General features: G+C 51.9%; 35 protein-coding genes and 2 tRNA genes. 7 read left to right on the forward strand and 30 right to left on the reverse strand.

Annotated features, from left to right (window positions below; translation table 11 throughout):
* Positions 1-361: 361 nt before the first annotated feature.
* From NP589_RS14145 to hemF, 12 genes are all read right to left on the reverse strand, one after another.
* Positions 362-438: transfer RNA gene (locus NP589_RS14145), tRNA-Pro, on the reverse strand.
* A 72-nt stretch (positions 439-510) separates the two neighbouring features.
* Positions 511-864, reverse strand: a complete 354-nt coding sequence (locus tag NP589_RS14150; RefSeq protein WP_020481982.1) for a MerR family transcriptional regulator — start codon at positions 862-864, stop codon at positions 511-513.
* On the reverse strand, positions 848-1,144 hold the full coding sequence (gene ihfA / locus NP589_RS14155; RefSeq protein WP_026146839.1) for an integration host factor subunit alpha: 297 nt from the start codon (positions 1,142-1,144) through the stop codon (positions 848-850). The genes NP589_RS14150 and ihfA overlap by 17 nt, the downstream gene beginning before the upstream one ends.
* A 2-nt stretch (positions 1,145-1,146) precedes the next feature.
* Positions 1,147-3,522, reverse strand: a complete 2,376-nt coding sequence (pheT, locus tag NP589_RS14160) for a phenylalanine--tRNA ligase subunit beta (RefSeq protein WP_256607568.1) — start codon at positions 3,520-3,522, stop codon at positions 1,147-1,149.
* A gap of 15 nt (positions 3,523-3,537) precedes the next feature.
* Positions 3,538-4,557 (reverse strand): phenylalanine--tRNA ligase subunit alpha, encoded by a 1,020-nt coding sequence (gene pheS / locus NP589_RS14165; protein ID WP_256607569.1) that lies wholly within the window; start codon positions 4,555-4,557, stop codon positions 3,538-3,540.
* Positions 4,558-4,696: 139 nt separating this feature from the next.
* Entirely contained in the window at positions 4,697-5,059 is a 363-nt protein-coding gene (gene rplT, locus NP589_RS14170) for a 50S ribosomal protein L20 (RefSeq protein WP_256607570.1), read from the reverse strand.
* Positions 5,060-5,088: 29 nt separating this feature from the next.
* Positions 5,089-5,286 carry a 50S ribosomal protein L35 gene (gene rpmI, locus NP589_RS14175; protein ID WP_020481987.1) on the reverse strand — a complete coding sequence of 66 codons (198 nt, stop codon included), beginning with the start codon at positions 5,284-5,286 and terminating at the stop codon, positions 5,089-5,091.
* Between the two features lie 159 nt (positions 5,287-5,445).
* Positions 5,446-5,970: a translation initiation factor IF-3 gene (gene infC, locus NP589_RS14180; protein WP_082879515.1), complete on the reverse strand. Its 525-nt coding sequence runs from the start codon at positions 5,968-5,970 to the stop codon at positions 5,446-5,448.
* A 22-nt stretch (positions 5,971-5,992) separates the two neighbouring features.
* The gene (gene thrS / locus NP589_RS14185; RefSeq protein ID WP_256607571.1) at positions 5,993-7,900 is read right to left on the reverse strand and encodes a threonine--tRNA ligase; all 1,908 of its coding nucleotides are present in this window, start codon (positions 7,898-7,900) and stop codon (positions 5,993-5,995) included.
* 48 nt (positions 7,901-7,948) lie between these two features.
* Positions 7,949-8,025 (reverse strand) — tRNA-Val (locus NP589_RS14190).
* A 74-nt stretch (positions 8,026-8,099) separates the two neighbouring features.
* Positions 8,100-9,056: a hypothetical protein gene (locus tag NP589_RS14195; RefSeq protein ID WP_256607572.1), complete on the reverse strand. Its 957-nt coding sequence runs from the start codon at positions 9,054-9,056 to the stop codon at positions 8,100-8,102.
* Positions 9,057-9,303: 247 nt separating this feature from the next.
* Positions 9,304-10,218: an oxygen-dependent coproporphyrinogen oxidase gene (gene hemF / locus NP589_RS14200; protein WP_256607573.1), complete on the reverse strand. Its 915-nt coding sequence runs from the start codon at positions 10,216-10,218 to the stop codon at positions 9,304-9,306.
* A gap of 287 nt (positions 10,219-10,505) precedes the next feature.
* Here hemF and NP589_RS14205 point away from each other — a divergent pair, with 287 nt between their 5' ends.
* The 6 genes from NP589_RS14205 (at position 10,506) to NP589_RS14230 (ending at position 15,788) form a co-directional block, all read left to right on the forward strand.
* Positions 10,506-10,973: a ProQ/FinO family protein gene (locus NP589_RS14205; protein WP_256607574.1), complete on the forward strand. Its 468-nt coding sequence runs from the start codon at positions 10,506-10,508 to the stop codon at positions 10,971-10,973.
* A gap of 546 nt (positions 10,974-11,519) precedes the next feature.
* Complete coding sequence (locus NP589_RS14210) at positions 11,520-12,266, forward strand: DUF5765 domain-containing protein (protein ID WP_256607575.1); 747 nt, start codon at positions 11,520-11,522, stop codon at positions 12,264-12,266.
* Between the two features lie 133 nt (positions 12,267-12,399).
* The gene (locus NP589_RS14215) at positions 12,400-13,143 is read left to right on the forward strand and encodes a TorF family putative porin (RefSeq protein WP_256607576.1); all 744 of its coding nucleotides are present in this window, start codon (positions 12,400-12,402) and stop codon (positions 13,141-13,143) included.
* Between the two features lie 124 nt (positions 13,144-13,267).
* Entirely contained in the window at positions 13,268-13,828 is a 561-nt protein-coding gene (locus NP589_RS14220) for an RNA polymerase sigma factor (RefSeq protein ID WP_256607577.1), read from the forward strand.
* 4 nt (positions 13,829-13,832) lie between these two features.
* Positions 13,833-14,540 (forward strand): anti-sigma factor family protein, encoded by a 708-nt coding sequence (locus tag NP589_RS14225; RefSeq protein WP_256607578.1) that lies wholly within the window; start codon positions 13,833-13,835, stop codon positions 14,538-14,540.
* A gap of 6 nt (positions 14,541-14,546) precedes the next feature.
* On the forward strand, positions 14,547-15,788 hold the full coding sequence (locus tag NP589_RS14230) for a S8 family peptidase (RefSeq protein ID WP_256607579.1): 1,242 nt from the start codon (positions 14,547-14,549) through the stop codon (positions 15,786-15,788).
* On the opposite strand, the gene NP589_RS14235 is transcribed toward NP589_RS14230, so the two are convergent.
* The 12 genes from NP589_RS14235 to NP589_RS14290 form a co-directional block, all read right to left on the reverse strand.
* A complete protein-coding gene (locus tag NP589_RS14235) occupies positions 15,785-16,927 on the reverse strand; it encodes a glycosyltransferase family protein (protein ID WP_256607580.1) in 1,143 nt (380 codons plus the stop codon). The genes NP589_RS14230 and NP589_RS14235 overlap by 4 nt on opposite strands.
* A 13-nt stretch (positions 16,928-16,940) precedes the next feature.
* Positions 16,941-18,461 (reverse strand): alginate export family protein, encoded by a 1,521-nt coding sequence (locus tag NP589_RS14240; RefSeq protein WP_256607581.1) that lies wholly within the window; start codon positions 18,459-18,461, stop codon positions 16,941-16,943.
* A gap of 14 nt (positions 18,462-18,475) precedes the next feature.
* The gene (locus NP589_RS14245; RefSeq protein WP_256607582.1) at positions 18,476-19,315 is read right to left on the reverse strand and encodes a polysaccharide deacetylase family protein; all 840 of its coding nucleotides are present in this window, start codon (positions 19,313-19,315) and stop codon (positions 18,476-18,478) included.
* A complete protein-coding gene (locus NP589_RS14250) occupies positions 19,305-20,516 on the reverse strand; it encodes a glycosyltransferase family protein (RefSeq protein WP_256607583.1) in 1,212 nt (403 codons plus the stop codon). Before NP589_RS14250 ends, NP589_RS14245 begins: the two co-directional genes overlap by 11 nt.
* Positions 20,513-22,315: an ABC transporter ATP-binding protein gene (locus NP589_RS14255; protein WP_256607584.1), complete on the reverse strand. Its 1,803-nt coding sequence runs from the start codon at positions 22,313-22,315 to the stop codon at positions 20,513-20,515. The genes NP589_RS14250 and NP589_RS14255 overlap by 4 nt, the downstream gene beginning before the upstream one ends.
* Before the next feature lie 20 nt (positions 22,316-22,335).
* Complete coding sequence (locus NP589_RS14260) at positions 22,336-23,619, reverse strand: aminoglycoside phosphotransferase family protein (RefSeq protein ID WP_256607585.1); 1,284 nt, start codon at positions 23,617-23,619, stop codon at positions 22,336-22,338.
* Positions 23,616-24,260, reverse strand: coding sequence for a histidine phosphatase family protein (locus tag NP589_RS14265; RefSeq protein ID WP_256607586.1), 645 nt, complete (start codon positions 24,258-24,260; stop codon positions 23,616-23,618). Before NP589_RS14265 ends, NP589_RS14260 begins: the two co-directional genes overlap by 4 nt.
* The gene (locus NP589_RS14270) at positions 24,247-25,575 is read right to left on the reverse strand and encodes an aminoglycoside phosphotransferase family protein (protein ID WP_256607587.1); all 1,329 of its coding nucleotides are present in this window, start codon (positions 25,573-25,575) and stop codon (positions 24,247-24,249) included. The genes NP589_RS14265 and NP589_RS14270 overlap by 14 nt, the downstream gene beginning before the upstream one ends.
* Positions 25,572-27,683 (reverse strand): alginate lyase family protein, encoded by a 2,112-nt coding sequence (locus tag NP589_RS14275; RefSeq protein WP_256607588.1) that lies wholly within the window; start codon positions 27,681-27,683, stop codon positions 25,572-25,574. The genes NP589_RS14270 and NP589_RS14275 overlap by 4 nt, the downstream gene beginning before the upstream one ends.
* Positions 27,680-29,677, reverse strand: a complete 1,998-nt coding sequence (locus NP589_RS14280; RefSeq protein WP_256607589.1) for an alginate lyase family protein — start codon at positions 29,675-29,677, stop codon at positions 27,680-27,682. The genes NP589_RS14275 and NP589_RS14280 overlap by 4 nt, the downstream gene beginning before the upstream one ends.
* Positions 29,652-31,007 carry a glycosyltransferase family 4 protein gene (locus NP589_RS14285; protein WP_256607590.1) on the reverse strand — a complete coding sequence of 452 codons (1,356 nt, stop codon included), beginning with the start codon at positions 31,005-31,007 and terminating at the stop codon, positions 29,652-29,654. Before NP589_RS14285 ends, NP589_RS14280 begins: the two co-directional genes overlap by 26 nt.
* A gap of 66 nt (positions 31,008-31,073) precedes the next feature.
* Positions 31,074-32,330 (reverse strand): glycosyltransferase family protein, encoded by a 1,257-nt coding sequence (locus NP589_RS14290; RefSeq protein ID WP_256607591.1) that lies wholly within the window; start codon positions 32,328-32,330, stop codon positions 31,074-31,076.
* 521 nt (positions 32,331-32,851) lie between these two features.
* On the opposite strand from NP589_RS14290, the gene NP589_RS14295 reads away from it, so the two are divergent.
* The gene (locus NP589_RS14295; RefSeq protein ID WP_256607592.1) at positions 32,852-32,980 is read left to right on the forward strand and encodes a hypothetical protein; all 129 of its coding nucleotides are present in this window, start codon (positions 32,852-32,854) and stop codon (positions 32,978-32,980) included.
* A gap of 260 nt (positions 32,981-33,240) precedes the next feature.
* Here NP589_RS14295 and cysK read toward each other — a convergent pair whose 3' ends face one another.
* The 6 genes from cysK to NP589_RS14325 all read right to left on the reverse strand — a co-directional run bounded on the left by cysK (position 33,241) and on the right by NP589_RS14325 (position 41,189).
* Complete coding sequence (gene cysK, locus NP589_RS14300) at positions 33,241-34,218, reverse strand: cysteine synthase A (protein ID WP_020482012.1); 978 nt, start codon at positions 34,216-34,218, stop codon at positions 33,241-33,243.
* Positions 34,219-35,249: 1,031 nt separating this feature from the next.
* The gene (locus tag NP589_RS14305; protein ID WP_064006916.1) at positions 35,250-35,573 is read right to left on the reverse strand and encodes a hypothetical protein; all 324 of its coding nucleotides are present in this window, start codon (positions 35,571-35,573) and stop codon (positions 35,250-35,252) included.
* Positions 35,574-35,739: 166 nt separating this feature from the next.
* A complete protein-coding gene (locus NP589_RS14310; protein WP_256607593.1) occupies positions 35,740-36,435 on the reverse strand; it encodes a rhomboid family intramembrane serine protease in 696 nt (231 codons plus the stop codon).
* A gap of 42 nt (positions 36,436-36,477) precedes the next feature.
* Positions 36,478-40,371 (reverse strand): ATP-dependent RNA helicase HrpA, encoded by a 3,894-nt coding sequence (gene hrpA / locus NP589_RS14315; protein WP_256607594.1) that lies wholly within the window; start codon positions 40,369-40,371, stop codon positions 36,478-36,480.
* Positions 40,372-40,443: 72 nt separating this feature from the next.
* A complete protein-coding gene (locus NP589_RS14320) occupies positions 40,444-40,848 on the reverse strand; it encodes a HEPN domain-containing protein (protein ID WP_256607595.1) in 405 nt (134 codons plus the stop codon).
* Complete coding sequence (locus NP589_RS14325; RefSeq protein WP_256607596.1) at positions 40,845-41,189, reverse strand: nucleotidyltransferase family protein; 345 nt, start codon at positions 41,187-41,189, stop codon at positions 40,845-40,847. The genes NP589_RS14320 and NP589_RS14325 overlap by 4 nt, the downstream gene beginning before the upstream one ends.
* Between the last annotated feature and the right edge of the window lie 215 nt (positions 41,190-41,404).

The raw sequence follows: 41,404 nt of genomic DNA on the forward strand, positions 1-41,404 counted from the left end.
ATCCAGGCTACTTGAATTGCAAGAAGTTACTGCAATTTACTCTTAAATACTGCGATATACAGAGCCAAATTCAAATCCAAAAATACGAATTTTGCTCGCTTGATTCGCAAAATTTAGAAGATGTTTTCAGCAAACTTAAGAAGTTGAGGAAAGTTAAGGAAGTTAGACAGGACGCTAGCTAGAGAGATTTGCAGTAACTTACGACGCAGTAACACGAAATTTTTGCTGTTACTGTAATTGTTACTGCATATTTTCGTCGCTTCAGGTGGTTTTCTGTGGACTACAGTGGACAATAAAAAACCCGCCAAGCTAGACAGCTCGCGGGTTTGTGTACTTCTATGGACTACTATAAACAAACTATTGGTCGGGACGGCGGGATTCGAACCCACGACCCCTTGTCCCCCAGACAAGTGCGCTACCAGGCTGCGCTACGCCCCGAAGTCTATCTCTAAATACCTACTCTAACTTAGTAGAGCAAGCCGCGCATAATATCATATTATTCGCGAAACGCTATTTCAGTAGCTCCAAAATATCTTCCAATTCACCTATCATTTGATGAATTAGCTGCTTGGTGCGCAAACTGTCTTCCTTGGCGCTACCACTCGCGAGATGAGCACGCGCGCCACCTATCGTGTATCCTTGCTCGTATAACAAAGCGCGAATTTGTCGAATCAACAGCACGTCATGGCGCTGATAATAACGGCGATTTCCTCGGCGTTTGACCGGACTAAGTTCTGTGAACTCTTGTTCCCAATAACGCAATACGTGGGGTTTTACTGCGCAGAGGTCGCTAACTTCACCAATCGTAAAATATCGCTTGGCCGGAATAACCGGTAGTTCGTTGTTATTACTGGGTTCCAGCATACGCTTCTACTCGAGCTTTCAGTTTTTGCCCTGTTCTGAAGGTCACTACACGCCGCGGAGTAATAGGAATCTCTTCACCGGTTTTTGGATTCCTACCTGGACGACCGCTTTTGTCACGCAACTCGAATTTACCGAAGCCGGAAATTTTTACTTGCTCGCCACTCTCCAGACTTTTCTTAATTTCGTCGAAAAACAACTCTACGATTTCTTTAGCTTCTCGCTTATTTAAACCGAGGTCTTCAAATAATTTTTCTGCAATATCTGCTTTGGTTAATGCCACAATCACTCCCTCAATTTTGCATTCAGTTTAGCCGCTAAAGTGTCCAGCACTTGGCGAAATATAGCATCAATTTCAGTGTCGGTAAGAGTTTGTGCAAAATCCTGCAAGACTAAAGCTAACGCGACACTTTTGTAACCTTCGGCCACACCTGGTCCGCGATAAATATCGAAGATCGATATTTCGCGTATCGCCGTCTCGCGACACTCTTCAATAACCCTGGTAATTGCAGCAGCCGATACGGCCTCCTCCACCAACAAAGCCATATCGCGGCGCACCGAAGGGAATTTAGATAACGCGCTAAATATAGGTACGTTGCGTTCCAATACTGCGTCCTGCTCCAACTCGAACAAGTATACCGGACTATCAAAACCCAATTGCTTCTCCAGCGTCGGGTGTAGCATCCCCAATAAGCCTATGATTTCGCCGCGTTGGTTTTTAATTTGAGCGGTTTGTCCGGGATGTAACGCCGAGTGTTGAAACGCAACGAAATCAGCACTAACGCCCGCCAAACCGAATAAAGCTTCGACATCAGCTTTCATGTCGAAGAAATCCAGTTTTCTGGATTTTTCGCCCCACTGTTCGACGTTAACCGTTCCCAAGGCCAGGCCGGATAACATTTTCCGCTGTTGAATTTGTCCGTCTTGATAGAAAAACCGCAAGCCGGCTTCAAACAAGCGCACTCTGTTCTGTTGACGGTTTATGTTATACAAAGCAGCATTCAACAAACCACACCAGAGCGTAGTACGCATCACGGCTAACTCGGAAGATATCGGGTTCTGAATTCGGATAAATTCTTCGCCCGGCGCGACGGCATTTTGCATCGCTTCATCAACAAAGCTGTAAGTAATCGCCTCCTGATAACCGCGATCAACAAGACAATCCTGTAACCGGGCTAACGACAACTGCGCCTCGGGCGCCTTACCAAGTTCGGCACGCATTAACAAGTTGCTGCTGGGCAAATTGTTATAGCCGTAGATTCTGCCGATTTCTTCCAGCAAATCTTCCTCTATGGCAATATCGAAACGAAAGCCTGGCGGGATAATTTCCCAACCGTTCTCGACTACTTGAACCTGCATACCCAAACCTTCGAACAACTTATGTACTTCATCGTCGCCGAATTGAATACCCAATACTTTGGTAATGCGCTGGCTGCGCAATTTGACCGGCGCTCTAGCCGGTAGCGCCGCGGCCACAATCGATTCTTGAACAGGACCGGGACTGCCACCGGCAATCTCCATGATCAATTGCGTCGCACGTTCCATGGCGCGGCGCTGCAAATTAAAGTCCACGCCACGTTCAAAGCGATGCGATGAATCGGTATGCAAGCCAAATTGACGCGCCTTACCGGCGACATCGATTGGCGTAAAAAACGCGCACTCCAGGAAGATGTCGCGTGTTTCACCAAATACCGCGCTATCCTTACCACCCATCACGCCGGCCAAAGCCAAGGCCTGCTGCTGATCGGCAATGACCAAGGCGTCACCATCCAGTTCTATGGTTTGATCGTTCAACAAAGCCATGGACTCGCCTACCCGACTACGTCTGACCACGATAGGCGCGCTCAGTTTATCGGCATCGAAGGCATGCAGCGGCTGCCCCAGTTCGATCAACACATAATTGGTGACATCGACAACCGGACTCAAACTTCTAATACCGCAACGACGCAGACGTTCCTGCATCCACAATGGCGTGACCGCCGCAGGATTGATATTTTTGATCAAACGTCCCAGATAAACCGGGCACGCTTCCGTCGCTTCAACCTTAACTTCCAAGGTTTGTTGATGCTGCGGCTCGATAGCGGCGAACTCTGGGGCTTGGAAAGACAGATTGTTTAGCACCGCCACTTCCCTGGCAACACCTTCAACACTGAGACAATCTGCGCGATTAGGCGTTAACCCCAACTCGATTACGTTGTCGTTCAGCATTAAATAGTCGCGGATATCAATACCCACCGGCGCATCCGCCGGCAACTCCATCAAGCCTTCCGAACTAACCGCCAAACCCAGCTCTTTTTCCGAGCACAGCATACCGAACGACAATTCGCCACGCAGTTTAGATTCTTTTATTTTGAAATTGCCGGGCAATACCGCACCAATCAATGCTGCCGGGATTTTCAATCCGGGCCTGACATTGCTGGCGCCGCAAACGATTTGCAGTGGGTCGGCCTGGCCGATGTTGACCTGGCAAACCCTAAGTTTATCGGCGTTTGGATGTTGAATGGTGGAGAGCACTTCGCCAACTACCACACCGGAAAATTCGGCTGCAACAGGCGTCAAGGCATCGACTTCCAGACCGGCCATGGTCAATTGCGCGACTAATTCAGCGGTGGCAACAGGCGGATTGACCAGTTCTCTTAACCAGGCTTCACTGACTTGCATAACTACTATCCACCGTTACCTAAACTGTTGTAAAAATTTCAGATCGTTATCGAAAAACATCCTTAGATCGTTAATGCCGTATTTCATCATCGCCAGACGTTCGACTCCGGTTCCGAAGGCGAAACCCGAATAAACTTGATTATCTATGCCGACTGATTTAAATACTTCCGGATGTATCATGCCGCAACCGCCGACTTCCAGCCAGCCCGTTTGTTTGCAGACACGACAACCTTTGCCGTCGCACATTACACAGGACACATCGAATTCGGCGGAAGGCTCTGTGAATGGAAAATAGGAAGGACGAAAGCGCACGTTCACCTCTTTTTCGAAGAAGGCGCGCAAAAACTCAAAAATGACGCCTTTCAGGTCGCCAAAGCTCACATCAGTATCGACCAAAAAGCCTTCGACCTGATGGAACATAGGTGAATGTGTCATGTCCGAGTCGCAACGGTACACCCGGCCCGGCGCGATAATTTTCAAGGGCGGCTTCTCGGACTCCATCACCCGAATCTGTACCGGCGACGTATGGGTTCTCAGTACCGTGTGAGCATCGAAATAAAAGGTGTCGTGCATCGCCCGCGCCGGATGATGCTCAGGAATATTCAAAGCGCCGAAGTTATGGTAATCGTCTTCTATTTCAGGACCTTCGACGATATTAAAGCCAGCATCGGCAAAAATTTTGGCAATCCGCCGTAAGGTAATCGTGACAGGATGCAAACCGGATACGGTTTGGCCACGACCCGGCAAGGTAACATCGATACATTCTTTCGCCAAACGAGCAGCCAATTCATCGCTTTCCAAAGTCGCTTTCCGCGTTTCTAAGGCTTCTTGAAAGGTATTTTTGGCATCGTTGATAACTTGACCGGCACTGCGGCGCTGTTCGGGATCCAGACTACCCAGCTCTTTCATCTGCTGAGTAAACAAGCCTTTTTTGCCTAGATAATTGACTCTGACCTGATCCAGTTGACTAAGGTCTGTTGCACTTGCAAGCTCTTGTAATGCCTGCTTAACAATATCTTCGATACTAGCCGACACAACTCAGCTCACTTTTGTCTGCAATTGAGGGAAATTCCAAAACGATAGGTCCCCGCCAAAGAGATGCGGCGGAGAACTCCCCGCCAAAAACGGGGAGTCGAGCGATTAAGCCGTTCTGGTGAACAGCTTAATGTATTCCTTACGGTTTGCTTTGGTTTGCTATGGCCACTTTCGCAATCGCGCCGAAAGCGTCGATGTCACGAACAGCTAAGTCAGCCAATACTTTGCGATCAATCGCCACATTGGCTTTGGTCAAACCGTTAATCAAACGGCTATAGGAAATACCGTACAAACGCGCGGCAGCGTTGATACGCACAATCCACAGAGCGCGGAATTGGCGTTTTTTCTGTTTACGGTCACGGTAAGCATACTGACCGGCCTTGATGACCGCCTGCTTGGCGACGCGGTAAACCCGGCTACGGGCACCGTAGTAACCTTTTGCCAGTTTTAAAATCTTTTTGTGTCTTGCTCTAGCGGTGACGCCGCGTTTAACTCTAGCCATGTTCTACTCTCTTCAATATCAATGATAAATCAACTGTACGGCAGCATACGCGCAACCAATGGCGTATCCGACGGATGAAGAATGGCTGTTTTACGCAGTTGTCTTTTACGTTTGGTGGTTTTTTTGGTCAGAATATGACGCTTATGCGATTGTTTGCATTTAAAACCGCCGCTTCCGATTTTCTTGAAGCGCTTGCCGGCACCACTATGGCTTTTCATTTTTGGCATTTGTTTTCTCCAATGATTAAAAGTAAAGTCCCTGAGATAAAACCCAGTGAGGCAAAATGCTTGGCCCCATTGAATTTCCGGACACGAAAGTATCCGCTAGCCGATTCGTTCCTGAATCGCGTTGCCGTTTTAAAAAACGGCTAAAACCTTGTGTTTGAGCTATTTCTTTTTCTTAGGGCCCATCACCATGACCATTTGTCGGCCTTCCAACTTGGGAAACTGCTCGACGATAGCCATCTCTTCCAGATCGGTTTCGATGCGTTTCAATAAGTCCATGCCCAACTCGCGATGAGTCAGCTCCCGGCCTTTAAAACGTACAGTGATCTTGGTTTTGTCGCCTTCGCTTAGAAATTTTATCAAGCTGCGTAGTTTGACCTGGTAATCGCCTTCTTCGGTACCGGGCCTAAACTTGATTTCCTTGATCTGGATTTGTTTTTGCTTTTTCTTGGCGGCTTGCAGTTTTTTGTTTAACTCAAACTGATATTTGCCAAAGTCCATGACTTTGCAAACCGGAGGATCCGCATTGGGCGATATTTCGACCAGATCCATGTTTGCATCGTAGGCGAGCTGTAACGCTTCATTTATTGAAACAACCCCGACTTGTTCACCTTCAGCGCCTACTACCCGAACCCGCCTGGCGGTAATCTCGGTATTTAAGCGCGTTGCATCTTTTTTAGAGCTGATACCCTAATCCTCCAAGTTGTTATTATTTTCGATCCGCAATCTGGTTTCTCAAGCGTTCGCCAAGTTCGCCAATTGACAGACTTCCTAGATCCTCGCCCTGCTGTGTGCGTACACTGACAGTCCGAGTGTCTAATTCCTTGTCGCCGATAATCAAAAGATACGGCACTCGCTGCATGGAATGCTCGCGGATTTTAAAGCCTATCTTCTCGTTTCTCAAGTCAATTTTGACTCTAAGACCTTGTTTTTCAAGTTCTCGCCGCACCTGCTCGGCATAATCGGCATGACGGTCTGTGATATTTAACACCACTAACTGCACCGGCGCCAACCATAACGGAAAGGTCCCGGCAAATTGCTCGATCAAAATCCCTATGAAACGCTCCAAGGAACCCAGAATCGCCCGATGCAACATCACCGGCACGTGTCTGGCGCTATCTTCGCCTATGTAAGAGGCATCCAATCTTTCCGGCATCGAGAAATCAACCTGTATAGTACCGCATTGCCAGACTCGACCTATACAATCTTTTAAGGAGAATTCAATTTTAGGGCCATAAAAGGCGCCTTCGCCCGGCTGTAACTGCCAATCCAGGCCTTTAGTGTTCAACGCCAATTCCAAGGCATTTTCAGCTTTATCCCAGACAGAGTCATCGCCTACTCTATTTTCCGGACGGGTCGACAGCTTGATAATCACTTCTTCAAAACCGAAATCCTTATAAACCTCAAATAACAGATCGATAAAAGTGGCGACTTCGGATTGAATCTGATCTTCGGTGCAGAAGATATGCGCATCGTCCTGCACAAAGTTTCTGACCCGCATCAAACCGTGCAAAGTACCGGATGGCTCGTTGCGGTGGCAGGAGCCGAATTCGGCCAAGCGCACCGGCAAATCCCGATAACTTTTGATACCTTGGTTATAAATCTGAATATGACAAGGACAGTTCATCGGTTTGACCGCGTAATCACGGCTTTCCGAATGCGTGGTAAACATCATGGCACTGAATTTATCCCAGTGCCCTGACTTTTCCCACAAGGTGCGATCAACAATTTGCGGGGTTTTAACTTCGCCGTAACCATTCACGCGCAATTTCTCGCGCACGTATTGTTCGATCTGCTGATAAATAGTCCAGCCTTTGTCGTGCCAAAACACCATACCCGGCGCTTCTTCCTGGGTATGAAACAAGTCTAGCGCTTTACCTATCTTACGGTGATCGCGCTTTTCTGCTTCTTCCAGACGATGCAGATAAGCGGCTAATTCCTTAGCATCGCCCCAGGCGGTTCCGTAAATGCGTTGCAGCATTTCGTTTTTAGAATCGCCACGCCAATAAGCCCCGGCAATTTTCATCAATTTAAAGGCTTTTAATTTGCCGGTGCTAGGCACATGTGGGCCACGGCATAAATCGGTGAACTCGCCTTGTTGGTATAAAGACAAATCTTCATTTGCCGGGATCGAGGCAATAATTTCGGCTTTGTATTTCTCGCCCAAACCCTCAAAAAATTTTACAGCCTCGTCGCGCGACAACAGCGAACGGCTAATGGCAATGTCTTGAGCAGCCAACTCCGCCATTTTCTTTTCGATGGCAGCCAAATCCTCAGGCGTAAAAGAACGCTCAAAGGCAAAGTCGTAATAGAAACCGTTTTCGATGACCGGCCCTATCGTTACCTGTGCAGTGGGGAATAGTTGTTTAACGGCCTGCGCCAGCAAATGCGCTGTGGAGTGGCGGATTACATCAACGCCCTCCTCATCCTTGGCTGTGACTATTTGCAAACTTGCATCGGAATCGATCAGCGTACTGGCATCAACTAATTTGCCATTGACCTTGCCGGCCAACGTCGCCTTAGCTAAACCCGTACCGATAGACAGGGCCACATCTATTACAGACACCGCTTGGTCGAATTGACGCTGAGAGCCGTCAGGCAAAGTTATTACAGGCATTTTCGATTCCACAATAAAAAAAGCACCGTCATGCGGTGCTTTATGTTTTGGTAGGCGCGAGTGGACTCGAACCACCGACCCCCACCATGTCAAGGTGGTGCTCTAACCAGCTGAGCTACGCGCCTAAAGTCTATCGTTCGAGCCGCGCATTATAACGATCTAAACAACTTATGCAAGCTTTTTCTACGGCGACCCTGGTTCAAGCCGTTGCAGTTAAGATGGAACCCGCGGCGCCGGGGGCTGGCGAATTGCTCTCACGGTTACCGGACAACTTGTTTAAGAACTCCAACAAAGTCGGCTTTTTACCATTCGCCGGAGCGCCCAGCAGATTTACTAGATCATTAAAACTATCTTGCAATTCTTTGTATTTACCGCCAGTTGCACCATTAGCGTCACTCAAAGCCGTGATCAAGTTTTGCAAATTATCGGTGAATTTACCGTAGCCATTTCGACCTACCGCTTTGTCGCCATGCTGACCGTCATCGTCGGAGCCGTGACGACGATCAGCGCTGTATTTCAAAGCCTGACGCAAATCGTGTAAGAAGCTATGCAACGCCTGGCGCACATCGGCGACAGTTGCGCGTGGCACGGACGTAGCGGTTGTAGCCGTAGATGTCGTCGTTGTCGTTGCCGGTGCAGTTGTCGTAGTTGCTGGCGTACCAGCGTTATTCTGGACGCTGGCTTCAGGTGTTGCGGCCGGAGCTTGTGCAGTGCTTGTTGTTACAGGCGTCGCATTAGTTGTAGTCGGCGAAACCTGCTTTGGCGGTGTTTGCCCAGCAATTGAATCACCTTGCGCCGCGGAAGCGGGTTGCTGCACCCCGTTTTGCTTCAATACCTGCCGTAAATCCTGCAAAAAGCTTTGCAACAACTGCCCGAGATTGGATGAGCTATTTTGACCACTGTCCTCATCATTATCAGCACTATCATCTGATGAGCCGTTGTTACTACCAGGAATATTCAATCCAAAACTTTGCAAAGTTTTCACGACGTTTTGCATAAACGCGCCACCACCGTGATGATGTCCGCGTTTCTCCCCTCTTCCGCTTACCGCCGGACGCTCTTTGTCCTCATCGTTATAAGTACTTTTGGTACTGGATATGCTGATGGTGGTTTGCGATACATACAATGATGTTGTCAATGAATTGATCGTAGTCATTAGATTCACCTTGACGCTGCATAAAAAACAAATGGTTAATAACCAAAATTAAGCACGGGACCGACATACTCCAATCGATTCCTGTATCGGCGGTTATCACCATGCCGTTTCTTTTAGCGGCAGAAATTTTGTGAACTTTAGCAAACTATCCAAAAAAAAGACCAAACACGCTTGACTGAAAACAAAACCTTGCGAGCCAGTTTTGCAACAGATACCCGCACAGAGTGACTAGCCGATTTCCACAACTCTAAATTCCCAGCCAGTTTTGCGGGCGTAAAAATGTGTCGTACAACTCGGCCTCCGGACTACCCGGTTCAGGCTGCCAATTGTATTGCCAATGCGCGACCGGAGGCATGGACATCAAAATGGATTCAGTCCTGCCGCCCGATTGCAGCCCGAATAACGTCCCCCGGTCGTAAACCAAATTAAACTCGACATAACGCCCACGCCGATACAACTGGAAATTACGCTCCCGGTCACCATAGACGGTGTCTTTACGCTTTTGCACGATGGGCAAATACGCATCTAAGTAGTGATCGCCGACGCTCTGCATAAACGTAAAAGCTTGGAGAAAATCGGGCTCATTCAAATCGTCGAAAAACAAACCGCCTACGCCACGGGTTTCGTTGCGGTGTTTCAAAAAGAAATACTCGTCGCACCATTTTTTATAACGTGGATACACATCCTCGCCAAACGGCAGACAAGCTTCACGCGCAACTTTATGCCAATGCAATACGTCGTCACGGAATGGATAAAACGGCGTCAAATCGAAACCGCCGCCAAACCACCAGATAGACGGCTCACCGTCTTTTTTGGCGATAAAAAACCGCACATTGGCGTGCGAGGTCGGTACATAAGGGTTGCGAGGATGCATCACTAAGGACACGCCCATCGCTTCGAATTGCCGGTTGGCCAGCTCTCGCCGTTTAGCGGTTGCCGATGGCGGTAGATTACTGCCAAACACGTGCGAAAAATTAACGCCGCCTTGCTCAAACACCTCACCATTCGCCAACACCCGCGAACGCCCTCCGCCGCCTTCGACGCGTTCCCAAGCATCTTCAATGAAGTGCGCGCTGGGTTCTTCCGCCTCCAAAGCATTACAAATTCGATCTTGCAACGTCAGCAAATACGTCTTTACTGCGGATATATCGTTCTCAATCATGATAAAGCGCTGTCCTGTCGATAAAAATTTTACTCAGCAACCGCCATGCGGCAGCCCATTGAGCGCAAATTACCACAAAATATAAAACAACAACTCGGATAAGCAGTACGCCAACGCTTACCTTGGCACTCTGGAAGATCCAGACAGCACCAAATAAAGTGCGTACCGTTATATTATTTATCTGAGAAATTATTAGATTGGAACACCGAAATTCGATTGCACTATTGGCTTGATGTTTCCCGATGTACAATCTGTTTTTTATTCCTTGATAAAAGTGTGGATACATTATGGGATTTGAAGAACTAGCATCGCTCAGAGATGAACTTGTCAAGCAAGCGGCTGCCAATAAGTCGGTACAAGGCCAAAAAAAGATAGTGGAGAAATCACCTATCAAGAAGACCGGCAAAGCTGATGCGTTAGTCGCCATTATCGGCTTGCTTCAAAAGAAATTCCCCTTGGCATTTCCAAAAAAACCCGCTGCCAAACTGCCCTTAAAAATTGGTATCCACAAAGACATCCTGGCGCATGCCGATCAACTCGGTACAGATAAAAACCAACTCCGTACCGCGCTCAAGGCATGGTGTTGGGGACATCGTTACTGGGATTGCCTAACGGAAGATGCAGTCAGAGTGGACTTGCAAGGAATGCCGGCCGGCCAAGTAACAAAAGCAGATGCTGAACAAGCAAGTAAATTAAAAGCAGAACGCCGAAAGCAGCCCGAAGCAATCGACGCAGTAACTACCGAGGAAGCATAATTATTGCTCGCTCAGGAGTTGCCAGCGTCGGGAAAGCACGGGTCCAAACTTTTGACTTTCCTAGGCGCCCGAGTGCGCGGAAACGCCGAAACAAGGTATTTCCGAAGCCCGTTTGTCTGATTGCTGATGCGGCAACCCATCTCCGCCGACTGACCAGCACGTCCAATTCGGAAAGCCTGAACCAACCGACACGCGCTCAATCACCCAAAGCAACTCCGGTGTGTGCCGGCATCATCAGTTCCCGGAAAATTTTTGTCATAAAAATTCAACAAGCCATTAAAATAGCTAACGATTCTGCAAAGCTATCCCGGAATCACCACGTATCGACTGCAAAATTTGCGTCATTTTCTTCTCGCGATCACGCCTTAGGTTTAACCGCACCAAGGCAGCCTCTTCACGACCAAGCCTAAAACTAGGCAAAAGTCGGCATTACAGAGCCTTAAAGCCCCTCGGCATCCGCCAGGCGTTACTCTTTATAGACTTTTCAAACTCCGACACTGGATCGCAGTTTGCCCGATCCTAGATTTTTAGTTCCCAGGAGGAATTATGTGTTGGAGTGGCGAGGCATCAGCCGCGCTTGCCGTAACCGGCTTTGCGAGTACTGCTTTTTTTTATCGACGCGGCGAATCCAAGGTCTTATGCCTGGCATTGGCCTATTTCTCGCTAATGGAATTACTACAGGCGTATACCTATTCGGTGATAGACCAATGCCTTAATCCGAACAATCAGGTTGCTACCTTTTTGGGGTATATGCACATCGCATTTCAACCGTTTTTCGTCAACGCGGTCACCATGCATTTTATCCCGGAAGCCTTACGAAAACGTATTGCACCATTTGTCTACGCACTCTGCTTTGCCGCGGCCACTGTATTCATGATGCGGATTTATCCATTTCAATGGAGCAGTTTTTGCTTTGACCACTACTATCAGTTTTTACCCGGCACTAAGCTCAAATTCCTAATGCCATTTTGCGGCACGGAGATTTGTTCAACATCCGGACAATGGCATATCGCCTGGGCCATACCGGCCAGCGGCAGCATTCAAATGGCTAACAGTTACGTATACGCTGCCTTTCTGATGCCCTTGCTCTACGGCTCATGGAAACTGGTGCTGTATCATTTTACAACCGGTCCGCTGCTGGCATACTTGACGACCGACAACATGAACGAATGGGCTGCCGTATGGTGTCTTTATTCGATAGGCCTGCTGCTGCTATTAATTAAAACCCCCATACGCCAATACTTGCATGTTACTAACTGGTATGGTTGCCGCCATCCTCAGTTTTTTAAATAAATTGATAAATTAACGCCACATCCCTCAAGTTTGTTGAAGGTTCAATCCAACTAGGAAATAATGCACAAAAGGGTAGTTCTATACTGACAGTCAATCGCCGACAATACCCACATAAATCTCAAACTACCCATCCATGGACTCAGATAAAATCTTCCGCAAAGGCTTGTTTGCACTCTTCTTAGGGGTTTTAGGCGTACCCTCGGTTTTACCTTACGCCCAAGCTGAATGGCATGGCGAGCTCACTTTTCTCAGCGATTACTTGCACCGGGGCTACTCCAAGAATCGCGGCAATCCTTTAGCGCAAGCGCATATCGATTATCAAGACCCCATGGGTTGGTTCGGCGGTGTGGGCGTTTCGCAAGTCAGCTTTGACGACCGCAGCTATAAAAATTACGCCGATGTGGAAATCAAACCCTATCTGGGATGGAGCCTGCCGTTAAATCACGACTGGCGTACTGAATTATCGGTAACCGGCTACCTGTTCGACGGTAAGATTTTTGGAAAGTATGCCGATTACGCCGAATTTTACGCATCCCTGCACTATCAAGACTGGCTCAGCGGAACGGTGTCCGTTGCACCTAATGCCTATCGGCGTGAGGCAACGGTACTGAATTACGAGCTCAAATATCGCCGCGACATCCTCGACAATCTGCAATTTTCAACGGGATTGGGCTATTACCAAGCCAACAAACTATTGGATGAGGATTATTTTTACTGGAACGCCGGCGTGTCTTGGTTCATCACCGCCAATCTGGCGCTAGACTTACGCTACGCTGACGTCCATCTGGACGATCATCACGAAGACATCCATCACCACGAGTTTTATCCACGCTTACAGGACAACAAGTTTTTAATCTCCGTGACCGCCGGCTTTTAAATAAAATTTCCCGCCTTTGAACCTTCCGGCTTCGCCACGGAATACACTCGCACACCAAGCTAAAATCACAGGAACCCAGGTTTGAGCCATGCTGCGTTTAGTACCTAACCTACACCGACCACCCATGCCCGAACAGCCCCAAATCGGCCCGGACGAGTACGCCTTGCTGCAACGTATCGGCGCAGGCGATACCGCCGCGTTCGAAGCTTTCTACAAAAACTACTATCCAAGGTTGTTTCGTTTCATCTTGCGCATGACGCGCCAGCCCGAAGCTGTCGAGGAACTAATACAGGAAACCTTGCTGGTGGTTTGGGAAAAACCCCAGGGCTTCAATCATGAAAGCAAAATATCCACCTGGGTATTCGGCATTGCGTATCACAAAACCCTGAAAGCCATGGCCAAAAGTGCCCGACGTAACAACGATGTCGATATCGAAGACTTGACCGAAACCATAGGCGATCCGACTGCAAATCCTGCGAATAATTGGGAAAACGAAGATTGGTTAAACTATGCGTTGGCCACATTACCGCCGGACCAGCGCGCCGTCATCGAACTAACCTTTTACCACGGCTTGTCTTATCAGGATGTCGCCAGAATCCTGGATTGCCCGGAAAATACTGTAAAAACCCGTATGTTTCATGCCCGCAGGAAACTGCAGGTTTTTGCCGACGCACAGGAGAAATAAGGCCATGAATCCACAGATTTCCTCACCCACTAACTCCCACTCGGACATCGTGTTGTTATTGCCCTGGTACGTCAATCAAAGCCTGTCAACAAATGAACGGCAGCAGGTAGACCAACATTTAAAATACTGCCTGGTCTGTCGGCGCGAATTACAGACCTTACATAAACTCGCTGCGGCCGTGCAACAAGCGGCCGATCTGGACGTAGCCGCTGAAGCTTCTTTCGCCGGTCTGCGCGCCAAAATGCAAACAGCCAGTCAAATCCCGCGTACCAAACAGGCCAACAGCCCCCGCGTAAAGCTGAGTGGGGTAAATGTAAAGCTATTCGCCGCTCGTCACGGACTTTGGCGAATCGCCAGCAATACCGGAAAAGGCTTGGCTATTGCCGCATCACTGTTATTGGTCGCGCTACCGGCCGCAATGCAATACCTGCGCCCGGCCGATACCACAGACTATTTCACACTCTCCGCAGCCAAAACGGACGCCGGCCCGACCGGTCAGTTACGGGTAGTGTTTGCCAAGAACTTGGCGAATAAAGACATAGACGCCGCGCTTAGCCAAATTGGCGGAGTGCGGGTAGACGGACCGAACAGTGTCGGCGCTTACACGGTCAAAATCGCCACCGGCAAGCCGGATACTGACATAGCCGGCGCCTTGGCATTGCTCCGCAGTCGACAGGATGTAATACTGGCCGAACCGATTTTACAACCGTAATTGATCATGAAATTAGTGCGCTTAAATCTGTTTATTTGCTTGCTGGGGCTGCTTAGCGCCTGCGCAACTACCAGCGATTTATCGCGGTTGGGCGACAGCAAAACTGCCGAAGAACGCCGGCTGCTGGTCACCTTTACCGACCGCAGCATTGATCGCGCGTTGCCGGCCAATACCTTGGACGGCTATCGCTTGCGGGGCCAATACGGCAACTCCGGCTGGAGCGAACATATTGCGCAGGAGCTGGCCGAGCGCCATCATCTGCAGTTCGTTGCCCAATGGCCGGTTACGACCTTGGGTGTCAGCTGCGTGGTGTACGAGGTACCGGACACCCTGCCCGTGCAACAAGCAATCGCAGAATTGCAACAGGACAGCAACGTGTCGTCCGTACAGCAAATGCATAGCTTTCAGGTACTAGGTAAGCAGACACCGCCTACTCAGGCATACAGCGACCCGTATCTGCATTTGCAAACCGGTTTTAACGCCTTGCGGATAGCCGATCTGCACCTTACCACCACCGGCCAAGGCGTGCGTATTGCCGTCATCGATACCGGCGTGGACATCGAACACCCGGACTTGAAAGGTCGTATTAAATACTCGGAAAACACCGCGCCGGAACCCAGCGATCACAATCTGGCCGATATTCACGGTACGGCAGTCGCCGGCGTATTATCCGCCCATCCCAACAACGGCATAGGTATTGCCGGCATCGCCCCTGAAGCGGAAATTTTGGCATTTCGAGCCTGCTGGCCGGAGAAACCCAATTACTTGGCGGCACGTTGCAACAGTTTTACCTTGGCATTAGCCTTGAATCAGGCCATTCGCATGAATAGCCATATCATCAATTTGAGCCTGAGCGGCCCCGAAGACCCCTTAGTACAGCAACTTATTGAAAAAGCGCTGACCAAAGGCATCATTGTGGTCGCGGCTGTGCCGAGTCAAATACAAGCCGGCTGCTTTCCGGCCAACATCGCCGGTGTGATAGCCGTTGGCCAGGAAAAGAACGGCAACAACCAGCAAATCGCCGCGCCTGGCAAAGACATTCTGACGACCGTGCCGCACCAAGCCTATGACTTTATGAACGGCAGTTCCTTCGCGACGCCGCATGTAGCCGGGATGGCCGCTTTGCTGCTGCAATTGCATCCGGACTGGAAAGCGGCGGACATCAAACGCCGGCTTGGCAACGACGCATCGACCGCCAATTTGCTCGATTCGAGTACCGCCCTTGCCTCTCCGGAGCGCGCGCACTAGCCTTCATAAAATTCACCCTCAAGAATTGCGCTTATCCGCCGACTGATTTCGGCCGCACCGTTAATGGCTAGGGTCTGTTGCGGATAAGTTCGGTTTATCGTCTCCCTGATCTTGATGCTTAGCCGTTCCGACGCTAGGTCCGTTTCCGTCAACGGCAACACAAAGCCCTTGCCGGCCAGCTTTTCAATCCGCAGACCTTGCTCGCTATTACCGGCGTAAGGATACGCCAACGCCGGCGTGCGGGTGCTGATCACATCCATCAACGTGTTGTCGCCGCCCAGGCTGATCGACAAAGCGGCAGATTGCAGATTCTCCTGAAAGTCATTCAAGAAAGACACGACCAGGACATTCGGGCTGCTGACCAGCGCCTGCAACTCGGCAATTTCGCTTGTCAAGGCTCTGGAGCTGGTGACGACCAGAAAATGGTAATCCGGCAGCAGTGGCGCAGTTTTGATCGCCGCGCGCAACAGAGTCTTACCGATTTCACCGCCGCCCTGACTGACGATGATCATGTTTCGTCGTATCGGCCAACTTGCCGGAGGCGGCGGACTGACGTAGCCTACATAAACCAAGCGCTCGGCAATTTCGGCAGTCAGACTAAAAGTTTCTTCGAAGCGCACGATGTCCGGATCGCCTCGCACAAATACGGTGTGAATATGCTCCAGCACCAGTTTCACCATACGCTGTTCGGCGTCCAGCGGTGCCGGCACCAGAATCTCCCGGACGAAGCAAAAAATCGGTACCGCGCCGCAGCGCTGTCTGACGGTGGCAAACAGCCCAAGAATCTCGCGTTTCAGGCGGCGCCGGCCGAACGGGAAAAACTCGACAATCACCGCGTCGTAGGGCCAGTCTACAAATTGCTCGATTGCCGCAACACGTTCGGCCCAGACGACTTCGATGGGCTTGTCGCTATCGGGTGCATAAAGTTCATCGGTGGCACTGTCGATTAATATCGTCGGCAAACGCAGATGCCGAAAACCCGGCAGTTCCGGCATTTGCTGTAAGCCTTGGCCACCGTGGATCAAATCCACATCGGCATAAGTCGACAACTCGCGGATGACCAGCAAGCTGCTGGTCAGATGCCCCAAACCGACCAGACTCTGGCAATAAAACAGGATTTTGCGGCGCTTAGAATGCATGGCAAGCAAGCCCTTAAAAGCTGTATTTGAATGTCAGGTCGAGTTGAAAGGAATTATTACCTTCCAACGCGCCAAAAGCCGGACCGGCCATAAATACCGAACCAGCAAATTGCACCTGCAAATGCTTCCACTCGTCCAGGGACAATACCAAATCGAATTCATCACCCAGCGTGCCGCTGCTGCCGTTGGGCGTGGCGCGTATTCGCGAATCGCGAATCGCCGACGACGGCGTGGCCTGTTCGTAGTGGTGGTAGAGCAAGTCGATGGAGCTTTGCTCGGAAATCGGAAAGCCCAACCCGGCGGTCATGATGTTCAAATTCGCCAATTCCGGCCGAAACAGCTCGCCGTAATAACGAAAGCGCTGGCTGCCGGACAATTTGATTTTATTGTTGTGTATCCCTGATTGCCGATAACTGCTGTCGGTGCCGTCGTTGGGATTGGAATCGCCGGAGCCATAGGCATAACCCAAGGTCAGGTAAGGTTCCAGGAATAGATTGCTGTACCAGGTAATACCGGCGTCCATGCCCCAGGCTTCGACGTGCCTTGGGGTTTGCGCTCTGACGCGGGACACGTTGCTGTTGATGTCGGTAAAAGTCTGCGTGGTCTCTTCACCGAATACAAAGGCCGAATCCAGCCAATACCCTATCTTGCCGACATGCTCGATTTTGAATTTACCCATCGCCCGGCCGCCTAACCAATTTAAATCGCCGTCGCTGGCGTCTTTGCGATTGGCTCGAATCACGTCGCCGGGGCGTTGGTTGTCGGAGTTATCGAATTGGCTCAAAAAGAACAAGGACAAGTTTTGCTTCGGGTCCCATTGCCAAACCACGTCGCCCATCAAACGTACTACCCGGTCGCTGACTGGATCAATGAAATCCTGATCCGACTGTTTCGAACCCAATTCCTTGGCAATCGCCAATTCGGCGAACAGCGTGTCTTCGCCAAAATACACCCGCGCCGCGTCCAGTTCGTCGTTCCACCACCATTGGCGCTTGTCGGCGATACGCTGCCGGCCCAATTGCAGACTAAACCCCGAATCCAGTATCTGATGAATGAACAGCCAGGCCTGGGTCAGTTTAATGCCGGCTTCGTATTGATCCAGCCCACTTTCGGTATAGACCTCCGGATCGTAATACACATCGGACTGCACAAAAAATGATACCGATTTTGACCACTGGTAAAACAACTCCAGTTTCAGGTCTTGATAGACATTCGCCACATCGTCGTCACGGCGTGGGTCCAGACGCCGGTCTTCGACATAGCGCGGCTCCAGTTCGTAAGCGCCGCCGATGGTCAACGGGTGACCGAATACGTCAACCTTAAATTGGTCGGCGGGCCGTTTGTCCCCAGGATTGATACGTAGAGGTTCTTTTCTAACCGCATCGCCGTTGTCCTGACGAAAGGCATTGTCATAGGGCTTGTTCGCGGCCGCTTGCCCGTTAGTGGTCTCTGCAAGTACCGATAAACTCAGCAAGGTACCGCCGGCCAGTAATACCGTTTTTCCGGTTTTTAGTATGAAGGAATTAAAGCTCATGAACGAAGGGCAAATCAGTGGTGTGGTAAATTGAGGCATGACCGCATAGCTGTCAGAACAGCCTGGGACTCAAGCGGAAACGAACACACCGGTGCATCAAGCGCTTTTGTGTCGTCCAAAAATTCGCGCATCAAGCGGCAGTGCGCGTTTGGATGTTCGCGGAATAGTTGCAATAAGGCTTGCAGATGCTCAAGGTCGTCTGCGTCCATCACTGCGTGGTGCAGCATAATGCCCAGTGGTTCCTGATGCTCCGGATACATCACATCTGCTATGGCTTGGCCAAGCACAAGCCAGGGTTGAGCGGATTTGACTCTGATCCCGCACCAGTCGATAGCCACCGGAATTTCCCGCAATGTTCCGGTGTTGAGCGGGGCCGCACCGCGGTTGCGCGACAGCGCTTGAAAACCCAGTTTAAGCAAGCTGTCGGCCGTGGCTTGGCTGCAACGGTTCCAGGGCGGCGTGAAAATCCTGTCCAGTGCCGACCCGAACAAGCACTCAAGTTGCTGTTTGCCAGCCAACAAATCCTTAAATTGCCGCTCTTCGCTGCGGCTGACGCCAAATTCGCATTTGCGGCCTTGGTTTTCATGGTTGGTATGGCTGTATCCATGTTGATGTAAACCCAACATAAACGGATTTCGCCGCCAACGGCCCAGCAGCGAGCCAGCAAGCAACTGGCTAAGCATTTCAGGAATCACGGCCAGATCGATGGGTATATTGCAATCTCGAAAGCACTCCAGCAATGCATACAGCCGATCATCATCCCAACCGGCATCGTCGTCACGGAAGAAAATCTCAATTGCTTGTTCTCGGGCATCCAATGCCATACGGACAGGTCTGAGCCAATCAGCAGGCATGGGCATACTCCTCTGGCCGAGATTCTGCGTTCGTGTCCCGTTTGCTTGTCAGTAATTCCTGAATCAACCGCACGGTATGGTCCGCGCCGGCCAGATCCAAGCCAGTGGGATTGGGCGCAAAATCCCTTAATTCCAAAATCTGCTCAGCCAAACGCTGGCCCGTCAGTTCCGCTGGATTCAGGTCTTTCACCAGACCCAATTGCGCTAATTTTTGCGCCCGCTGGCTTTGCTCGTCTTCCTGGCCGCGCACAAACGGCACAACCAAAGCAGGTGTGCGGGATTCGAGAATATCCATCACCGTGTTGTAGCCACATTGGCTGACCGACAGACTGTGCGCCTCTAGCAACGGCTGCATCGCCGGCACCGAGCGCAGCAAGGTGAGACCGTCCATGCCTTTGACTTGCTCAGCTAAATCCTGCCAATCAGCTTCCGGTAAAAACGGGCCGGCGACGATGGTCATGGGTAATTTTTTAAGCGCCCAATTGATGGCATGGGCCTGAACTGCCGCCTGAAACAAGGCCGCACCGACCATGCCGCCACCAGCCGATACCAACACGCCACTGCGACAAGATTTTATTGTTGTCGTTGTGCGACGCGGCCCGACAAAACCGGTGTAAAGCAAAGGGGTTTTCAGCGGATGGCGCGGGCGGAAGCTGTCTTCCAGGCGAGCGAAACGCGGATCGGCGTGTACCAACAGTCCGTCGAAATAGCGATCCGTTATCCAACGGGCGCGTTCGTCATGCCGGCTTTGATCCTTACGGGCATTGACCATAATGTCGCGCAAACTGCACAGCACCAGTGGCATGTCCTGTTTATCGCGGCGCGCGGCTTTTAATAGCGGCAACAACTCGCCAGCCAGTTTCTTGCGGCCGAACGGGAACAGTTCGATCAACACCACTTCCGGCCTGAGCATCGCATAGGTATCCAGTACCAGTTGCCGGCGCCTCGCCAATGATTCTTTGACGCTGTAACGGTCGTCCTGGCTATACAGTTGATGATCTTCGCCCATACCCAGCGGCGGCAGGTTCAGCATATCCAGATCGGCAATGGCGGCCTGATGATCGGGGGCGCGGCCGCCGTTCAGAAAAGTCACCCGAAATTCGCGGCTCAAGGCATTCGCCAAAGTCATCGCCCTGACCCAATGGCCCATACCCAACGAATGTTGGCAATACAAAAGCAATCTCGGTTTGTGTTGGCTCATGCGGCACGCAACCCATGTTGGAGTTTATACAGTTCGTGATAATGCCCGCCCATCTGCATCAAGGCCTCGTGGCTGCCTTGCTCGACAATCACCCCTTGCTTCAACACTAAAATCCGGTCGAAATTGCGGATGGTGTGAAATTGATGGGCTATCACCAGCACCGTTTTGCCGCCATGTAGATTGTCGATGGCATCGCGAATCAGTGCTTGCGACTGGGCATCCACTGCAGAAGTAGGCTCGTCCAGAATCAGAATCGAGGATTTGCGCAACAAAGCCCGCGCCAGACACAGGCGTTGCTTTTGACCGCCGGACAGATTGCCGCCGCTTTCGCCCAAGACCGTGTCGTAGCCGTCCGGCAAGTTGCGGATAAATTCGTCGGCATGCACCAACAGCGCGGCAGCTTGAATATCCTCAATCGTGGCGTCCGGACTGCCGTAGCCGATGTTTTCGCGAATGCTGGTGCCGAACAGAATCGAATCCTGCAACACCACGCCGATTTCCCGGCGTAAGCCGGCGCGTTGGTAGCGTCCGACCTCAATCCCGTCGATCCTCACCCTGCCCTGCTGCGGATCGTAAAGGCGGATCAGCAGGCGGGCGATGGTCGATTTTCCGGCCCCGGAGGCGCCGACCAAGGCCACCCGTTCTCCTGGTTGAATATGAAAGGAAATATCCCGCAGGATAGATTTGCCAGTCGGATAGGCGAAAGATACGTTGCTGAACTCGATTTCGCCGCGCAAACCTTTGGGCAACAACGCATCAGGCGGATCTTGAATATCCGGCTCGGTATCGAGGATTTCGCTGATGCGTTCGATGCTGACGCTGGCCTTGGAAAAGCGCGTCGACAAACGGGTGATTTGCCGAATCGGTTGATACATCTGGGCGATATACGAGCTAAATACCAGCACATCGCCCGGCGTCAGCACCCCGACAAACACCTGCAGACAGCCGAACAGCACCACGATGCCGGTGCCGATGGCGCTGATGATTTCGATCATCCGCGTCGCTCCGGCTTCGATCCGGGCAGTACGGACGCTTTCGGTCATCGACTGGCTGCTTTCGGCATCGAAGCGCTCGCGTTCGTAATCTTCCATGCCGTAGGTTTGCACCAGCGGCACCGCGTTCAACAATTCGCTGACCCGTGATGCCAAGCGCCCTTCGTTATGGCGTTGTTTGCGTGCTGAGCGTTTCACCCGGCGATATATCATCACGATCGCCAAACACAACAGCGGAAAGCTGGCCAGCACGATCAGGCTCAGTTTCACGCTCAGGCTGAACATGATCGCGAACATGCCCAGCACGGTCAGTACGTGGGTGGTAAAAGTCAGTGCCGAGTCGGCGTAAACGTCCTTTAGGGTGTTGGTATCGCTGGTGAGTTTGTTCAATAACTCGCCGGACGGTGTGCTGCTGTGAAACGCCAGCGACAGGCGCTGCAGATGGTCGAACAATTCGCTGCGCAAGGTGTAGACCAGCAAGTAACCGATGCGCGAGGTCAGAAATAGTTGGTAATAGGAAAACACACCCTTGAACAAGGCAATCACCACCATGCTGCCGCAGAGTATCCACAACGCCTGTTCGCTGCCACCGTGTAGCAAGGGTTGCGCCGCGGCTAGATGAGCCGGCAACGGATGATTCAATAGCACATGATCGAAGATCAGCTTCAGCGGCCAAGGCACGATCAGGCTGGTCAGCGTGGAACCCAGAATACAGACAATAGCGGCAAAAATACTGCCTCGCACCCGGCGCAGATGTGCAAACACGATCTGCTTGAAGCGGCTTGTTGGTTGAATTTGGTTGGTCATAAGCGGTTGTCCAGATAAATTCAGCCGGCCAGCGGCCAGGGACGCAAAGCCAGGGCAATAAAATCGGCAATCCGCTGCTCGGCAGCGGATTTTTGCTGGATGAAGGTTCGGTAAGCGCGCGTCAGCAATTGTCCGCGCAGATGCCAGGCAAAACGTTGCGGGTCGGCTTGGCCTTGCTTGGCGGCTGAGTAGGCCGTAAACAGTTGCCGAACGAGTTGATCTATGGTGGCAACGGGATACGGATAGTTGTATAAGTCCGCCGCGAAATTGGCGAGATCTTGTAACGGATCGCCCAGCGCCAGTTCGTCGTAATCGAACAAGGCCAAACGACCATTCGGCAAAACCAGCAATTGATCGATGTGAAAATCGCCGTGGATCAAACCCAGCATGTCAACCTCGGGGCGATTTTGTTGCAATTCGCTAAGCAAAACCGACAGGACCGGCTGGATAGCGGGATAGGCATTACTCAACTTCTCGGCTTTCTTGCACCACTCCAGCAAATGTTGTGGCAAGGTAATGGCGGGTAGAGAAGGTGGCGTTAGCTGGTGAAAAACGGCAAGTGCATTGACCAGGGCCGGAATGTTCTCTGCAAGAGTGGTTGCGAAATCCAGCTCGGTCAGCATTTGGCCCTGTAGACCTTCCAGCCATACGGTGCGATGTTCTAAGTCGTACGCCAAGGCTTTGGGCATGACAAAACCAAGGTTCGACTGAAACTGCTTTTGCAAAATACTCAGTTGGTCGTGAACCGTTTTGCCGCGCTCATCGGCGTAAGTTTTGCCGTAAACCACCCGCTCCGGTTCAGTATTCTCTGCAGCGAATCGGTAACGCGCCGTGCAACGGATTTCCGGCCGGTAATTGACGATCTCGATACTCGACACTGTTTGCTGGCCCAACTCGGGAATCCGCCGACTATCCATCAGCTCCGCCAGCCAGGGCATGGCCGGATCGTCCGGAAAGCGCCAGCCGACCATGCCCAGCTCGGCCAAATGAATCGCTTTTTTACCGCTGGCTTGAGCTTCGGCAAAGGCTTGATGGCTGCGCTGGCCCAAATAGGCTCGGGCGTAGAGTATGCGCTGATCGGCAATGGATGATGGCAATTTCCGACCTTGCAAGTGGTAAACCAGCGATAAAAAAGAGCGCTCGCGGTTTTCGGCAAGACGATAGGTTTTGTAGCGCGGATGTTGAATCTCGCAGCCTGTTACCTGCCAGTCACCGGCCAGGCATTCGGGCAAATACCGTTGCAGGGTTGCAGCCATCCACTCGGCATCGAGTAAGGGGGTAAATTGATCCAGTGGGTTACTCATGTGCGCAGCCCTGGATAATGTCGGCCGTGGTGTTCCCCTCCCAGCCGAATCGTCATCACGTGCGGTTTGCCAAGCCAATCAATGGCGTACAGGTACTTGTTCTTGACGTTGATTTCGACTTCGCCGGCACGGTCGTTCGCCAACAGTCGAGCCAATATCACTTCATTGGTGTTGCGATGGCCGACAAGCAGAATCGCACCGCTGCTATTGGTCAAGATTTGCTCCAGACTACCCAACACCCGGTTCGTGAAAGCGGAATAAGCTTCGGCACCAGTCACCATAAAACCGTGTTTGTCATGCGCTCGCGCGGCCCATAAGCGGCAGGCTTCTGGGTCGCGCTCGTCGACATGTCTACCTTCCAGAATACCCAAACCAATTTCCCGCAAACCGTCCAAACTCAGAATGCTTAATCCATGCATGGCTGCGGTGGGGCCTGCGGTTTGCATGGCCCGGGTCAGGCTGCTGCAATAAATCGCACTCAAGGTTTCCTGTTTCAACACATCAGCCAAGGCCTGGGCTTGCTCCAGGCCTTTGGCTGACAGTTGGGCGTCGGCCTGACCGGAAATGCGTTGCTGAAGATTCAGCTCGCTTTGGCCGTGTCTGGCTAAATAAATGCGTAAGGGGTGATCAAATAAGTACATCGTTGAACCCTGTTGGATGTCTACTGAGCGCCAAGTAGTTTTCGCTGAGCGCCAGATAACTTTGAATATGTGCGATGCGCAAGTCATCCATTTGCCGCAGGCTGCGGCGAGTGACTTCGTGAATCAATGCCGCCGCCACCTGCCAACGCAAGGCGGGCAATGAAAGGGCATGGACGCTATGGGCCATGTAAGAGCGGACCAACTGCTTGACCAGCGGATGCACTTGCTCGACTGAATCGCCTTCCCGCAGGCCGTGCAGATAAAAGTTGCCGATCAGGCTGGCCAAATCGGCCATTGGGTCGCCCAGGCAGACGCAATCCATGTCGATCAAGCCCAGCTTGTCGCCGTCGACTAAAAAGTTATTCAGCTTTAGATCGTGGTGTAGCGTCGCCACGGCTGGCTTTGGAAGATTAAGCTCATCCACCAGCAAAGCCGCAACCGCACTTTCGATGCGTTCTGCTAGTTCCGGACGGGTTTGTTCGGCAAGCCTAACGGTGGCCAGCAGACCTTCGGTGACATCGCTTTGATTGAAACGCTGCGCAGTATCGATTTTGCAGGCATGAAACGCCGCCGCGCACTGGCCGATGCGTTCGGCCAAGGCCTCGGCTGTTTGCAAATCGGCCCAGCACAATGTCCTGCCGGGGACATGCGCTTGCCAGAGCGTGCGGGTTTGTAAATCGTAAGCCAAAGCCTTGGCGCCCCAGGCGAATTGGCTGCTTAGTTGCTGCATCACCGCGAATACGTCGCGGCCGCTATCGTCGGCGTAATTTTTGGCATACAACAAGCGCGTTTCATCTGCTCCGCCCAGCGACACCCGATAGCGGATCATGCAGGAGCGTTCAGCCAGATAATGCAAAACGTCGGATTCGACAGCCAGGACCCGATCATCCCCGGTTAAATCTTGCTCGCCAATCCGGTTTTTGATGGATTCCGCAGCCAACAGGGCCGGCAAATGAATTAGCTTGGGATCATACGGAAACGCCCAAATCAGCATCGCCGGCTCGTGCAAAAACGTTAGAGCACCTGCCGCCAGATCGGGCCGTTTGCTAAGTGCCCATTCAAATTCCCGGCCCTCTGTGCCAGGCGGGCACAGGCGGCCGGTCACATAGCGCGATTGGTGAATTGGGTCAGATTGGGCATTAAGCCGGTAAGCAATCACCAGACTCTTACCGGGTTTATGGCGTTTTTCGCCGATGCAACATTCAACATGACCGGGTGTAATGCCGGGCATGTTCAGTACCCAGCGCAGCAATGGCCCCATCACGGCCGGATTCAGCGCGTCGGCCATTTGCGGAAAATGCGGGTCTAGCGTCATGCCGGCACGCTCCCATCAATAGCGTCGATTTTTAGCTGGCCCTGGGCGTAATTCAGACAAACCGGCTTGCCGATGCTGTCCAGCAGTTTGCGCCCGCCAATTTCCAGCCATTCCGCCGCATAAGCCCGAACGCTGAGGATGCCGCCTTCGGCATCGCGGCGGATGAACACGAGTTGTGCCCGGCAGATTACGTCTGCAAAGTGGTGCTGCGATGGGCCGGGTTGATGGGCGACGAAAAAGCAATCGTGATAAGTTGTGGTTTCTGATTGAATGCGGATACTTAGCGCTAAAGCCTGTGTGGCGGGCACGGATTGCCCAAGACTCGTTACTGACAGAGCCGCCACTCGCAAAGCCGGAGCGTCGCCTTTAAAGGGATACAGAACAGTTTGAAACCAGCCGCTACCCGTGCATTCCTGGCTACAGCTCAATACTGGCGCGGGTTGCTTGACGCCATATTCCCGCGACACCCAGCCGGGTTTTAAACTTGTTTCAATCTCGGCGCGCCTGGCTTGCGCGATCAACAGATTGGGTGCTCGAATGCCTTGCTCTTGTAACTCAGTTTGGCCCTGCGCCTCAGGCCCCAAATGGAAAAATTGTTCGTAACGATGCGCGTCGGCGGCAAGCAACAGATCGCTGATAATCCAATATTCGGCTTCGGCAAAGAAAATGCTGCGCTGATGCTCCACCTCGTATTGCGGACTCAGGGCACGGCCATGCACGAAGTCAAAGCCTTGGTTCGATTCAAAGCTTACTACCGCTGCCCGTGGTTGTGGGCCGACCGGCTCATGGCATTGGTAGGCCATCTGATCCTTACCGTCGACCATGATGGTGTTGTGCGCGGCCGTGCCTTTGAAGGCATGCCGCCAATTGACGCCGTCGCAGTCATGTTCGTGATAGGTGTAACGGCCCGGATCGACGATCAGCGAACGACCATAGGCGGCCACTTCGAAACTCAAGAGGTCGTAATGACCGTGGCTGCCAAAGCCCAGGCCGCCGCAGTCGAAAAACAGGTATCGGTTATCGACATAAGGCCGCTCCGCCCAGTCGCTGCGCAGAATACAGTAACCGCTGTCGGCAAACAGGCGCGAGCGTTGCGTCGGCGGCATGCCCTGTTCGCCTTGGCTAAGCACATAGCTCAAAGCGTTGCTGGGATAGTAGCGTTGGGCTTTGCGCAGCAGCGACAGATAACTGTTGATGTCACCATCGTTGATGGCCGGCAGCCAGCCGTCGGGTTTGTGGGCATGAATCGAAAATTCCAGGGCTTTACGGATGATGGCATCGAACGCCTCGGGCAACGTCAGTTCGTTAAGATCGGCAAGCTCGCGCACCCGCAGGAAGTTTTTCAAGACGGTGTGGTGGTAGTCGGTGGACAGCTCTTTTTGTACGCCGTCGGCCAGAAAATCATCGCGGAGATTGGCCATTAATTCCTGTTGGGCAAAGGCCAATAACTCAGCGGATTGGCTTAACTCCGGAAACACCAAGGCAACCGCGAAAATCGCATACAGCTCGATAGTGCGGTGATTGCCTTGCGGCGTTAAATTGCGGCTGAGAAACACAGCTTGCGACTGAATCGAACCCAACAACGCCAGCAAGAACTCGGCGGTAATCGCCGAGCAGTGCCGACCCGGCACGAAGTAATGGTAAGCCAATAACCATTGCTGCAAGCGGCGGCCAGTCACCTGACTATTCACAAAACCGTCCGGCACTTGCTCAATCCAGGAACCGACCAAGGCCACCCATTTATCGGCATAACGCTCATCGCCGCTACAGTCGTAAGCTAGGGCCAGATCACGAGAGTAATAAAACTTGTGGAGCAAAATCAGCCATTCCAGATCAGGACTGGGGTTATGCAGCCAATCAAACTTGTCGTCCAAGCGATGGGTCTCGTTATTCAGGGTAAATTGGTTATCGAGAATCGGCGCCGCGCTGGCAATATGTTTGGCTTTTCCGGCTGACAGCGGGAAGTAATTGTCCACGTCGCGCTGGCGAAAATGTGATATTAACTCAGCAGGAGTTAGCGCAGCGAATGGTGCTACCAGCAAGGACTGCATGGGAATCACCGTTTCGCTTGGCGCGTCCAACTCCATGATGGGATACGTGGGTTTCATGATTTATCCGAGCTAAGCCAGGCTAAAATCCGCCCCCGACTATCCTGGCGACGGAATAAAAACGCGCTATCGGTTTGCAGATCGGCAAACTCGTAAGTCAAACCGGCCCGGTGCGCCAGGAATAGTTCGTCGTAGAATTCGCCTTGCGCTTGTTGGCTATGAATCCGCAAGGCGCTGGCGATAGTGCTGCCAATCGTTTGACCATTTTGGCTGACCGGCAGTTGTTCCACCGTAAGCTGCGGTGGTGTCGATTGATACGGAAAAAGCACGGTCAAAAAGCAATAGTTAGCGGCATGCGCGGAAAAATTGACGACCGGCGCCGGGTATTTGCAACCATAGCTGGGTGAGACAAAGCCCGGCTCCAGCGTCAATTGGGTGGCCGGCTGCGGCGCTTGCAGGATGATCAGATTCGGTGAATCGACCCGTAATCCGGCCGCATCGACTCGCATCGATGTGCGTTGTTCGGCCAACGCATCCAGATGGAAGCGCAGTTCGTAATCGTGGCTATGCTCGGCGCGCAGTAAATCGCAGATCAGCCAATATTCGCCGGCGACGAACAGAATCTTGCGCTCGTGAATCACCGGATATTCATGACTGGCGGCGATGCCGTGCAGATAGTCAAAACCCGGTCGATGCAGCGCGCATTTAAATTCGCGGACCGGTTCCGGGCCTTGAATCTTGTATTTGCGAATATGCGGCGCATAAAAGGTCTGGTTCTTGCCATCCACCTGCACGGTGTTGTGATAGCCGGTACCGCGAAACAGCACCCGCCAGTTGCTGTCGCCGGATTCGTCGTACGTATAACGGCCCGGATCGACGATCAAAGAGCGCCCATAAGCCGCCACTTCGATATTCAGTAAATCCAGATGACCATGATTGCCGGCACCCAGCGGCGCGCAATCGAAAAACAGATAGCGTTCGTCCTGATAATCATCGCCTTGATCACCCCAGCCGCTGCGCAGGATGCTGTAGCCGCTGGCGGCAAAGGTTTTCGAGCATTCCGTTGGGGCTTGACCTTGTTGACCGGCAGTGGCGACGTAAAGCATCGCCGGATCGTCATATAGCTCATGGCCTTGCTGTAACAAGTTCAGGAAATTGGCGCTGTCGCCATCACTAATCGCCGGGATAAACCCGTCGGGTTTATGCGCATGCAAGCAAAAGTTCAGCGCCTTTTTGATGGCCTCGTCCATGTCGGCCGGCAACTCGATATTGTTCAGCATCGCCAAACGGCGAATGCCCAAGAAATTGCGCAACACGATATGGTGATAATCGGTCGATAACTCGCAATGCACGCCGTCGGGTAGCAAATCGGTTTGCAGATTGCGTTGCAATTCGCCAATCGAAAAACCCAGCCATTCATCAGCTCCGCGCAACTCAGGAAACACGACTGCTGCCAGAAAAATCGCGTACAGCTCCAGGGTGCGGTGATTGCGGGCCGGGGTCAGGTTGTCGCACAGGTAAGCGACTTGCTGTTGCAGCGAGGCCAGAAAGTCCAGATGAAAATCCGCATCAATGGCCGGTTCGGCAGCGTCCGATACAAAATAGCGGTAGGCAAAAATCCAGTTTTGTACCCGGCGGCCGGTAACGTCGCTGGACAGAAAATCCACAGGTACGCTATCGATCCAGCTGCGGGTGAGCGCCTGCCATTTGTCGCAGTAACAGGTGTCGCTGGTTTGCTGGAATCGCTTGCCCAAGCCGACCGCATAGTAAAACTTGTGCAGCAGAATCTGCCATTCAACGTCGGAGCTGGGATTGTTCAGCCAGTCGAACGCATCATCAAGCTGGTGAGGCTCGTGATTGAATTCGAAACGATTCCGCAAAATAGCGTCCAGTTTTTCCGGCGTGTTTTGCTCTTCGTCGATCACCGAAAAATAGCGGATCTGCCTGCGACCATGAAAATACGCCAACAACGCCACCGGCGTCATGTCGCAATACGGCGCAGCCAGGGTCAGCAGGCGCGGATCGGACTTAAGAGTGTTCAGCACAGCAGACATGGGCTTCCACCGTTTGGCCTTCCAGGCAGGCGTCGAACAATTTTTTCAGGGCGACGGTCGTGTGGCGGGAATTGAAATCCCGGCAGACAGTTTGCCGCGCGGCTTGACCCAAACGCAAACGCAAGGCTTGATCGGCTAATAAGCTTTGGATACCGTCGGCCATGGCTTGAGCATTTTTTTCCGGCACCAACAAGCCGTTGATGTGGTCCTGAATCAACTCCGGAATCCCGGAAATGTCGGTCGAGATCACCGGCATTTCCATCGCCATCGCTTCGACCAAGACATTGGGAATGCCATCGCGGTCGCCGTTATCGACCACTAGACAGGGCAAGGCGAACACATCGCCTTGCTGATAAATACCGCGCAGTTCCTCCTGGGTCACCGCGCCGGGCAGGCTAACGATGTCTTGTAAATCAAGATCGGCGATGAGTTGTTTGATGACTTGCGCGTATTTATCCGCACCGCCGACGATGCGGCAATTAAATTTGACGCCGCGGTCGCGCAGAATCGCGCAGGCTTTGACCAGATAATCGAAGCCTTTTTTCTCGACCAAGCGGCCGACCGACAGAATGGTTGGAATATGCTCAATCCGGTGTTGCTCGCGCGGTTCCGGCACAAACAGATCGGTATCCAGGCCATGATAAATCCGGTGCACGGCAATATCGCTGCCTTTGCAGGCGTCCAGATGTTCCTGATTGGCGCCGGTGCAAGTCACGGCGAATTTTGCGCGGCGCATTTTGATTTGTAGCAAATCGCCGGGGTTCAGTTCGCGCAAGTAAATATCCTTGGCATGGGCGGTAAAGCTGAACGGCAGGCCGCTGATCCGGCTGGCGAACATCGCAATCGTCGTCGCGCCATGACAGAAATGCGCGTGTAGGTGCCGAATGGCCGGATTCTGTAACACCGATTCAGCGATATAACCGGCTTGCAGAAACTCCTTGATGAAGACTGTGCGCGGCCACTCCAGCCAGCTATTCCGATATTTAAGGCTCATGCCCAAACATTCCAGCAACGCATGTAGATAGTTGAAGGGCTTCTTCAGGAATAGCCGGCCGTGGCTTTGCGTGAATTTCGGCAGGTTTTCGATCAACCAGGCCAAAAAGCTGTGGCCGGTCAAGTCGCTAGCTTGCGGAAGATAATTCACCGGCGCGTGGATGGCGTCGACGACGGCGTGATGCTTTTGGCCCTCAAGCTGCTTTATCGAAAAAATCGTCAGTTCAAGGCCAAGGGTTTCCAGTAAATGGATTTCGTTAGTGATAAAGGTTTCCGACGTACGCGGAAATCCTTTGAGTATGTAGGCGACTTGCGCCTGGTTGCCGAAGTTCTGCATTTAAAAATCCAAAATTATCCAGTCTGCCTTGCACAGGCCGAAAGGTTTATCTCAATGAAGATGGGTTTATTGGGGTGCCACGCTGCGGTTCGAAGACCTGATGCGCGCTTGCGGTTTTTCCGCGCTGCCATACAGCAAATCGCTGATTGATTGGCTAATACGCGGCAAACCGCCCATGTCGATTTGATACAAGCGGCTGTGATGGACGTTGGTGCGGCCCAACTCTTCGCGAACTGTGTCCATCAGTAATTTGGGCGTCAGATGGTTGGGGTGAATGGCACGGACCAGGCCTTGTAAAGCCAGGCGTTCCGCACGTATCCATTGTTCCTGGGAAGGTTTGACGCGCGGCACCAAAATTGCGCGTTTGCGCAGCGTCAACAATTCGCAGGTAGAGTTGTAACCGCCCATGCTGACCACCAAATCGGCTGCTTCCATACAGGCCATCATGTCGGTGTTAAACTCTTGAATCACCACGTTTCGGCAGCTGCAAGCCAAAACTTCAAGCTGATGGCGGCGGCTTTCCGACATTTCCGGGCCGCAAATCATCAGGGTCATGGTGTTGTCGCCCAGATCCTGGCGACTCAAGCCTTCCAGATAACTGTGCAGCAATTGGTAACCGTCCTCGCCGCCGCCGGCGGTGACCAGCACCAGACGTTCCTTGGTGCAGCCGATTTGCAGACGAATTTCGCCAGCGCGTTTGTCGCTACGTTCGCGGGCTATGTAGCCGCAGAAGTCGACTTTTTCGTGGCTGGCGTCGGGAAATTCGTATTCTTTGCGCATGTCGTAAATCTCCGGCGAGCCGACCACCAATACCTTGTCGTAATGCAGTTGGATGGCGTCGTGATAGCCGTTTTTCTTCCAAACCGGTATCGTGCTTTCCGGGCTATCCAGAATGTCGCGCAGCAATAACACCAGTTTGGCGCGGTGGCCACGGCGTTGCATCAAGTGAAGCGCGGCACCCAATTCGTCGCTGACGCCGTAGGGTTTTTTGTCGACCAAGATCAAATCGGGATCGAAATCCAGCACCGCGCTAAGGATGATGTTGCTGCGCAGTTTGAGGAGTTGCTCGTATTCCATATCCAGGAATTTCACCGAATAGTCCCCTTTGACATCGCGAGACAAACAAGGCAATTTGATGTAATCGATACGGTCAGGGATGCGGAAAGCGTGCAGCATCGGCGAGCCGGAGAGTATCAGTACCGAGACGTTCGGGTCGGCATCCACCAGGGATTTAGAAATTGCCAACATCCGGCGAATGTTACCCAGACCGAAGGTATCGTGAGAATACACAATGATTCTTTTGGATTGGTTGATAAGCGTCATGGCCCGGATTCCTTTTGCTGCGTCGTTCACTATGCGGGCGCAAGCAGTTTCCAGTGTGGATGATCTGGCGCCCGGTTCATTTTTCGTAACCAGACAAAACCGTGGTTACGTGCAGCGTCTATTCCCGGGCAAACAAGCAAGGTTCATTCAAATCGGCATTTTCATCAAACTTTAATGTGGCGATGTTAGCTCGCTTACCCAAAGACTACACTGACGGGGTTCCCAAGCGGCATGTTTTGAACTCACTCGAAAAAGACCGAGATTTACGGAAACCGGGATTTTGAACCGCTTCGGGTGTTTTGCGCCAACTGTTTAGGCGATGGGCGATTCAGCATTCGATCTGTTCTGCTTTGCTGCCAAACAGCGCAGGCGAATTAAGAGGACTTTAAGCAATTTGGAGAACAATCCGCCGCGACTGAAACAATCCAACAAAGGAGGATATATGTTCAGGCTTATAACGGTATTGTTAATCGGCGTGTTATGTTCCGGGACTGCTTTTGCACACGGAGATGACTGGGGACATGGACACCATAGGCGGCATCATCACCATCATGGGCATGGTTACCGGCCATATTTTAGAACGCATAACCCTGCAAGAATGGGCTATTACCCTCCCCCACCGCCGCGCTATTTCGCACGGCCGCCGTTAGACTATTACGGTTACCCGCAGCGGCCGATGCCCAGATATGACTACAGGGATCGCTGGTGATTATTAACCCGGCACTTAAATACCGCCGCTCCTGCAAAGTCGGGAGCTCAGCGGCTATGCTGGATTCGTGTGCGGTCTAATAGCCCCAGCCTTCGCAGGAATGACGAATTTAGCGAATTTAAGGGACGGGTTAATAAGCGTTTGCCACGGTCAGAAACCCTAGCAGCTTTCCCCTAAACATTAGTATCGACGCGCGTTAAATCAGACCGCCACACCCTGCGCATCAAACAAGCCTTCGAATAAGGCCGAACTCAAATAGCGTTCGCCGGAGTCCGGAAGCACAACCACTATGGTCTTACCGACATTTTCCGGCCGTTTTGCCACCCGCACCGCGACCGCGACCGCCGCACCACAGGAAATTCCGGATAACAAGCCTTCTTCCCGCGCCAAACGCCGCGCGTACTCAATCGCTTCGTCATTACTAACTTGCTCGATGGCATCAATCATGGACAAATCCAATACGTCGGGCACAAAACCGGCACCTATGCCCTGAATTTTATGCGGTCCGGGTTGTATATCTTGGCCGCTACGATACTGACTTAACACCGGACTGGCTTCCGGCTCGACCGCGATGGAAACGATGGGTTTGCACTGCGTGAGTTTGATATAGCGAGACACGCCGGTAATGGTGCCGCCGGTACCGACGCCGGAAACGAAAATATCGACCGCACCGTCGCTATCGTGCCAAATTTCCGGACCGGTGGTCTGTTCGTGAATTTGCGGGTTGGCGGGGTTTTTAAACTGCTGCAACAGTACGTAGCGCTCCGGATCGGAAGCGACGATCTCTTCCGCCTTGGCAATAGCGCCTTTCATGCCTTTCGCCCCCTCGGTCAGTACCAGTTTGGCTCCATAGGCCACCAGCAATTTGCGGCGCTCGATACTCATGGTATCGGGCATGGTTAAAGTCAGCGGGATACCTCGCGCTGCTGCGACAAACGCCAGTGCGATGCCGGTATTGCCGCTGGTTGGCTCGATCAATTCCTTGCCGGGCCCAAGTAGACCGCGCTGCTGCGCGTCGTTAATCATCGCCGCACCGATCCGGCATTTCACCGAATATCCAGGGTTACGCCCTTCGACTTTGGCCAATAATGTAACTTGAGCGCCGTCAGTGATGCGGTTAAGCCTGACCAGCGGTGTTTTGCCGATAGACTGCGAATTGTCGGGATACCAATATGCCATAACGTTTTCCTTCAAAATGGATAGTCCAAAAAAAGCCAGTGCGCATTGACCTGCACTGGCTGCTTGTGGGGTTGAAATCAGTGCCCCCTGCTAAGTCAGAAAATATGCGTCAACACAGCATCTAACCGGCAGTAGTACTACGCTTCCAAGATTGCGCCAGTTTGAACATTTTTGCAACATGCAGCTTGACCAACCGCGCAACCCAGAGATAGCTAGGCATAACTCAAGACACTAAACGACAAGACGCTGGCAAGCACTGCTAGCCAAAGCGGAGCATTACCGGAAATTTATGATTGGAGATCTTAGGTTTTTGAACCTGAAAGCGCACACCGGTCGGCATGCGCGGAAACGGAGAACTTTACTTTTTGGATGTTCTGATAATTGACGTCAGATGACGACCGCATTGTGCGCAAATAAAGTTTCCAGTGGGTACGCCGGAGACATATTCTTTGGCCAAGGACGGGTGGTCACAATGCTCGTCATTTCTACTTTTAGTCGATGTGTCTACTTTCTTTGCGTCCATAATCTTCCCCTTGCTTTACACATACTTACATGATTATTTAACAAATTTGTTTACGTTAAAAGATAAGCAAAAAACATACACAGAGAACACAAGCTTATGTACTTAAAAGACTTTTAATTGCCACAAACTAGACCAAGCGAAAGCCGAACAGTAATGTGTAAATTTTCTCGACTTAGAGATTTATGCTAACCATCCGATTTATCGATACAACAGCTACTTACCATTCTAATTTGACGAATTTGAGCGGCTAATATATTGAAATCGAAAAAATCAACTGAACCAGTTTGTTTGCTTGCAGAACAGGCCGCTGTAAAAAATTTCGACAGCTGATAAAAGCCTGGTGTCTAGCCGGCTACAAGAGAATTTACCGGAGCGAATGCCATTTTTCAAGCCGCCTGACCGCGCCCCCATTTGGGAGAATATTCGGAAAAATAATTGACCTTGAACCAAACCAACAGGCACAAAAAAGGGGCTAACAAGCCCCTTTTTTACGATTGTGTTGAGCGGTCTATTTAACAGCTTCAGCAATTTTGTTAAACGCTTCAACCCGCTGTTTGCCGGTGTTGGCTAAATCGATGCCGTTCTCGACAATCATTTGAATCAAACCTGGCGTGCTGTAGACGATTTTACCCATGTAAGCAACCACAGGCACTGCGACAATTGCGCCAAACAGCGTGCCGATGCCGATCATGTGCAGCATTTTAGTAATCAGTACCACGATATCCAGCGGTAACAGAATCAAAGTACCGAAGTATAAAAGTACGATGAATGTAAACAGCGCGAACACTACAAACTGCAGCAGTCTTACCAATGCGACATTAAGGTTTTTCATGTTTATTTGTCTCGAATGAATGAAGAATCTTTTGCAAGCACAGACAACGGCCTTGATTTTCGTTGCCTTTTCAGCCGTTAGCCAACTGCCGGCATTATAAAATAAAAGCCCCACTGTTTCTTGCTTTTTTGCCTGTTAAATGCGGCTTGAGCAGGTCAGCATCAGGCTAGAATTGATATTCTTCTTGTTTCTTCTCGATAAAAAACGGATGCAACAGCGCCCCGGCGACGAAACCACCCAAATGCGCCCACCATGCCGAATCTACTGCAACATTGTCTAAAAAAGTCGCGGTAAATATGTCACCGACCTGGATGATCACCCAGAACCCGAGAAACGCTATCGCCGGCACATGGAAAAATAGCGGGTAAAACAGTATCGGCACCAAAATAACCACCGTCGCTTGCGGGAAGCGGAAGAAATACGCGCCCAAAACCCCGGCAATCGCGCCCGATGCACCCACCACCGGCACCGCCATCTTTGGGTAGAAATACCACTGTGCATAGGTTGCCAACAGTCCGCATAAAACATAAAACACCACAAAGCGTTTATGTCCCATCAAATCTTCGATGTTGTCAGCAAATATCCATAAAAACACCATATTCATCAGCAAATGACCGAAGCCGCCATGCAGGAACAAACTGGTGAAAAACGACAGATAATGATCCGGCGGCAAGCCAAAGCTATAAGCCCAGTCGGGATTGGAATACCGAATCGGCACCATGCCGTACATGTAGACAAAGTGCTGGCCCATTTCGTCCGGCATAAACAGCATCGCCACATACACCAAAATACAGATAGCCATTACGCCCCAGGTCACATAAGGCTTGGTATTACACGGTATCGAATCTCGAATGGGTATCATCTTAAGCTTCCTAAAGTGGTGGGCACATGAATCAGAGGCTAATTAAAACTTTTCGTTCCAAGTCTTCTCCAGCCGTTGCACCGAAACCGGAAATGCAGTTTTCAGTTGCTGGGCAAACAATGAAACTCGCAATTCTTCCAAACTCCAGCGGAAGGTATCGCGCTCGGGCGTTGGTACCACAGTCTTCATTTGCTTTTCGACATGCTGCCAAAAGCGTTGAGACAGTCTGTGTAAGCCTTGGATATCCGCAGAATCAGGCTTTTGTTTATCCAAACGACACTCTATTGCCTTTAAGTAGCGCGGAATCGCTTGTACCTGCGCCAACGGCGTGTACCGCAAAAAACCGCTAAATAACAGCAGGCTTAATTGTTTTTCCAGATCCTCTCGCAAGCTCGCGCTGACGGCAGGCTGTTTTAATCGCTGTCTGACCGACTGGTAGTTTGCCATGATTTCCGTTACATGCTTGCCCACCTGATTCCCGACCGTGACCAACATCGATTTTTTCGCCGCCAACGCCGCGTCGAACTGCTGCTGGCTGCGGATTGTGTCATCCACCACGAACACCCTACTAAACACCAAGAATAGTAGATCCTCCTTAAAGTCGCCGCCGGGCCGCTCTTTTAACAACGGATGCTTGGGCAATTGGTTGTAGGCCAATTGCAAAGTAGCCTGGACCCCGCTGTTTTTTAACAAATACTGTGCGTCCTTCCGGCACTGCAATTGAAACAACTTGGTCAAACCGTCGAAATGCGCCAGCTCTGCCTTGTGCTGAGTATCGAGTATTTTCACCCCCACCGTTTCACCTTCATCGACAATCGCCGGAAAACCGATAAAGGTCTGACCTTTTTGCATGAACTGCCAAGTCTCCGGCAAGTCATCAAACGCCCAGGCGATACAACCGGTGTGATTCATCTCCTCTTGCGCCAATTTGTCGAAACTATCGCCGGCGGTGGTGGCATGCTCGGCTTGCAGCTTGATCAGATTGCGGCCATAACCCAAGGCTCGGCCACGATCATCGACAATCCGGAAATTCATTTTTAAATGATCCTGCAACGTATCCGGTTGCCATTCGTTAAGCGGTATCGATTCGCCGGTCAGCTTGCGCAAACGGCCACTCAACCACTCGAACAGAGAGCCCTTAAAATCCGGCTCGATTTCCAGACAAGCCTTGGCGGTGTTCGGCACCGGCACGAAATGCTTGCGCAGATGTTTGGGCAGCGACTTGATCAAAGCCGTGACTTTTTCTTCCAACATGCCCGGCACCAGCCAATCGAACGGCGCTTGACGGATTTGATTGAGTTGATGCACCGGCACGATGGCTGTCACGCCGTCTTCGTCGTGGCCGGGCTCGAAGCGATAGTGCAATTCAATCGTCAAATCACCGATTTTTTTGCTGTCCGGAAAATCCCAATCGTTAATCTGATTGTCGTCGCTGCGGGTCAGATCGGCCTTGGTTAAAAACAGGATTTTCGGATTATCGCGCTCAACTTTCTTGCGCCATTGATCTAGGGTAATGCCGCTCACCACCTCAGCCGGCAGTTTTTTATCGTAAAACTGATATAGCCATTCCTCGTCTTCCACCAAGTCGACGCGGCGGCCTTTGTGCTGAATGTAGCCCACCTCTTCCAGCAAGGCCTCGTTGGCCTTAAAGAACGGCGCGTTGCTGTGATAATCGTGATTTACCAAGGCATGGCGGATAAACATTTCGCGCGCGGCTTTAGGATCGACGTTTTCGTAAGGCACTTTGCGCTTGGCTTGCAAGGTCAAACCATACAACAAGGTGCGCTCGTAAACGCCGCTGCGACCGGCATTTTTCTCCCAATGCGGGTCGTAGTAATTACGTTTGACCAAGTGCTGCGCGGCGGCTTCTATCCATTCCGGCTCGATTCTGGCCACAGTGCGCGCATAGACTTTACTGGTTTCCACTTGCTCGGCGGCCATGATCCATTTGGGCTTTAATTTGTGCTGACCGGAACCCGGAAATATGAAAAATTTCAAACCACGCGCGCCAAGATATTCGTATTGCTCGTGTCTAAAACCGATATTCGATAACAAACCCGGCAACAACGCCATATGAATCTGTTCGTAATTGGCTGGATTGCCGCTGGTCTTCAAGCCCAAATCGCCGCGCGCCACCTGCATAATCTGGGTGTGGATGTCATGCCACTCACGCATGCGGATATAGGACAAGAAATTGTCCTGGCAATACTTGCGCAGCTTGCTGTTGGTCAGATGCTTCTTCTGTTCTTCAAAGGCATTCCATAGATTCAGCAAACTCAAAAAGTCGGAATCCTCGGCCTTGAACTGCGCATGCTTCGATTCCGCCTGCGGCATTTTATCGGCTGGCTTATCTCGCGGGTCCTGAATGCTTAATGCCGACACAATAATCGCCACCTCATGCAGCGAGCCCAGCTCAGCCGCCGCCAACAACATCCGCGCCAGCTTGGGATCAGTGGGGATCTTCGCCAACTGCCGCCCGGTGTCGGTCAAGTTACCCTGCTTGTCCAGCGCATCCACCTCAAACAGCGCATTCTTGCCGTCGCGGATCATCTTGTCGTCGGGCGGCTCGACGAACGGAAAATCTTCGATGTCGCCCAGCTTCAAAGCCGCCATCTGCAAGATCACCGACGACAGGTTGGTTCGCAAGATTTCCGGTTCTGTAAATTCCGGGCGGGCTAGATAATCCTCTTTCGAATATAACCTGATGCAAATACCCTCGGCCACCCGGCCGCAGCGCCCTGCCCTTTGGTTGGCGCTGGCTTGGGAGATACGCTCGATAGGCAAGCGCTGAATCTTACTTTTATGACTATAACGGCTGATGCGGGCATGACCGGAATCGATCACGCAACGGATGCCCGGCACCGTCAAGGAGGTTTCAGCGACGTTGGTGGCCAGCACGATGCGCGGCTTGTTGCCAGATGGCTTGAACACCCGCTCCTGCTCGGCAACACTTAGCTTGGAATACAGCGGCAACACCTCGTAGCGGGCATTATTGTGCGATTTGCGCAAGGATTCGGTGGTCTCGCGAATCTCGTGCTCGCCACTCAAGAAAATCAAAATGTCGCCGCGCATATCCCGATACAACTCGTCCACCGCATCCAGAATCGCTTGCTGCAAATCAGCGGAGGTTTCGTCGTCCTCCTCGATAAGTTCGATGGGCCGGTAACGCACATCCACCGGATAAGTGCGACCCGAGACGTTAACTATCGGCGCGTCGTTAAAATGTTTGGCGAAGCGTTCCGGGTCGATGGTGGCGGAGGTAATCACCACTTTTAAATCGGGACGCTTGGGCAACAACCAGCGCAGGTAGCCCATCAGAAAATCGATATTCAGGCTGCGCTCGTGCGCCTCGTCGATGATGATGGTGTCGTATTGATTTAGATAAGGATCGTTCTGCGACTCGGCCAGCAGGATGCCGTCGGTCATTAGTTTGACCAGCGAATTGGGATGAGTTTGATCGTGAAAGCGCACCTTGTAGCCCACCGCTTGGCCGATGGGCTGGCCCAGCTCTTCGGCAATGCGGTCGGCAACGGTGCGGGCCGCGATCCTTCGCGGCTGGGTGTGACCGATCAAACCGGTTAAGCCTCGACCAATTTCCAGACAAATCTTCGGCAACTGCGTAGTCTTGCCGGAACCGGTCTCGCCACAAACGATGGTCACCTGGTTATTTTTTATAAGCTCGGCAATCTCGTCCTTCTTGCCGCTGACCGGCAAATCCGGGTAATTAATTACCGGCACCGATGCCCGGCGCTGATTACAACGCCCCACCGAACGTTCGATCTTATCCGCCACTTGCTGCAAAGTCCCGGCTACATCCTTGCCTTTACTCGCCTCACTGCGCAGTCTGTCCAGTTGCCGCTTCAAGCCGTGGCGGTCCGTACCCATGCAGTTTTGGAGATTTTTAGCGAGTTGTTTCAGAGTGTCTTGGACGGACATGGGGATGGCGAATCTGGTAAAAGCCCGGCATTATAAGGGCAGACGGGGCGGTTTACATTTGACTTGCGAGAATTAACCTGACTCGTGACGATCAAGTTTTGCAACATACTCTTGCATACCGCGTACAAAACATTCAGCTTGCGCGACGGCGTCCGCAGCTTGTTTGAGATCAATCGCATCGCCGGTGTAATCCGCCAACAAACGAATTTCTTGGACACGATTCAGTGACCGCCCAAGTTCTACCGCTATCAAGCCCGGCTTAACCAAATGCAAACTGAATAGCGTGATCAGGCCGTTATACGTGCGACAAGCCTCGTCAGGAATCATCCGGCCACTAATAGACAAAGCCGCTTGCGCGGATTCGAACATCGCATAATACGCCCGGTTGCAAGCACCCTCGCTGTCGCCGTCGGCCAGCAGCAAGCGCGCAGATGCCAAGGCTCGCTCAGCTTTTTGCAACCATTCGCAGGCATTCATAACGGTACACCGTCGCGTTTCACATTTTCCAACAAGCGCGGATGCGTGGAGCTTTCTGGACAATCCCATTCGGATTGCCAAATCGGCAAGGGCTGGATCAATACCCCGGTTTCCAGCAGCACATCGTAAGCAATGTCCGCCAAAGCCAGTTTGGTTTCCAGGAATGGACCAGGAGCACCGGACAACAACACCGCCACATCGGTGTCGCTTTGCGCCCGATGATCGCCACGCGCCCGACTGCCGAACAACAGAGCTCCGACTAAACGGAAGCGGCCAGCCGTACGATCAGAGAATAGCCGAGCAGCCGCAAGGGTGTTAGGGTCGATTGGACGTAGTGGCATAGGTAAAGATAATGCTCTAGAAAACCAAACCGTATCTTACTATTAGCCGACGCCTAGCGAATCGGAATTTTTGCCTAATGTTGGCTATACAGAGCCGGCCCCCAAAAATTGAACAACCGGTTAAGTGAAAAACCCTGCTACTTTTGAACGTCCGTAAGGACCAAGCAATGGAGCAGAAGATGTCTAAAAAACCGAGAAGAAAACATTCCCCGGCC

It is taken from the genome of Methylomonas rosea (genome assembly GCF_024505055.1).
GTDB classification, from domain to species: Bacteria; Pseudomonadota; Gammaproteobacteria; order Methylococcales; family Methylomonadaceae; genus Methylomonas; species Methylomonas rosea.

Bases quoted from the DNA above. Each gene is read 5' to 3' on its own strand.
- thrS (WP_256607571.1), bottom strand. From the start codon at position 7,900: ATGCCTGTAATAACTTTGCCTGACGGCTCTCAGCGTCAATTCGACCAA.
- NP589_RS14215 (WP_256607576.1), top strand. From the start codon at position 12,400: ATGGACTCAGATAAAATCTTCCGCAAAGGCTTGTTTGCACTCTTCTTA.
- NP589_RS14305 (WP_064006916.1), bottom strand. From the start codon at position 35,573: ATGAAAAACCTTAATGTCGCATTGGTAAGACTGCTGCAGTTTGTAGTG.
- NP589_RS14285 (WP_256607590.1), bottom strand. From the start codon at position 31,007: ATGCAGAACTTCGGCAACCAGGCGCAAGTCGCCTACATACTCAAAGGA.
- NP589_RS14210 (WP_256607575.1), top strand. From the start codon at position 11,520: ATGTGTTGGAGTGGCGAGGCATCAGCCGCGCTTGCCGTAACCGGCTTT.
- NP589_RS14230 (WP_256607579.1), top strand. From the start codon at position 14,547: ATGAAATTAGTGCGCTTAAATCTGTTTATTTGCTTGCTGGGGCTGCTT.
- hemF (WP_256607573.1), bottom strand. From the start codon at position 10,218: ATGATTGAGAACGATATATCCGCAGTAAAGACGTATTTGCTGACGTTG.
- NP589_RS14245 (WP_256607582.1), bottom strand. From the start codon at position 19,315: ATGCCTGCTGATTGGCTCAGACCTGTCCGTATGGCATTGGATGCCCGA.
- cysK (WP_020482012.1), bottom strand. From the start codon at position 34,218: ATGGCATATTGGTATCCCGACAATTCGCAGTCTATCGGCAAAACACCG.
- NP589_RS14205 (WP_256607574.1), top strand. From the start codon at position 10,506: ATGGGATTTGAAGAACTAGCATCGCTCAGAGATGAACTTGTCAAGCAA.
- NP589_RS14225 (WP_256607578.1), top strand. From the start codon at position 13,833: ATGAATCCACAGATTTCCTCACCCACTAACTCCCACTCGGACATCGTG.
- NP589_RS14270 (WP_256607587.1), bottom strand. From the start codon at position 25,575: ATGACGCTAGACCCGCATTTTCCGCAAATGGCCGACGCGCTGAATCCG.
- NP589_RS14240 (WP_256607581.1), bottom strand. From the start codon at position 18,461: ATGAGCTTTAATTCCTTCATACTAAAAACCGGAAAAACGGTATTACTG.
- hrpA (WP_256607594.1), bottom strand. From the start codon at position 40,371: ATGTCCGTCCAAGACACTCTGAAACAACTCGCTAAAAATCTCCAAAAC.
- NP589_RS14260 (WP_256607585.1), bottom strand. From the start codon at position 23,619: ATGAGTAACCCACTGGATCAATTTACCCCCTTACTCGATGCCGAGTGG.
- NP589_RS14310 (WP_256607593.1), bottom strand. From the start codon at position 36,435: ATGATACCCATTCGAGATTCGATACCGTGTAATACCAAGCCTTATGTG.
- NP589_RS14290 (WP_256607591.1), bottom strand. From the start codon at position 32,330: ATGACGCTTATCAACCAATCCAAAAGAATCATTGTGTATTCTCACGAT.
- rpmI (WP_020481987.1), bottom strand. From the start codon at position 5,286: ATGCCAAAAATGAAAAGCCATAGTGGTGCCGGCAAGCGCTTCAAGAAA.
- NP589_RS14195 (WP_256607572.1), bottom strand. From the start codon at position 9,056: ATGACTACGATCAATTCATTGACAACATCATTGTATGTATCGCAAACC.
- NP589_RS14220 (WP_256607577.1), top strand. From the start codon at position 13,268: ATGCCCGAACAGCCCCAAATCGGCCCGGACGAGTACGCCTTGCTGCAA.
- rplT (WP_256607570.1), bottom strand. From the start codon at position 5,059: ATGGCTAGAGTTAAACGCGGCGTCACCGCTAGAGCAAGACACAAAAAG.
- NP589_RS14250 (WP_256607583.1), bottom strand. From the start codon at position 20,516: ATGAGCCAACACAAACCGAGATTGCTTTTGTATTGCCAACATTCGTTG.
- pheT (WP_256607568.1), bottom strand. From the start codon at position 3,522: ATGCAAGTCAGTGAAGCCTGGTTAAGAGAACTGGTCAATCCGCCTGTT.
- NP589_RS14325 (WP_256607596.1), bottom strand. From the start codon at position 41,189: ATGCCACTACGTCCAATCGACCCTAACACCCTTGCGGCTGCTCGGCTA.
- NP589_RS14275 (WP_256607588.1), bottom strand. From the start codon at position 27,683: ATGAAACCCACGTATCCCATCATGGAGTTGGACGCGCCAAGCGAAACG.
- NP589_RS14265 (WP_256607586.1), bottom strand. From the start codon at position 24,260: ATGTACTTATTTGATCACCCCTTACGCATTTATTTAGCCAGACACGGC.
- NP589_RS14320 (WP_256607595.1), bottom strand. From the start codon at position 40,848: ATGAATGCCTGCGAATGGTTGCAAAAAGCTGAGCGAGCCTTGGCATCT.
- NP589_RS14295 (WP_256607592.1), top strand. From the start codon at position 32,852: ATGGACACCATAGGCGGCATCATCACCATCATGGGCATGGTTACCGGC.
- NP589_RS14280 (WP_256607589.1), bottom strand. From the start codon at position 29,677: ATGTCTGCTGTGCTGAACACTCTTAAGTCCGATCCGCGCCTGCTGACC.
- NP589_RS14235 (WP_256607580.1), bottom strand. From the start codon at position 16,927: ATGCATTCTAAGCGCCGCAAAATCCTGTTTTATTGCCAGAGTCTGGTC.
- NP589_RS14255 (WP_256607584.1), bottom strand. From the start codon at position 22,315: ATGACCAACCAAATTCAACCAACAAGCCGCTTCAAGCAGATCGTGTTT.
- NP589_RS14150 (WP_020481982.1), bottom strand. From the start codon at position 864: ATGCTGGAACCCAGTAATAACAACGAACTACCGGTTATTCCGGCCAAG.